We start from the raw sequence: 57671 nt of genomic DNA on the forward strand, positions 1-57671 counted from the left end.
TTCTGTTTTTGGAAAAGAAGACAAATGGAAAAGTGATGTTAAAGTACAGTATATTAGAGCTACTGCTCAAAACCGTCCGTTAAATGGGGTGAACATTTCTAACGCATTCGCTACCATGTACTTGTTGCCAAGATCTTTAGATGTTACTGATTATGAGCGTGCAAGCGATGAATTTGGAAATATGAGATGGTATGTACCTTCTAATGCTATGAACCCATATTGGGCTTACAGAAACAACCTGAACATGGATACCAGAGACCGTTTTATGTTAAATGGTTCTATTCGTCATGATTTCAATGACTGGCTGTATGCTGAGGTTAAAGCAGGAGCAGACATTTATACTACCAATACAGAATCAAAATTATACAGTGGTAGTCCATTATCGGCAACTGGTAGGTTTAGTGTTGGTAAAAATACTTTTATGGAAACCAATTACAATGCGATTATATCAGCTACAAAAGATGATATCTTCGGTAAATGGGGTGGTTCGGTTACCTTGGGTGGAAACTTAATGGAGCAGGAATCCAGCTCAATTAACGGAAATGCCGGTGAATTGGAAGTTCCTAACTTGTTTGCCTTAAATAATGGAATTGGTAATCCAAGTATTTCTGAAAGTTATTCTAATAAAAAGATCAATTCGGTATTTGGAACTTTTCAGGTTAATTACGACGGATTTCTATTCGTAGATGTAACAGGAAGAAATGACTGGTCTTCTACATTGCATCCCGATAACCGATCATTCTTCTACCCATCTGTAAGTACTTCTTTAGTGGTAACCGATATGATTAAAAATACCGGTGGTGATGTGCCATCGTGGTTATCTTTTGCAAAAGTAAGAGGTTCTTACGCCGAAGTTGGTAACGATTTACCTGCCTATCAATTATATAATTTTTATAATGTAGGAAAAGATCCTAACGGTAACACCACAGCAGGGAGAAATGGAACGCTTTACAACCCAGATGTAAAAAGTGAGTTGATTCGTTCTACAGAATTTGGTTTAGATGCAAGATTCTTCAACAACCGCCTTGGAATTGATTTCTCCTGGTATAAAACCAATGCTACAAGACAGCTTATTAATTTACCATTAAACCCACTTAGTGGTTATAGCAGCGTTAAAGTTAATGCCGGAGATATTGAAAACAAAGGTTTTGAGTTAATGTTGAATGGGCGTCTAATAGATAATCCTGAAGGCTTAAACTGGGATATGAATGTAAACTTCTCCAAAAACGTAAACACGGTTAAAGAATTGGCCGATGGAGTTACACAATACAGTTTAGGAGGATTTGATAACCTTGCCATTCTTGCCGTAGAAGGTGAACCTTATGGTGAAATCTATGGAACTAAGTACCAAAGAGTTGAGGATGAGTCAAGTCCGTTTTTTGGTGAGATTATTGTTGATGAAGAAGGTATACCATTAGCTACTAGTGAAAAAGAGCGTTTGGGTAATCAACAACCAGATTTCTTATTAGGTTTTTCTAACTCGTTTAGTTATAAAAACTTTAGCTTAAGCTTCCTGTTAGATGCAAGAATAGGTGGAGAAATCTACTCTGGTACTAACCGTGCTATCCAAAATGCAGGTACAGGTGCCGAAACTGTAACTAATGGAAACCGTGATAATATTGTAGTAGATGGTGTTGTAGCCGATGATAATGGTGGTTTTGTAGAAAATACTACTGAAGTTTCACCACAATTGTACTGGCAAAATATTACCGAAAGATCTGGTAACTTAGGGATAAATGAGGCTAATATTTACGATGCGACTAACTTTAGGTTAAGATCAATAAACCTTCGTTATGATTTACCTTCAACCTGGCTGGATAATACGTTCTTTAATTCAGCTTACGCAGGGGTATCTGCTAATAATGTTTGGATGATAGATAGTAATCTAAACGGGGTTGATCCCGAATCGGTTTATGCAACGGCAACCAACGCAGTAGGATTTGAAAACCTTGCTTCACCGACCATTCGTACAGTATTTTTAAATATTGGTGTTAAATTTTAAAATTTTAAATCGATAGTATCATGATTAATAATATAAAAAAATGGACACTTGCAATTACAGGTGCGTTAGCCCTAAATGCTTGTTCCGATTTTGAAGAAATCAACGTAAATCCCGTGGCAGCCAATGCCGATCAGGTGCAGGTTGAATACTTTATCAATAACTCTATTACAGGAGCTCAACAAAACCCACACGTAGCAGAACGAGCTTTTGTATTGTACTGGAAAGCAGCTGGTAGAATGGATAGGATAAATAGTTTACCGGTGGGTTACTATAGTGATGGTTGGACTAACGATTACTTTAATTCTATCTCGGGATGGTTAAACCACGCTTATACCGCGGTACAAATTGCCGATGAAAAAATAGAAAGTGGAAATATTACCGAGTATACCAACAACTTAAAACAAGTTGCCAGAATTTGGAGGGTTTATTTGCTTAGTGAAATGACCGATAACTTTGGGCCTATCGCTATTAATGGTTATCAAGGTGAAAACCCAGATTTTAACAGCGTAGAAGAGGTTTACGATTTTATGCTTACCGAATTAAAACAAGCTGTGGCCGATATGGATGAAGGGGTGACAGCGCCTTCAAATGTACAGGAACTGGATCCAGCTTATGGTTATAATTTTGACAGTTGGAAAAAGTATGCGAATTCTATGAGAATGAGATTGGCAATGAGACTTTCTCAGGTGGATGAAGCAAGAGCGCAAGCTGAATTTGAAGATGCTGTTTCAGGACAATTTATTAGCACTTGGGAAGAGAGTTTTAAAGTTGCAGAGAAACCAGGTTGGGATGATTTAACCGGTGTAATGTCTAGAGAGTGGAATATGCAATATCTTTCTCCAACATTAAATAATTTAATGATTGGTTTAGGAGGTATTTCTTCGGAGGAATTATTACCGGCTGACTTACATGAACATATTAAGTCTGAAGACTATTTTGGGAAAAAGTATGAAAATCATTTTACAACATTAACTAATAATCCTTCTGCCGGATATTGGTTTGATGGGTTACACGCTGAAATTGATCCAAGGGCTTATGAAGCTTATATTGTTCCCGGTTGGTTTGACAATCCTGAAATGAACAGGTACCCATCGTGGTCGCCCGGAACAACAGGTAATACAAAAAGAAACTTGTTAAATGGAGAAGAAGTAGTAGAGGAAATTGATGCTGCTTTTACCTGGAATGCTCCTTCTATGGGAGATTGGGGTGAGAAAGGTTCTAAAAACCAGGTTTATAGCTGGGCAGGTGCTTTACCACGTTTGGCTAATAGATTTAGAAATAGTTCTTCTGAAAGAGTGTTTTTCGGTGCCTGGGAATCTTACTTTTTAATTGCTGAAGCTGCAGTTAGAGGATGGAGTGTGCCGCATGATGGGCAAACTGCTTACGAAGAAGGTGTGAAGCAAAGTTTTGGGTATTGGAATGTGTCGTCTTATGTGGAAGATTATCTTATTTCAGATGATTACAACCGTGTAGGGACTTCGGTAAACTGGAACCATACTGCAGAGCCTACAGATAAAACTGTAACTTATATAAATGGATATAATGGAAATGAAGAAACTACAACTTTCTCTTACCCTGATAACCATTTGTATAAGAATGGTTCTGTTAAAAACGATCATTTAACCAAGATTATAACGCAAAAGTTTATTGCTCAAACACCTTGGTTGCCACTTGAAACCTGGAATGATCATAGAAGACTTGGTCTACCGTTCTTTGAAAATCCGGCTATAGAAAACTCTTTGCCTAATTTACCTGCTTTAGATCAGAGTAATTACACAGAGAGTCGTCAGGAGTTTTTCCCTCAACGTTTAAAATATCCTGGAAATTTACAGAATAATGTTCCGGAAGGATATCAGCAAGCAGTAAACCATTTAGGTGGAGACGATAGCGTGCTAACACCACTATGGTGGGCAAGACCAGAATAATTCATAAACTTTTAATTAATTCTTACTTTTCTAAATTCTAGAAATAAGTAAAGTGTAGAAGGGGTGTCGATTAAAATCGACACCCCTTTCTTGTTTTACATAGTTTTTGTTGTGCCTTTATTCTTTAGTCAATGCATGTGTATAGTACTGGAATGTCTAGTTTGGGTGATTTTTTTAGGTTATAAATAAAAAATATTACGAAAACCTAAATGAATACAATGAAAAATTAATATTTTCAGCGTGGAAAGTTGAAAGTTTTGCTTCTACTCGCAATACTTCAATAGGATTAGTTGGTAATTACAAGTATATTTCTAAAATTCAACTCTAATAATTTGGGATATGAAGGGGGATGTCGGGTAAATTACCTCAGGGGAACTCACGAAGGGGCTAACCAACTCGAAGTATGTAAATTCGATTATCTAGTAAATAACAAATCTTAATTTGAATAAAATGTCGTTTCAAATAAAAAAGCAACCAAAACAATATGATGTTTGCATAGTAGGATCTGGAGCAGGTGGTGGTATGGCTGCAAAATTACTGGCAGATGCAGGTTTTAAAATAGCATTGCTGGAAGCCGGTCCAGATTTTGACCCTGCCAATAATGAGCAACGTACCCAACTTAGATGGCCCTGGGAGTCGCCCCGAAGAGGAGCTGGTAGTACCAGGCCCTTTGGTGATTTTGATATGGCTTATGGTGGTTGGGAGTTAGAAGGTGAACCCTATACCCAAAATAATAACACCGAATTTTCCTGGTTTCGCTCCAGGATGCTAGGGGGGAGAACCAACCATTGGGGGCGTATTTCCTTGCGTTTTGGTCCTTTAGATTTTAAAAGAAAAGATTTTGATGGCAAAGGCGATAATTGGCCCATAGATTATGAAGATGTGAAACCTTATTATGATAAAGTTGATAAGTTAATAGGAGTATTTGGTACTAAAGAAAACCTTCCAAACGAACCAGACGGGTTCTTTTTACCCCCTCCAAAACCAAGACTTCACGAGTTGTATATTAAAAAAGGTGCTACAAAAGCCGGTATCCCTATGATTCCCTCACGTTTGTCTATACTTACCAAGCCTGTTAATAAGGAAAGAGGAGCCTGTTTTTTTTGTAACCAATGCTCAAGATCCTGTATGGCATACGCCGATTTTTCATCATCATCAGTGCTTGTAAAACCGGCTACAGAGACCGGAAATGTAGATTTGTATGTTAATGCTATGGTACGAGAAGTATTGACCAACGGCGAGGGGGAAGCTACCGGGGTTTCTTATATAAATAAAGAAGATTTAAAAGATTACGAAATTAAAGCTAAAGTGGTAATATTAGCTGCCAGTGCTTGTAGCTCTGCCCGAATTCTACTTAATTCCAAATCTTCTCAACATCCTAATGGTCTTGCTAACTCCAGTGAAGTAGTAGGGAAATATTTGCATGATTCTACAGGTTCTTCACGAGGAGGTTTTATTCCTAAATTAATGGACCGGGAACGCTATAACGAAGATGGAGTGGGGGGTATGCACCTTTATACTCCCTGGTGGCTTAATGACAGTAAGCATCTTGGTTTTACCCGCGGCTATCATATAGAATATTGGGGAGGAATGAGTATGCCGGCCTATGGATTTGGGTTTAACACACAAGCTTTACAAGAAGCGATTGGAGATACTTCACGAAATGCTTATGGCACCGGATTAAAAAGAGATGTGAAAAAATTTTATGGAGCCACCTTTGGAATGGCAGGAAGAGGTGAAAGTATTCCCAGAAAAGACAATTATTGTGAAATAGATGTAAATACGGTAGATAAATTTGGAATCCCTGTTTTAAAATTCAACTATAATTGGTCTGATGAAGAAATAAAACAGGCTGCACACATGCAAGATACTTTTGAAGAGGTGATGCATAATATGGGTGCCATTCCTTTGGGTGACAAGCCCGGAAAAGACTCAAATTACGGGCTGGAAAAACCCGGTAAAATTATTCATGAAGTAGGAACTACCAGAATGGGCGACGATCCGGGAAGTTCGGTTGTAAATAAATTTAACCAGGCTCATGATGTTCCCAATTTATTTATTATGGATGGCGGGCCCTTTGTTTCCCAGGCCGATAAAAACCCCACATGGACTATCCTGGCCCTGGCCTGGCGTGCTACAGATTATTTGATTGAAGAACTTAAAAAAGGAAATGTTTAAGAGATAAATTATGGATAGAAGGGAATCTTTAAGGACATTGGTAATGGGAGGAATGGCTTCAGGCCTTTTTCTTACCAGCTGTGTGAGCGATAAAAAATCACCTGTTGAAGAAGGTGATGTACTAGAGGAAAGGGAAAACTACGGGAGAACACCCGAAGAAATAGAAAGGGATGAAGAATTAATGTCTGAAACTTTTTTTACAAAGGAAGAAATGGCAATGATTGCAAGCCTGGCAGATATAATTATACCTGAAGATGAAGAATCGGTCTCTGCTACTGAAGCGGGAGTGCCGGAGTTTATAGAATTTATTGTAAAAGATATCCCAGAGCACCAGTTACCCATGCGAGGAGGTTTAATGTGGCTTAACCGGGAAAGCAGTAAGCAGTTTGATAGGTCTTTTGTTGAAGCTTCAAAAGAGAATCAGTTAAAAATTATCGATCAAATTGCATATCCTCAGGATTTTGAAAAAACATCACCGGGGCCAACTTTCTTCCGAAGAATTAAAAACTTAGTGGTTACCGGCTACTTTACCAGTGAGCCGGGCTTTAAATATCTTGATTATCGTGGGAATACCCCTAATGTTTGGGACGGTGTTCCCGAGCACGTTCTTAAAAAACACGGGATGCAATACGATGAAGATTTATTGAAACATGCTATGGATCCTAGCACCAGAAACGAAGTGATGAACTGGGATGATTACCAGATTTAATAGCTGTTAACTTTTAAGGATTTTGAAATAATAAAGCACTGGTTTTCTTAAAGAAGGCTAGTGCTTTTAAATTTAGCAATTATTTTTTCTAAAAATGTTTAAATACTACGCTTTAAATATTCTGAAGGGGTTAAGCCAATAGTTTTTTTAAAAATTCTATTGTAATAAGATAAGCTATTAAACCCCGATGCAAAACAAGATTTGGAAATTGAATAGTTGCTATGTACTTCTTTTAATAATTTACAGGAATAATTTATACGTAGCTCGTTAAGATAGGTGATAAAAGATTTTCCGGTATGTTGTTTAAAAAATCTGCAAAATGCTGTTTTATTCATACCGGCTATGCCTGCAATTTTTTCAAGACTAATATCCTCTTTAAAATTCAACATTAAAAACTCCATGACCTCGCTTAATCGTTGATCTGATACTTGATGATGATTTAACCAGTTTACACTTCCTAAATAAGTATTATTAGAATGAACAGAAAGCGAATAAAAAACCTGAAGTATGTTAATTGCTTGTAGTGGTACCGGTAGCTCTCGCAATTGAAAAAGTAGATTTTCAATTTTATTCTTTTTAAAACTGTGAAAAGTGGCCCCTCTTTCGCTTAAGTTGTGAATAAGCCTTATATATTGAAATTCTTCTTTATTGCTTTCAATAGCCTCAAAAAACGACTGATTTAAATGAAGAACATAGGCTTCAGAAAAATTTTTAGAAGAACTTTGGAACATATGTGGAATATTCTTTCCTATTAAAAACAGATTCCCTTCCTCAAAGGTTCCAATAAAATCCCCCGCAAAGAGGGTACCCTTTCCTTGTTTTATATATACCAGTTCAATTTCGGGGTGATAATGCCATAAGCGTAGAAACTGTCGCTCTTTATGATGGCTAAATTCGAAGTTACTTTTTAAATTTTTATGAAGAAAATGAAGTTTCATTTTTTAAAAGTTTAAGACAAGACTATACGGTAATTTTCAAATTTATTAAATAAATGCTTCAAATGAGCAAATATTGTACAATAGAATGCAAATTAATGTGAAAGAAATAAGCAGGAATAAGTATAATTTTGGTAGGGTGTTTCTTTTTGTTTAGGGCAAAGTTGCTTAAAGTTTTAGTAAAAGTGTTTTAACCCTTATCCAGCTTAGTGCTTTTTTTAGTAAAAATATTTTGAAAGCCCTTGGTCTTTAATCCTTTAGTTGGGAAGTGATGTTAATTAAAAACAGCTTAAAAATTAGAAGAAATACGATTGTTATTATCTTATTTAAAATTTGTTATGAATAGAATTCTATCATTGTTTTTGTTTTTTGTCTTTGTAAGCCTTACTGCCCAGGAGCGGGAGGGGAACATTGTGGAGTATTTTGGAAAAGAAAAGGTTGAAGATGTGCACGAAGGAGAAGTGCTTCATATTTTTACAGAAGCTCTTATTTATAAAGAACAACAACTTCCAAAAGACACCGAGGCTGTAGAATATGATCCTCTTTTCGCAAAATTTATAGGTAAAGCCAAAAGCGGAATAAAAAAGGGAAAGTCTACCGGTAAAAATTATCGCGGAGAACCCATAAGATGGGAAGAAATAGAAGTAAATGAAAATAGTGAATTTCAGGATCCCGGTTTAAGAGACGGTTATTTGTATTTAGAGTACGAGGCAGATGCAGAGGAGATAGTTTTATTAGATGCATCTGGACATACCAGTGTGTTGGTTAATGGGTTTCCTCATGAGGGTGATTATTATGATTTTGGTTGGAATTTAATTCCTCTTAAATTAAAGAAGGGGAAGAATGAGTTTATCCTTTCTTCAGGTCGTTTTTCCCGAATGCGTGCAAGGCTTATAAAACCCAAAAAAGAGCTTCAATTTACGCAGCGGGATATGACTTTGCCCGAAATCTTAATACAGCAAAAAGAAAATTTCCCTGCAGCAATTAGGATAGCAAATACAAGTGAGAAAAATATAGAAAATGTAAAGGTAGTAGCCCGTGTAGCCAATGCTGTTGCTGAAACAGCTATTTCAGCACTACCGGCATTACATGTTAGAAAAGTACCTTTTGAAATTCCTTCTGCCAATATCCCTAAAGGAAAAAAAGAAGTGCAAGTAGTGTTAGAGCTTGTAAATGCTAACAGGAAAATATTAGATGTACATACTTTATCACTTCCGGTAAAATCAAAATACGAACATCATAAAAAAACCTTTGTGAGCAACATTGATGGTAGTGTACAGTATTATAGTATGGCACCTTCTTTAGATACTGTTAGTGAAAACCAGGCTATGTTCTTTTCTTTGCATGGAGCTTCGGTAGAAGCTGTTAATCAGGCTAATGCTTATCAGCAAAAAGATTGGGGGCATATTGTGGCACCTACCAATAGAAGGCCGTTTGGTTTTGCCTGGGAAGATTGGGGGCGTTTAGATGCTCTTGAAGTTCTTGCGCATTCAGAAAATGAATGGAAAACCGATGCCACGCATACTTATTTAACCGGTCACTCTATGGGAGGGCACGGTACCTGGTATTTAGGTGCAACTTACCCCGATAAATTTGCAGCTATTGCTCCTGCAGCAGGCTATCCTGATCTATTGTTGTATCGTGAAAGCTTTAAACGGCGAATTACCGATAATCCACAGCTGCTTCAGGAAAGGTTTAAAATGGGGGTAGAGGAATTTAATAAAAGAACGGCCGTTCAATTAAATTCAAAAAAAGAGGAAGATCTAAGTGCAATGATTAAAAGGGCCGGAAACACCAGCCGTACTTTAAAATTAATAGAGAATTATCTAAACTTTGGTATCTATGTGCTGCACGGCGAGGTAGATTCAGTTGTTCCAACATTTATAGCGAGAGATATGCGCGAGCGTTTGGGTACTTTTCATAATGACTTTGTTTATTATGAATATCCCAACGGTACTCATTGGTATGGTAACCACAGTATGGATTGGCCGTTAATATTTGACTTTTTTAAGGCGCACGATAAAAAAACCGATGAGAACCAAAATGATTTTTCATTTAAAACGGCTTCTCCTGGGGTTTCAGAAAAAGCACATTACATAAAAATCCTTCAACAAGAGCGTCCTTTTGAAATTAGTAATATTTCAGTAGAAAAGGATAGTACTTTACTTCAGATTTTTACGGAAAACGTAAAAACTATTGAAGTTGACTTTTCAGAGTTTTCTGTAAAACCAGATTCTATAGTTATAGATGATGTTCGTATTGCCGTAAATAAAGAGCTGAAGTCTTTGGTGATGAAAAAAATGAAATCTAACTGGGAAGTGACTAAAAAGCCTGGTTACCAGGAAAAAGGCCCGCATAGGTATGGCGGCTTTAAAGATGCCTTTAAAAATAAGCCTGTTTTGGTTTATGCAACCCAGGGAAGTGACAGGGAAAATAAATGGTATTATCACCGTGCAAAATTTGATGCCGAGAAATTTTATTACCGTGCCAATGGAGACCTAACTTTGGTAGCCGATACAGAATTCAATCCGGAAGATTACCCAGATCAAAATATAATCTTATATGGAAACAGCGTTAACCATGCAAGTTGGAAATCTATGCTCAAAGATTCACCTATTCAGGTTTCTAAAGGGGAAATGACTGTAGATGGAAAAACTTTGAAAGGAAAAGATCTGGGAGCATATTTTATATACCCCAGAAAAGATAGTGATTTGGCAAGTATAGGGGTAATTACCGCTACCGGCGAGCAAGGAATGAAAGCTGCCTGGGGCAACGATTATTTGTTAAATGGTACGTTTTATCCGGACTTTATGATTTTTAAAGATACGATGATGCATGAAGGACTTCCCGGGATAAAAGCTGCCGGCTTTTTTGATAATTCCTGGCGTATTGAAGTAGACGATGTGATATGGAACGAGTAAACCAACCATTAAAGTAATTACTTATAAAACAACGCAAAAGCTAAGAACTTGAATAAAATTTTAAAAATAAGCGAACAGGATAATGTTGGTGTAGCCTTGTGCAATTTAGTTTCTGGTGAAATTATAGAGCTTTCGGGAGCACAAATTGAAGTATCACAAAATATAGAGATTAAACATAAAATTGCCCTGCAGCAGTTTAGTCCCGGAGATATTATTGTTATGTATGGTGTTCCTGTAGGAGAAGTGGTTTTGCCAATTGGCCGTGGAGATGCTTTAACTATTGAAAATATAAAACACCGTGCAGCCGATTATAAATATGAGGGCACAACTTACAATTATAATTCGCCAGATATCACCTCCCTTAAGAACAAAACTTTTATGGGCTACCATAGAGAGGATGGCCAGGTTGGCACTGCTAATTACTGGTTATTTGTACCGCTGGTTTTTTGTCAAAATAGGAATTTAAAGGTATTAAAAGAGGCCTTTGAAACCGAGTTGGGTTATAAGCAGGAAAACCCATATAAATTGCAATTGAGGCAAATGCTCTCTGGAGACTCTGATGCAGTAGCTAATGCTGAAGTCATTAATGAGCAAGTCTTTAAGAATGTAGACGGAATTAAATTCCTTGCTCACGAAGGTGGTTGTGGGGGTACACGGGATGATGCCCAGGCATTGGTGAATTTACTTGCAGGCTATATTAAAAACCCCAATGTAGCAGGTGCAACGGTATTGAGTTTGGGTTGCCAACACGCCCAAATGAGTTTACTGGAAGAAGCACTGGCTAAACTGAACCCACAGAAACCAGTTCTTTATTTTGAACAACAGCAGTTTTCTTCAGAAAAAGATATGTTACAGGAAATAGTTTCCAAAACCTATCCCGAGCTGGAAAAAGCTAACAGCATTGAGAGAAAACCTGCAGGTTTGGATAAACTCAATATCGGTTTGGAATGTGGCGGATCTGATGGATTTTCAGGCATTACCGCCAATCCATTAATTGGTTATATAGCCGACAAAATTACGGCTGTAGGCGGCCGCGCTATGCTCTCTGAATTCCCGGAACTATGTGGGGTAGAACAGGATTTGATAGATCGTTGCCAAAATAGGGAAATGGCAGATAAGTTTATAAATTTAATGGAAACTTATAATACCCAGGCGCAAAAAGTAGGGTCGGGCTTCGATATGAACCCTTCCCCAGGGAATATAAAAGATGGCTTAATAACCGATGCAATTAAATCGGCAGGTGCAGCGACCAAGGCAGGTAGAGCCCCAATAAGTGGAATACTTGATTATACAGAATATCCCGTAAAAAGCGGTTTACATTTACTGTGTACCCCCGGGAACGATGTAGAATCTACCACCGGGTTAGCCGGATCTGGAGCAAATTTAATCCTATTTTCAACTGGATTGGGTACCCCTACAGGAAACCCGATTTGTCCTGTTGTTAAAATATCTTCAAACTCTGCTTTGCCAAAGAAGATGAAGGATATTATTGATTTTGATGCGGGGAAGTTAATTTCAGAAGAAGCAGATTTAGAAAATTTATCAGAAGATCTCTTAAATCTAATTATTGAAATAGCCAGTGGAAAAACATTAACCTGTGCCCACAAGTTGGGACAGGACGATTTTATTCCCTGGAAAAGAGGGGTTTCATTATAACACTTAATCTATACCTATGAAAAAAGCAACTTTGGTTATTTTAATGTTAATACATTTTGCAGTGTTTTCACAGGGAGATGAAGACTATATTCCCGCAAAAGAAAATTTAGAAGCCCGACAATGGTTTCAGGATGCCAAATTTGGGATGTTTATTCACTGGGGGTTATATAGTGTTTTAGGAGATGGAGAGTGGGTAATGAACAACCAGAATATTTCGAAAGAAAATTATGAGAAGTTGCCTGGTTTTTTCAACCCTATAGATTTTGATGCCGAAAAATGGGTGGAGATGGCTAAGAATTCAGGTGTAAAATATATTACAGTAACCACGCGTCATCACGATGGCTTTTCTATGTTTAACACCGAGACTTCATCTTATAATATTGTAGAGGCTACGCCGTTTGGCCGGGATGTAATAAAAGAGCTTGCAGAAGCTTGTAGGGCCAACGATATAAAGCTTTTTTTCTACTATTCCCTGTTAGACTGGCATCATAAAGATTATTACCCATTGGGAAGAACAGGCAATGGAATTGCCGATAAAAATACCAGCGGTAATTGGTACGGGTACATAGCGTTTATGAAACAGCAATTAACCGAGTTGCTTACAAATTATGGTGAAATTGGAGGAATCTGGTTTGATGGGCATTGGGACAAGAAAGATGCCAACTGGCATTATCAGGAAATTTATGAATTAATCCATAAACTACAACCTCAAGCTTTAATAGGAAACAATCATCATATAGCGCCTATAAAAGGTGAGGATTTTCAAATGTTTGAAAGGGATTTGCCTGGTTATAATACCACGGGTTTTGGAACAGCTATAGAAAATATAGGGGAACTACCTAAGGAAATTTGTGAAACAATTAATGGTTCCTGGGGATTTAACCTGCAGGATTCTAAGCATAAGTCTAAAAAAGAACTGGTTCGTTATTTAATCAAATCGGCAGGGTTTGGTAGTAACCTTTTGCTCAATGTTGGGCCTATGCCTAATGGCGAGATTCAAAAAGAACATCAGGAGTCGTTTTTAGAAATTGGAGATTGGCTCCAAACTTACGGCGAAGCAATTTATGGAACCAGGCAGGGGCCATTAGCCCCCCGGGAGAATGTGGTATCTACCCTTAAAGATAATGAAGTGTTTTTATGGCTTTTGGGCGATAAGGATACCTATTTTATTGAAGGCTTTTTTCCAAAAACAAAAAAAATGGTTCATTGGAAGGACGGATCTACAATAAATTTTGAAAAGACAAAATTCGGAACTTTTATAGAGATCCCGGAGGCTAAGAAAAATAACACAGCAACATTGGTGAGTTATAAAATACAAAATGAATAAGTAAAATAATATGGGTCATAGTTTAAAAGGAAAGTCGAGCATAATTACAGGTGGAGGAAGCGGTATAGGCAAGGCAATTTCAATGGAATTTGCGAATGCCGGTGCTAATGTGTTTATCCTGGATTATAATGAAGAGACGGCAAAAAATACGGTAGAAGAAATTACTTCAGCCGGAGGTAAGGCAAGGTTTTTTGCTTGTGATGTAACCAAAAAAGAACAGGTTGATAAAATAATTACTGAGATTACCGGTGAATCTTCAATTGATATTTTGGTAAATAACGCGGGTATTGCCCACGTGGGTAATGTAGAGAATACAAATGAAGAGGATTTAGATAGAATTTACGAAGTTAATATCAAGGGTGTTTTTAACTGTTTAAAGTCGGTTATCCCCTATATGAAGTCGGCAAAAAATGGATGTATAATTAATATGGCGAGTATTGCTTCTGTAGTTGGTATTCAGGACCGTTTTGCCTATTCCATGTCTAAAGGCGCGGTACTTACCATGACCTACTCTATTGCAAAAGATTATATAGACTATGGTATACGCTGTAATAGTATTGCACCGGCCAGAGTGCATACCCCGTTTGTAGATGGTTTTATTGCCAAAAACTACCCCGGGCAAGAGGAAGAGATGTTTGAAAAACTCTCCAAAACACAACCTATAGGCCGTATGGGAAGTACTAAAGAGGTGGCAAAGCTTGCCCTTTACCTGGCTTCAGACGATGCAGCATTTACAACAGGAACCAACTTTCCAATAGACGGAGGTTTTATAAAATTACAAGGATAATAAATAATAGATATGAAAAAAGTAATAATAGCTCTTAGTATTTTAATCGGCTTGCAGGGATATGCACAATCTCCCGAAGAAAAAGCTATAAAAGAGCATGGCTATCCAGAATGGTTTAAGGAAGCAAAACTGGGTATTTTTATTCATTGGGGCTTGTATTCAGTGCCGGCTTATGGAGGTAAAGAATCTTATGCCGAATGGTTTTTAAGAGGAATGCAAACCAACGATAGTTTACGTAACGCTTTTGTAGATGAGCATTACGGAACTAATTTCACTTATAAAGATTTTGCCGGAGAATTTAAAGCAGAACTCTTTGATCCCGAAGAATGGGCTGAAATTTTTAAAGAGGCCGGTGCTAAATATGTGGTGTTGGTTTCTAAACATCACGATGGCTATACCTTATGGCCAAGTAAATTTAACCGAAACTGGAACAGTGTAGATACCGGCCCAAAACGTGATATTGTAGGAGAATTAACAGAAGCCGTTAGGGACGAGGACCTTAAAATGGGATTATATTATTCTCTAGCCGAATGGAACCATCCTTTACACCGCTGGTATACAGATCCGCACGATAGTATTGGACGATATGTTGAAGAATATATGGTGCCGCAGTTTAAAGAATTGGTAAAGGAATATAAACCTACTTTGATTTTTTCTGATGGCGAATGGTATAATACAGCCGAACAATGGCAAGCTCCACAGCTAATAAATTGGTATTACGAAACAGTAGGAAAAGATGCTATAGTGAATAATCGTTGGGGCCATGGCCTTGATGTTGGTTTTTTAACCCCGGAATATAGTTCAGGAATTGTAGAAACCGAAAGACCCTGGGCAGAGGTAAGAGGAATTGGCCGTAGTTTTGGCTTAAACCGAAATGAAAATTTAGAGGCCTACGGAACCGGAAAGGAACTCATTGAAAGGTTTGTACAAACCGTTGCCAATGGTGGTGGAATGATCTTGAATGTTGGCCCAAGGGCCGATGGGCAAATTCCTATGATTCAACAGGAACGTTTAAAACAGTTGGGAACCTGGTTGGATATTAATGGAGAAGCTATTTATGGTGCTGAAGCCTATTCAAAAACGGGAGAAGAAAAAGAAGTTAGTTTACAAAGGGTAGATAGTGTAATTAACTTTAACTGGGTAAGAAATTCACCTATAAAAGGAATACGCGAAGACGATTTTCAGGCAACCTGGGAAGGCTTTATTGTAGCGCCAAAAACAGGGAAATATACTTTTGAAATTGAGGTAGATGACGAAGCTATGGTGCAAATTGATGGCAAAACCATTATTAATAGTAATTATACAGCACCCGATAATGAAGCTGAGGTTATGGGAGCCAATACCGGGACTTCAGATAAAGGTACAATTCGTTTAAAGGCCAACGAGCGTACTCCAATTAAAATTAATTACCGCGAGAAAAAACAAAACGCCAAGATTAAATTGTTTTGGAGCACGGCTAATTCTGAAAAGGGACTTGTTCCTTCACAGGCATTTTTTATTGATAAAAATGGGGAGGAGAAAGGTTTACAAGCGCAATTCACTTCTTTAAAAACCTATTTAAGTTATACAAAGAATAACGATGCTTTATACGCTATAAGTTATGAATGGCCAGATGATGAGTTAGCATTGAAAATAGACAAACCTGCTAAGGATGCAAAAGTTCATTTGTTGGGTCTTGATAGGGAATTACCCTGGACATACAGTAACAATACATTAATTATAGATACATCAGGTATTAAATATGGGGAGTTACCCGGTCACGATGCCTGGACTTTTAAAATTCAGTAAAAAATAGATTATGAAATTAATACGATTTGGAGCTCCCGGACAGGAAAAACCGGGAATTGAATTAGAAACAGGAAAAAGAATAGATGTTTCGGCATTTGGAAAAGATTATACCGAAGATTTTTTTGCCGAAAACGGTCTGGAAGATCTTAAAAACTGGCTTTCAGAAAATAAAGATAATTGCCCCGAAATAGATTCAGAAGAACGTTTGGGAGCACCGGTTAATCGTCCTTCCAAATTGGTTTGTATTGGTTTAAATTATGCAAAACACGCCGAAGAAAGCGGTATGGAGGTGCCATCAGAACCCGTTATATTTTTTAAAGCAAGTAGCGCTATTGTAGGGCCTAACGACGATGTAATTATTCCCAAAGGCAGCCAAAAGACCGACTGGGAAGTAGAATTGGGAGTTGTGATTGGTAAAAAGGCCAGTTATGTTTCTGAAGAGGAAGCCATGGATTATGTGGCCGGCTATGTGTTGCATAATGATTATAGCGAGCGTGAATTTCAATTAGAGCGTTTAGGGCAATGGGTTAAGGGAAAAAGCTGTGATACGTTTGCACCCTTAGGACCATTTTTGGCTACTAAAGATGAAATTCCAAATCCGCATAACCTTGATTTATGGTTAAAACTAAATGGTGAGATTAAGCAGCAAAGCAACACTTCAGATTTTGTTTTTAACATACCTCAGGTAATAAGCTATGTAAGTCAGTTTATGAGTTTATTGCCCGGAGATATTATTTCTACCGGAACTCCATTTGGAGTAGGAATGGGCTTAAATCCGCAGCGCTACCTTAAACCAGGGGATGTAGTTGAATTGGGTATAGAAGGCCTTGGGACTTCTAAACAAGTGGCAAAAGCTTATAAAGAATAGGCAATGAGGATAGATAGCCATCAGCATTTTTGGAAGTTTGAGAAGGAGAAAGACGCCTGGATTCCCGATGAGATGTCGGTAATTAGGAAAGATTTTTTTCCTGAAAACCTAAATCCTGTTCTGGAAAAGAATAAGGTTGATGGTTGTGTGGCAGTGCAAGCCGCTCCCACTGAAAATGAGACCAAATTTTTGCTGAATCTGGCTAAAGAATATGAGTTTATAAAAGGAGTTGTAGGTTGGGTTGATTTTACCGGCGATAATCTTGAGGAACGCCTCACACATTTTTCAAAAGATCCTAAATTTAAAGGAGTTCGGCATTTATTACAGGCTAAACCGGCTAGTTATATGCTTCAACCCGAATTTTTTAAGGGCATGGAAACTTTTGGAAACTTCAACCTAACCTACGATCTTTTGGTGTTAGAAAACCAGTTGGCCAATACTATTGAATTGGTTTCTAATTTTCCAAACCAAAAGTTTGTTTTAAATCACCTCGCCAAACCCAATGTTTCAAAGGGAATTTCTAAAAACTGGAAAGAATTAATTACAAAACTGGCAGATAAAAAGAATGTGTGCTGTAAGCTTTCCGGTCTATTAACCGAAACTGAGAATTTTAACTGGAAGACCGAAGATTTTCGAGTTTTTATCGATTTTGCCTTGGAAGTTTTTGGACCCGATAGATTAATGTTTGGATCTGATTGGCCGGTTTCTTTGGCAGCCGGTAATTATGCTGATACTGTAGCAATAATTGAATCTTCTTTAAGGACTAAAAACGAAATCGTTATCGAAAAAATTATGGGACTTAACGCAATAAATTTCTACCAATTATGATTAAAAAATTACTGTTTTTAGTTTTCTTAATAGGACTTGGATGTTCGGCTCCCTCCGATAGGAAAAAAGAAACCGAAAAAGACTTAAACAAGCACGTGCTTTGGTATGCACAACCTGCTTCAAAATGGATGGAAGCTTTGCCCATCGGAAACGGAAGGTTGGGAGCCATGATTTTTGGAGACACAATTAATGAGCGAATTCAATTAAATGAAGATTCGCTTTGGCCCGGCGGCCCTGATTGGGGTGATTCAAAAGGAAGTCCAGAAGATTTAGATTATATCAGACAATTAATTCTGAATGGAAAAACAAGCAAGGCCGATAACGAAATTATTGAACGCTTTTCAAATAAAGATATCGTGAAATCCCATCAAACTATGGGAGATCTTTACCTGGATTTTGACCATACTGGAAAAGTTAAAGATTATAGGCGAAGCCTTAGCCTGAACGATGCTTTGGCAGAAGTGAGCTATACCATAGATGGCGAGGAATATCATCGTAAAATTTTTGCTACTGCTGCAGATGATGCCATCATAATTCAATTAAGTACCACGGCGCAAGCTGGACTAAATTTTAATGTAAACTTAGACCGTCCGGAAGATGAAGGGCATAAAACAGTAGAAGTAAGCAACCCTGGCGAGAACCAAATTTCCATGTTAGGAGAAATTACCCAGATGGGTGCCGTAAAAAATTCAAAACCTAAACCATTGGATTATGGGGTGAAATTTGAAACTTTACTCCAGGCTGAAACAGATTCAGGGAAAATTTATTCAGATGCTTCCGGCTTAAAAATAGAAGGTTCTAAAGAAGTTACTTTATACCTCGTAGCTAATACTTCTTTTTATTCTGAAGATTTTCAAGAAAAGAATAGGCTGACCATAGAAAACCTTGGTCAAAAAACTTTTGAAGAATTATTAGAAGCACACAAAAAGGATTATCAGGAATTGTTTGCAAGAGTAGATTTTTCGCTTGGCGAAGCTGTTAAAGACAGTATCCCAACCGATAAAAGACTGGCGGCTTTCAAGAAAGGAAAGGAAGACCGGGGGTTAATCACCGATTTGTTTCAATATGGTAGGTATTTATTAATTTCTTCTTCAAGACCAGGTACCAATCCTGCCAATTTACAGGGTTTATGGAATCAACATATTGCCGCACCCTGGAATGCCGATTATCATTTAAACGTAAACTTACAAATGAATTACTGGCCTACAGAAGTTACCAACCTAAGTGAACTTCATAAGCCTTTATTTGATTATACAAAGCGTTTGGTGAAAAGAGGGAAAAATACTGCCAGAGAACAATATGGTTTGGAAGGAGCGGTGCTACATAATGCTTCCGATTTATGGGCTTCTCCTTCTATGCAGGCACGTAAGGCTTATTGGGGCAGTTGGGTGCACGGTGGTGGTTGGCTTGCCCAGCACTTTTGGCAACATTACCTGTTCACTCAGGATAAAGAGTTTCTTAAAACTACCGCTTATCCTGTGCTAAAGGAGTTTGCGACATTTTATTCCGGGTGGTTGGTGAAAGATGAAAATACCGGGAAATATGTTTCTTTCCCTGAAACGTCCCCCGAGAATTCTTATATAAATGAAGAGGGGGAAAGGGTAGCTCTTTCTCACGGTAGTGCTATGGGGCATCAAATAATAGCTGAAGTTTTTGACAATACCTTAAAAGCAGCAGAGATCCTGGATATAGAGGATGATATTTTAAAAGAAATTGAAAATAAACGAAATAACTTAACCCCGGGTGTGAAGTTAGGGGCTGATGGCCGTATTTTAGAATGGACCAAAGCCTATGAGGAACCTGAAAAGGGGCATAGGCACCTTTCCCATTTGTATGCCCTTCATCCGGGTTCAGAGATTACAGAAGCTGACTCCAGCTTGTTCGAAGGAGCACAAAAATCTATAAATTATCGTTTGGAACACGGAGGTGCGGGAACCGGTTGGAGTAGGGCCTGGATGATAAATTTCAATGCTCGTTTACTGGATGCTAAAGCAGCAAAAGAAAATATACATAAGTTTTTTGAAATTTCCCTGGCCGATAATCTTTTCGATTTGCACCCACCATTTCAAATTGACGGAAACTTTGGCTATACAGCAGGTATTGCCGAAATGCTGTTGCAGTCTCACGAAGGCTTTTTACGTATTTTACCGGCATTACCCGATACCTGGAAAAAAGGTGGTATAAAAGGACTAAAGGCAAGAGGGAATATAAGCGTGGATATAAGTTGGGAATTGGGAAGATTAAAGCAACTTACTTTAAAAGCCAATAAGAAACAGCAAGTTAAACTAAAGTATGAAAAGAAAGAAATACTAATTGAACTTCCCGGCGATAATCAGGAAGTGATATTAGATGCTGAATTAAATAGAACCTAAACCTTATGAAAAAAAATCAAGTGAAATTATTCTACCTCGTTTTTCTAATTTGCTTTAGTTTAAATGCTCAGGAAAAAAAACCAAATGTGGTTTTGTTTTTTGTCGATGATATGGGGTGGCAGGATACTTCGGTCCCATTTTGGACAAAAGAAACGCCTTTTAATAAACGTTACCATACACCAAATATGGAGCGTTTGGCCAATAAAGGAACTAAATTCACACAGGCCTATGCCACTCCTATTTGTTCCCCCTCAAGGGTTAGTATTTTAACAGGAGCAAATGCCGCGCGACATAAGGTTACTAATTGGACCTTAAAGAGAAATGTATCTCAAGATGCTTCCGATGATAAACTTGAGTTCCCACAATGGAATATGAATGGGATCTCCAGTAGTAGTACAGTACCCAACTCCTTTGTGGCAAATACTTTGCCTCAAATATTACAACAAAATGGGTATCATACCATTCATGCCGGAAAAGCACATTTAGGAGCTAAAAATACACCGGGTGAAGATCCTTTAAATTTAGGTTTTGACGAGAATATTGCCGGTCACGCTGCCGGAGCACCGGAGAGCTTTTTAGGGACAGAAAATTTTGGGAATGGAAAACCCGGTAAAGAGGAATGGGCTGTTCCCGGCTTAGAAAAATACCATGGCGAAGATATTTTTTTAACCGAAGCTATTACCCGTGAAGCATTACAAAGCCTTGATAAGTTGGCTGGGAAGAAACCTTTCTTTTTACATATGGCTCATTATGCAGTACATGCTCCAATTATGGCTGATAAACGTTTTTACCAAAAATATATTGATGCCGGTTTAGATATAACCGAAGCTAAATATGCTTCTATGCTAGAAGGAATGGATAAAAGTTTGGGCGACATTATGGATTACCTGGAAGAAAATGACTTAGAAGAAAATACTATTATCCTTTTTATGTCAGACAATGGAGGATTAAGTGCCCACGCCCGTGGTGGAGAACCACATACGCACAATGCACCTTTGAATAGCGGTAAGGGATCTGCTTACGAAGGAGGAATTAGGGTTCCTATGTTGGTTTATTGGCCCCAAAAAACTATTCCTGGTTCCAAGGTTGAAGACTATATTATAATTGAAGATTTCTTTCCTTCTATTTTGGCTATGACCAAAAGCTCAATTCCTGAATTAAAGCAAAAAGTAGACGGCCAAAGTTTTGTGCCTTTATTGGAAGAAAATAAACAGTCTCGTAATCAACGTCCCTTATTTTGGCATTATCCTAATAAATGGGGAGGCAGTGGTCCAGGAATAGCTCCTTTTAGTTCAGTTAGAAAAGGAGATTATAAACTTATTTATTACCATAAAGATCGTGGTTTTGAGCTTTTTAATATCAAGAAGGATATTGGGGAAACCACAAATATTGCCAAATCAAATGCTAAAAAAACAAAGGAGCTTGCCAAAATTTTAAGTGCTCATTTAGAAGAGATGAATGCGCAAATGCCTTTGGACAAACGAACCAATAAAAAAGTAGAATTACCTATAAAAATTTTAGAAAATGAATAAAAAAACCTTAATCATTCTACTGGTACTGGTTATCAGTTTAGTTTCCTGTAAAGAGAAAGTGACCAAACCTGAACCTGTGGGGCCTATTCCATCACAAAGGCAATTGGCCTGGCAAGACCTGGAATATTATGCTTTTATTCATTTTAATATGAATACGTTCACCGATATGGAGTGGGGTGAAGGTGGCGAATCTCCAAAGAATTTTAACCCTACAAACCTCGATACCCGGCAGTGGGCAAAAACAGCCAAAGAAGCCGGAATGAAAGGAATTATCATAACGGCCAAACATCACGACGGGTTTTGTCTTTGGCCTACAGAAACTACAGAACATTCGGTTAAAAATTCACCATGGAAAAATGGCGAGGGAGATGTGGTAAAAGAACTCGCGGAAGCCTGTGAAGAATTCGGATTGAAATTTGGAGTTTATTTATCTCCATGGGATCGTAATCATCCCGAATATGGTAGAGAAGCCTACGTAGATGTGTTCCATAAACAACTGGAGGAGTTAATGACCAACTATGGGCCTATTTTTGAAGTTTGGTTTGATGGTGCAAACGGAGGCACCGGATACTATGGTGGTGCTAACGAGCATAGAAAGATTGATCATAGAGATTATTATGGATGGGATAAGGTAATCTCAATTATTCGCGAACATCAACCCGATGCGGTTATTTTTGGTGATAACGGCCCCGATGTGCGTTGGGTAGGAAATGAAGATGGTATAGCCGGAGAAACCAATTGGTCTCCTATTAGAAAAGATGAAGTTTATGCAGGTTCTGGAAATCATGGTGAATTACCTTATGGGCACATAGATGGAACACACTGGGTCCCTGCTGAAGCTGATGTTTCCATTAGACCGGGATGGTACTACCATGCCAGGGAAGACCACCAGGTAAAAACTTTACCACATTTGTTGGATATCTATTATAAATCGGTGGGTAGAAACGCTACGCTTTTATTGAATTTACCGGTTGATACCCGCGGTCTTGTGCACGAAAAAGATATTGAGCAATTAATGAAGTTGCGCAAACAGCTTGATAAAGATTTTGCCGAGAATTTGGCGACCAATGCCAATGTCACGGCTTCTTCAGAAGCAGGATCAGATTATACTGCTCAAAATATGATTAATGGCAATACTGAAGCATATTGGATGCCCGAAAAAGAAAGCATAAAATCCTACATATCAATTCAATTTGATGAACCTCAGGAAGTTAATCGTTTTGTGGCGCAGGAATATATAGCTCTGGGACAAAGAGTGAAATCTTTTGAATTGGAAGGCTTGATTGATGGTGAATGGAAAAATATAAGTTCGGGTACTACTATAGGTTATAAACGAATATTAAGATTTGATGTAGTAAAGGTTGATGCCCTGCGTTTAAGCATTTTGGATGCCAAAGCAAGACCACTAATTTCAAATATTGAAGTCTACAGGGCACCATTAGTAATGGAAGCTCCACAAATTATTCAAAACAAAAGTGGCGAAATTAACCTGGAGAGCTACGATAATGGTCTGGAAATATACTATACCTTAAACGGAGAGAAACCCAACAAAGATTCTGAACACTATTCTGAAGCTTTTGTTTTGCAAGATCCTACCCAGGTAATGGCGGTTGCGTATAACCCCACAACCAATTCCTATAGTGAAATTTCAACTAAAAGACTGGATGTACCTAAAAAGAATTGGAAAGTAATAGATGAGAAAGATGAAGCAGATAAAATTATAGACGCCAATATCAATTCTGTTTGGACAAAAGAAGGCAAACTTCCGCAGGAAATTATAGTAAACCTTGGTGCCTCCTATAACTTAAAAGGATTCACTTATTTACCACATCAAAGTAGATGGCCACAAGGTGTGATTGCCGACTATGAATTTTTGGTTAGCCAAAACGGCAAGCAGTGGACAAAAGTTAGTGAAGGAGAGTTTTCTAATATTAAGAACAATCCTATAGAGCAGCTTATTGAATTTAAAACTACAAAGGCTCGTTATTTTAAGTTTATAGGAAAAAGAAGTGCCGATGATTCAGAAGTTCTTGGAATTGCTGAAATAGGGGTGATCACAGAATAATAGTCGTTTAGGAAGAAGAAGAATTAAAAACAGGTTTAAAGAAAAATTTTAGATATGGATTTAGGATTAAAGGATAAAGTGATTTTAATAACCGGCGGAACCAAAGGTATAGGTGGGGCTATCAGTAAAGCGGTTGCCCGGGAAAATGCAATTCCCGTATTTATTGGTAGAGGGGAGGCCAGCGGTAATAAAATGCTTGAAACCTTGAAAGCCAGTGGAAAAAAAGCTCGTTTTATCCAGGCTAATTTAAATGAAGAAGGAGAGTCTAAAAGAATTGTGGAAGAAGTTCTACAGGTCTTCGGAAAAATTGATGCCCTGGTTAATAATGCTGGGGCAAATGATAGTATAGGTTTAGAAGCCGGTGATCCTAAGAAGTTTGCCAACTCGGTTTTTAATAATTTGAATCATTATTATGAGATGGCACATTATTGTCTGCCTGCACTTAAAGAATCTAAAGGTAATATTCTAAATATTAGTTCTAAAGTTGCCCTGGTAGGCCAGGGAGGAACCTCTGGATATGCAGCATCAAAGGGAGCGCAACTGGCTTTAACACGGGAATGGGCAGCCGAATTATTGCCTTATAATATTAGGGTGAACGCCATCTTACCGGCAGAGGTAATGACACCGCTTTATAAAAGTTGGTTGGATTCTTTTGATGATCCTGAACAAAAACTAAAAAATATAACCCGAAATATTCCACTGGAGCAAAGAATGACCTCTGATACCGAGATAGCCGATTTGGCTGCGTTTATTCTATCTGAAAAATCTGGGCATACCACCGCTCAATGGTTTTCTCCAGATGGTGGTTATGTACATTTAGACCGATCTTTAACCTAAATACTATGTCTCAGGAATCTTTAGTTTCAAAGAAAGTATTGCTGCCGTTTATTTTAATAACAGCTTTATTCGCATTATGGGGTTTTGCCAACGATATTACCAACCCTATGGTTTCGGCCTTTAAAAAGGTTTTAGAGCTTAATAATTTTCAGGCTTCATTGGTACAACTTGCATTTTATGGAGGGTACTTTACAATGGCCTTGCCGGCAGCACTTTTTGTTAATAGGTTTTCTTATAAAAAAGGAGTGCTAATGGGGCTGGCCCTTTACGCTCTGGGAGCTTTATTATTTTATCCTGCTGCAATCTTTCAGGAATATATCTTCTTTTTATTGGCTTTATATATCCTAACATTCGGACTGGCATTTTTAGAGACTACCGCCAATCCTTATATTTTAGCAATGGGCAGTGAAGTAACTGCTACAAGGCGTTTAAACCTAGCCCAGGCTTTTAATCCTATGGGGGCTTTAGGTGGTTTAATCGTTGCACAACACTTTATTTTAGGAGCGCTTGAATCTGATGATTTAGATAGCAACGGAAACCCTATTTATGGAAGCCTTTCTGAATCTGCCAAGGCAACTATAAGAGATTCAGATTTGGAAGTGATAAGTACTCCTTATGTATTATTAGGGCTGGTAGTTATACTATTCTTCCTGGTTATTCTTTTAATAAAAATGCCTGAAAATAGAAAGAAAGAGACCCGGGTAGACGTATTACCGGCTATAAAAAGACTTTTTGGCAATAGAAAGTTTGTTGGCGGAGTAGTAACGCAAGCCTTTTATGTAGGGGCACAAATTATGTGTTGGACCTACCTTTATCAATATGCCGAATCTATAGGAATAGATAATAAAAGTGCCGTAAATTATGGAATTGCTGCTTTATTAATATTTCTTATAGGACGCTGGATAGGGACTTTTTTGTTACGTTATATAACTTCAGGGAAGTTACTGATGTTATTTGCCTTAGGCGCATTAATTACTTGCCTGATCTGTATTTTTAGTCCGGGATTAATTGGCTTATATTCTTTGGTAGCTGTTTCTTTTTTTATGTCTATAATGTTTCCAACAATCTATGGAATTGCTTTAGAAGGTCAGGGAAACGATGCAAAATTTGGAGCAGCGTTTTTAGTAATGGCCATTGTGGGTGGAGCTTTAATGCCCACTTTTCAAGGTATGATATTAGATATTGGCGGTGCCGGCTATAAAGATACTAGTATCCTGGGTGTGCCAGAAGTTAATTTTTCCTTCTTTTTACCTGTTCTATGCTTTATAATTGTTGGTATCTATGGGTATTATATTTATAAAAGAAACAACGCATGAAAACTAAAAACTACGTATTAGCTTGTGATTTAAAGGATGATGTAGCCTTAATCAAAAAGTATGAAGACTATCACCGTGAGGTATGGCCCGAGATTATTAATAGTATACGAAACGTTGGTATTTTAAATATGGAAATTTTTAGAACGGGAAACCGCCTGGTTATGGTTATGGAAACCCAACCAGATTTTTCATTTGAACGAAAGGCTAAAGCCGATGAACAAAATCCTAAAGTTCAGGAATGGGAAAACCTAATGGGGCAGTACCAACAGGCAGTCCCATGGGCAAAACCAGGTGAGAAGTGGACCTTAATGGATAAAATTTTTGATCTAGCAAATACATAGAAAATATGGCAAATTACTTCAATGCTCAATATCCTTCTATAGAGGACCTTAGGGCAAAAGCTAAAAAGAGAACCCCCAATTTTGCATTTGAATATTTAGATGGTGGATGTAATGAAGATATAAATCTTTATAAGAATACTTCTGATATTCGAAAAATCCAGTTAGAGCCCAGATACCTTCAAAATTACCATACGGCAACTACAACTACTAAACTGTTCGGAAAAGAATACAGTGCACCTTTTGGAATTTCGCCGGTTGGATTACAGGGCTTAATGTGGCCAAACTCTCCTGAAATACTCGCCAAAGCAGCTTTTGAGCATAATATACCCTTTATTTTAAGTACAGTTACCACTATGAGTATTGAGCGCGCCAGTGAACTTACACAGGGCAATGCCTGGTTTCAGTTATATAATCCTGTAGAGGATGAGGTTAGAAATGATATCTTAAAAAGGGCCGAAGCGGCCGCCTGCCCCGTTTTAGTGCTTTTATGTGACGTGCCCACTTTTGGCTATAGACCCAGGGATATTAGAAATGGGCTGGCCTTACCCCCAAAAATGTCGGTGAAAAACATCTTGCAAATCTTAGGAAAACCCGCCTGGGCCTTAAACACACTTAAGCATGGCGTGCCCACTTTTGAAACCTTAAAACCCTATACGCCCGAAGGATTAAACCTGAAACAATTAGGAAAGTTTATGGATAAAACCTTTTCCGGAAAATTAAATGCTGAAAAAATTAAACCTATTCGGGATAAATGGAAGGGAAAGCTAGTTCTTAAAGGAGTTTCGGCGCCACGCGATGTGGAAGATGCCATAAAAATGGGATTTGATGGGGTAATTTTATCCAATCACGGTGGTAGGCAGTTGGATGCTGCGCAATCAACGATTTCAACTTTACCTAATATAGCTGAAAAATATGGTGATAAAATTGAAATAATGATGGATAGCGGTCTTAGATCTGGACCAGATATTGCCCGTACTATGGCAGCCGGAGCAAAATTTACCTTTATGGGAAGGTCTTTTATGTATGGTGCTGCAGCTTTAGGGAATAAAGGAGGAGATCATACCATAACTATGCTAAAAACACAGTTTAAACAAGTAATGGACCAATTATGTTGTGAAAATGTAGAGGATTTAAAAGGTCATTTAATTAAAAATAGCCTGGCTGAACTTTAGATTTTAGCAACTTTGAGTTTTAAAAGAAGACCACAGTTTCCGTTAGCATTTTAAAAATGATTTATAACGGAAACAATGGTCTTTTTACTCCATAATCGAAATAATTTACAATGCGGTTAGGAAACATTTAGTTCCCTTATAAGTAAACTCTTAAGTTTCTTATTTTCTAAACGTAATTCCTTGTTTTCTTCTTTGAGTGTAACAGAATCGTTTATTTGAATATAAGTAAGAATCACACCATCAATTTCTTCTTCATAATCGGTAAAATAGGGTTGTATGCATAATTGGTATAAGCGTCCATCACTTAACTCTATTTCCTTTTGTACCACACGTTCGGTGATTAAAACTCCTCGTACATTTTCTATAAAAGCTTTATGACAAAGTTTATTTTTAATTGAATGTAATTTCTGCCCAATACAATCTCTGTTTATTCCAAAATGTTCTTCGGTGGCAGGGGTTAACTCCCTTATAAATAGATTTACGTCAACAAATAGTTGCGGTATAATTGAGTTTTCAAAATACTGACTCAAAATTCTATTGCCTAAAGACAATCTACTTTGCATATTTTATAGAATTAATACTATTATAGATTTAATTAAAAGAGTTCTTTTCGTCCATGTTTGGTGAAAAGAACTCTTTTTTATACTTGGTTTTATTATTTAATTTTTACTACGAAACTCTTGATTTGCGTCCTTTCAACTTTTTTTCTTCCAACTTACGAGCAGCTTTTTCCTGCCTTCTTGCTTTTAAATCTTTTTTAGAAGTTTTTAGATTAGAACCTCGTTTTGCCATGACAAATAAATTAAAATTCAACACAATTTTTCAAAAGAACGAACCTGTATACTAAAACCTTTATATAGCGAGTTATACTCCCAAATTAGGGACTGTAAAATAATTAATAAAGGAAAAACAGGTTAAAAAAGCACACTCGCCCGTGCTTGTAAAGTCGGAAAGATGATCTTGAGTTTTAAGAAAGCCTGATTCATAGCTATAACACTAAAAGTGAAAATATTAACTCGCAATTTACAACATTTTTCTGTATAAAAAATTAAGGAATGTTTAAAAAACCTTTTAATTAGTTAAATTATCCTAAAACTAAAATTTAATCCGATTTAATAAAAATACCTGTAGTTATAGTCAGCCCATTTTTCTGGATTTTTCAATTTTAAATTGTTAGGAAACGCTGAGGTTATTTCGATACCCAAGACTTAATAATCCTAGGTTGGCTTTTAATACAAATAAATCTATTTTATACCCTATTGATTGGTACCGCCAAAGGATATCATACCCCGAAGTAGTTTATTTGGTGCGAGTTAATTTATTAAAAATTAAAAACCTTTATTTGTAAATCCATCTTTAGGCAAGTATAAGACGTGAGCAATTTTATAATTTTAAGGTAAGTAAAATAAGATGTATCAGAAATTTAAAGAATACCTACAAAACATAACTTCCTTAAAGGAAACCGATATTGATTATATTGCCGGTTTCTTTAGTTTAAAAACTGCAAAACGAAATGAAATATTGGTAGATTGTGCCCAGGTTTGTACCGACTTCTACTTTATCAACACAGGAATGATGCGTATTTATACCTTAAATTCAGAGGGTATAGAAACTTCCCGGTTTTTTGCTTTTGAAGAAATGTTTTGTACGGCTTTACCGAGTTTTATTGATCAAAAACCCGCAGGCGAATATCTTCAATGCCTGGAGAAATCTGAATTATTGGTGTGTAAACGGCAAGACTTCTATAAATTAATTAAGCAATTCCCGGAGCTAGATCGGGTTTACCGAAAGATTTTGGAACTTGGGTTTATTACTTCTCAAAAACGAATTTATGGCTTCCAGGGATTTAATGCCCTTGAAAAAGTAAAATGGACCATAGAAAACCAACCAAGAATCCTTTTAAGAATTTCCAATAAAATGGCAGCTTCCTATTTGGGGATTTCTCCTTCTACTTTAAGCCGGGTTAAAGCTAAGCTCTAAATTTCTTGACTTATGTCAACGTTTAAGGGTAAAAGCCTTTTTATTTTTGTGAAAAAAAGAAAATGAAAAGAGTAGTTTTAACTTTTGGCTTGTTCCTATTAACTTCATTGGGATTTGCTCAAGAAGATAGTTACCAGTTGTCTACGCATATTTTAGATATCTCAGAAGGCGCTCCGGCAGCAAATGTTGCTATTAAACTTGAAAAAAGAAATAATAAAACGGAATCCTGGGACTATGTTTCCGAAAATTTAACCGCCGAAAATGGCCGGGTTAATGACTTTCTTCCTGCCGGGCAAAATAATAATGGAATTTATAAGTTCACCTTTTTTGTAAATGAATATTATAAAGAAAAGGGCAAAGAAACTTTTTATCCATTCATAGAAGTAGTGTTTGAAATTAAAGATGAAAAACATTATCACGTGCCCATTACACTTTCTGCATTTGGTTATTCCACCTATAGGGGAAGTTAAATAATACTTTTAAAATTGGCAGGGGCAAAACCGTAGTTACTTTACAATTATTAGTATAGACCCTACAGTAATTATAGGTTTATGCCCCCTTGCCAATGCTTGTTTATATTTTAGTAGTATTTTTAAATGAAACAGCTAAGTAATTCAGTATTGTACCTAATGAGTATTGCAGCCGGCCTGGTAGTGGCAAACTTGTATTACAATCAGCCGCTGCTTCACCAAATAGCTGTAAGCTTTTCTGTAAAAGAATCGGCTGTAAGTAATGTAGCTCTTGCTACGCAGTTGGGTTATGCCCTTGGTTTATTAATCATTATTCCACTAGGTGATAAGGTATCTAATAAAAAGATTTTACACGTTGATTTCTTTTTAATGATTTTGGCATTAATAGCTACGGCAGTCTCAAATTCTTTGTTGTTACTTGTTATTAGTAGTTTTTTTATAGGTTTTACATCGGCTATTCCGCAACTTTTTGTTCCCATGGCAGCCGAGTTGTCCAATGATAAAGGCCGTGGTCGTGCCATAGGAATTGTAATGAGTGGTTTGCTTATTGGTATTTTAGGAAGTCGGGTAATAAGTGGATTGGTTGGGGAACAATTTGGTTGGAGGGCCATGTATTATGCCGCTGCGTTAATTATGTTAGCACTCTATATATTGCTCCAACTTAAATTACCGGCAATAAAACCCAGTTATAAAGGTAGTTATGCCACTTTAATGAAATCTCTTTGGTTTTATTTAAAAACGGAACCTGCTCTAAGGTTGGCAGCAATTAGGGGAGGATTGGCTTTTGCAGGATTAAGTGCTTTTTGGACTACCCTGGTTTTCTTAATGGAAGATTCTTTTGGCTACGGCAGTGATGTTACGGGAGCTTTTGGTCTTTTTGGGATTTTAGGAGCCCTGGCGGCTACTGTAGTAGGTAAAATAAATGATAAGGTTGATAAAAATAAGATTATTCTATATTCAATTATTTTACTTATCCTGTCCTGGGGTGTTTTCTTGTTTTCAGCAAAGTCTTTAATAGGTTTAGTAATTGGGGTTACATTAGTAGATCTTGGTCTACAGGCTTTACATATTACGAATCAAAATATTATCTTTTCAAAGAACCCAGAGGCACGCAACCGGGTAAATACAATTTATATGGTAAGTTTTTTTATTGGTGGAGCGCTAGGTACCAGCCTGGGTGCCATAGCCTGGGAACATTTTAAATGGAACGGAGTTTCCATTTTAGGAATTCTTTTGTCTCTTGCCCTACTTTTGGTATACTTAGTGTATAGAGGTAAAAGCCCTTCTTAACTAAGAGTTACCTGAAGAAATAGAAAGTATATCTTATAGGTTTTCTGTACTTAAAAAGTATAATTTAATTCTTGCTTTGGAGTTAACAGGGGTTAGTGGTAAATGCCTGAAAATAGAAACTAATACCGGGAGCTTTCAATATTCATAAATTAGAAACCAAAGAAAATATGAGAAAAGCTCAAGCTAATTTTACACAAAATGATGTAGAACATTTAAAACACTGCCTTGCTTTGGCTAAAGAGGCTTTTGAGGCCGGCGATGAACCTTTCGGTTCTATTTTAGTCAATAAAAACAAACAGGTAATCGCCTCGGCCCGAAATAGGGTTAATGAAATTAATAACCTGGCCCATCCTGAAATTGAATTGGCCCATTGGGCCGCAAAAAATCTTTCTAATGAAGAGAGAAGCACTACTGCTATGTATACCAGCGGTGAGCATTGCCCTATGTGTGCTGCAGCCCACGCCTGGGTAGGATTGGGAGAAATCGTTTATTTAAGTTCAGCAGCCCAATTGGGTACCTGGTTGGCAGAAGTGAAGGCCAAACCTGCTCCTCTTAATTTTATTCCGGCCGAAAAAATTATTAAGAATACCAGTATTAGAGGTCCTTATGAAGGAGAACTTCTAGAAGAAATTAAAGATTTACAAATAAAATACCATAAAAATAACTAAGATGAAAAAGAATATAATTGGATTGACCCTTATACTTTTAACAACCATAGCTTGTAATACCTCAAAAAAAACACAGGAACCTGCAGATAATGTTGTTACTAACTTTTCAGATAAAGAATTAATTACTAAAGAAAAATGGATTCTTACAGAATTAGAAGGCCAGGAAATAACTGGCAATAAAGATAACCACATTTATTTTACTTTAAATGCAAATGAGAATAGGATACAGGGATTTTCCGGATGTAATACTTTTATGGGAGAGTATAACCTGAATGAGAATAACAGAATTAGATTTTCTAAGCTGGCTTCTACCCGGATGGCCTGTTTTGATACTCCTGTTGCAGAAAGCGAAGTTTTAAAAGTTTTTGAACTGGCTGATAATTATACTATTAAAGATAATTTGCTAATGCTTAATATAGGTAGGCGAAGCCCTTTGGCTGTTTTTAAGAAATCTACTCCTGAAATTGTAGGAAAGTATTGGAAACTTAAAACCCTTGGGGGCCAGGAGGTGAAAATGGGCGAAAACCAGGAAAGGGAAATCCATTTTATATTGGAGTCAAATACCAATAGAATTAAAGGCTTTGCCGGTTGTAATACATTTAATGGTACCTATGCTTTAGAAGAAGGCAATAGAATTAATTTCTCTCAAATGGCAGCTACCTTAAAGGCCTGTTCTAATCTTACCATAAACGAATCGGAGTTTTTAAAGGTTTTTGAGCTGGCGAATAATTATACTATTAAAGAAGATGTTTTAAATCTAAATATTGGAAGGCGAGCACCTTTAGCTGTTTTTGAAGCGGTTTATTTTCATTAAAAAAGCCTCATAATCGTTTTTAGTAGCGTTCTAAATTTCCAGATTTAAATCTGGAAATTTAGATTGGGGTAACATGGGTATATAATGTTTTATTCAATTCACTTCATTATCTAGATTTACCCCTATATCTGCTGGGGCTTCAAATCTTTACTCCAAATCAAAAGCCCTTTCTATTTAATGCCCCTGGTTTTCAAAAAGGCGTTTTACTAAACATTTTTGGCAGTAATATCCACATATCCTATGTATGCCTAATTTAAAGATGAAGTAAAAAAGTATACGACTACAGCCAATACCCATTATTTTAAGAGGTTTTATTTGGAATAACCATAACCCATACCCCTTGCTTTGGACTTAGATTTAAAGCAAGATATTTAAAAAAATCAGAGGGCGATTATTTATTGATGAGATTTTTAATTATCTTATGTAATTGGTATTCAGTGTATTTTTGTGATTTTTTATCTCTTTTCTATGAAAAAATCAAACACTTTTAAAGTCTAAATGCATAATAGCTATAATAGAAATTGTGTGTATAAAATTTCTGAAATTTAAGCGTAAAAGATAAAAAGAGATCAATATGTTCTAATATCAAAACAATTTTATTGAAACGGAAAGATAATTACGAAATCATAAGAAATATGAATGCAACTCAAAGTCATAAAAACGGCGCCTCTTTAAAGCTATTGCTAGTAATATTTTTATTTAGTATAAATACCGTAGCGCAAGATAAAGAACAATTTCTCACAGCAAAAGAAAGTGAACCCAGCAATTTTGGTTGGATGCAGGGCTTTCCTCCGGCAGAAGATAAAGTGCTTCATACCTGGGACGGTTCGTTTTTTAAGTTTCCGGCATTAAGATGGAGTGTTGTACATATGCGGGAAATGTTGCCTACGCAAAATGTATCAAGGGGATTAGGTGCTCCAGAGCCATTTCAGTATAACCGGGATCCCTATATTGATTCTTTGAGTTTTATACCGTGGAATGCTACAAAGCCTATGACCTGGGAAGCTTCACTTTGGGAAAATTACACCGATGGTATGATTATTTTGCACAAGGGAAAAGTTGTTTATGAACGCTATTTTGCCGAACTTACAGAGAGTGATGTTCATGCCGTAATGTCCTTAACAAAATCTTTTACAGGTACTTTAGCTTCAATTCTTGTTGCTGAAGGTTCACTGGACGATAAGAAATTGGCATCTTTCTATGTACCCGAGTTGGAAAAATCGGCTTATGGTGATGCTACCGTACGCCAGGTAATGGATATGACCACAGCCCTTAATTACAGTGAAGATTATGCCAATCCTAAAGCAGATATTTGGGAGTTTTCTGCCGCGGGTAACCCATTGCCCAAACCTAAAAATTATAAGGGGCCCGTAGGTTATTATGAGTATCTTGAAACTGTAGAAAAACAAGGTGAACATGGTGAGGTTTTTGGCTATAAAACCGTAAATTCAGATGCGCTGGGCTGGATAATCTCAAGAGCAACTGGAAAATCGGTAACCCGTCTCTTATCAGAAAAAATATGGAGTAAAATAGGAATGGAGCAGGATGCCTATTACCAGGTAGATAGTAAAGGGATAGCTTTTGCCGGAGGAGGCTTAAACGCCGGTTTACGGGATTTAGCGCGCTTTGGGGAACTAATTAGAAACAAAGGAAACTGGAAGGATAAACAAATTTTTCCGGAAGCTGCCGTTTACGATATTATGAAAGGAGGCAGTAAAGAAGCTTTTACAAAATCTAATCATTCAAACCTAAAAGGTTGGTCTTATAGGAATATGTGGTGGATAACAGAAAATGAGAATACTGCATTTACAGCACGCGGAGTTCACGGGCAAACTATCTATATAGATCCTGCAGCCGAAATGGTAATTGTTCGCCTTGCTTCCCACCCCATAGCGGGTAATGCCGCCAACGATGCTACCTCTTTGCCAGCTTATAAGGCAGTAGCAAAATATTTAAGTAATAAATAGAAAACTACCTCGGGGCAAGCCTACGAGACATTTTGTAAACAAATTTTTAATTTCGAGGCAAGCCTTGGGGTATTATATCCTTTGGCGATGCCAATAAAAAATATAATTATGAATACATCAAAATTATTCGATTTAGAAGGAAAAACAGCTATTGTAACCGGTGGTGCCAATGGAATTGGAAAAGCAAGTTGTAAAATACTGGCTGCTCACGGGGCTAAAGTGGTAGTTTCAGATTATAACCTGGAAGCGGCCAAAGAAGCGGTAAATGAAATAAATGAGGCAGGAGGGGAAGCTATTGCCATAGATTGCGATGTGACCAAAGATGAAGCTTTGCTAAATTTGGTAAATAAGACCATTGAAAAGTTTGGCGGGATACATATTCTTGTAAATAACGTAGGGGGTGGAGGCGCCGGAAGGGAAAGCCCGTATGATATAGAAGTGGAACAATTTATAAAGGTATATGAAATGAACGTTTTTAGTATGTGGCGACTTTGCCAACTGGTGGCACCACATATGAAGGAAGCTGGTTATGGGAGTATTATCAATATGTCTTCCATGGCTTCTATAAATAAAAGTCCGGCTATTAGTGCATACGCATCCTCTAAAGCCGCTATTAACCATATGACCAGAAATTTGGCTTTTGATTATGGTCCTGATGAAATTCGCATTAATGCTATTGGTCCCGGTGCAGTGCGCACCCATGCGCTTAGTACGGTACTTACTCCCGAAATAGAGAAAAGAATGTTAGCGCGTACCCCTATTAAACGATTAGGAGAGCCAGAAGATATTGCCGGGGCGGTATTGTATTTTGCCGCACCTATATCTAGTTGGACTAGCGGTCAGGTGTTGTTTGTAAATGGAGGGGGAGAACAAACCTTAGATTAAAGCTTTTAATAAAATAGAAAAGAAAAATAAATTCCTCTTGGCAAAACTTGTAATATTAAATTTCGATTATTTAGTAAAAATTGCACTTTTATAGTTTTCTAAATCTAACAACTAGCACAGCTAATAGAATAAAAATAGAAAGTAGAAATAAAATGGTAATTTGGTTTTCTACCCACAGTGAATAATAAAAACTCTTGTGCAAGTATAATGAAGATCCAAATGCAAGAAGTATGAAAAGCGTGAGAATTTTAATTTTTTTTAGTTGCATATAGTATTTCATTAGAAAACTGAATTAAAGCCCTCAAACCTTATACCTGTTATTGCAATTAGTTTTAATGAATAATGCTAAGTGTTTCGTTTTTAGTGTTTTGTGTGTTTTGTTGCTGTTTGCGAAGTAATTTTAAATGGGGTGAATAGTACCACCTGGAGAAAATTGTACCACGAAATAAATTCAAAAAAAGAGGCTGTTTGAAATGTCTAGTTTCGTCGAGCTGAACTTGTTTCAGCTTCTAAGATGTTTAGATTATCATTCTTTTATATCCTGAAATAAATTCAGGATGACGATCTGAAGAACTTTTCAGACAGCCATTTTCTTTACATACTAACTTAACTTATAAGCTTAGAATTTTATTGAAATCGGGTAGTTCTATGTTCGATTTCTCGATGCGGTCAAACTCATTTGTTGCGGGATTGTATCTATAGTCTTTCTCCCAAACAGTTTTATTTGTAATAATTTTTTTTAGGGCATCTAAAATATATAGAACTTCTTCATTGGTCATAATTGGATGGAGTGAAATACGTACCCAGCCTGGTTTTTCTTCTAGATTTTTTTGGGCTATTCCCGTGCTAATTTTTTTTGAATGATTTTTATCTATTTCAAATAAATAATGAGCATAGGTACTGGCACAAGACCAACCTCCACGAACCTGAATTCCAAATCTATCGTTTAGTAAGCGAACAACCAGGTTATAATGAAAACCTTCGAGGTTTAAAGAAACACAACCAATTTGATCATTTTCTTTATTACCCAAAAGAAGCAGTTGAGGGATGTTAGCAACATTATCGTAAAAAAGCTCTAAAAGTTCCTTTTCCCGAAGTTTCATACGTTGCGTATTCATTTTATCTTTTAAGCTTATGGCTAATGCGGCCCGCATTACCTGCAAAATTCCTGGGGTGCCTCCATCTTCCCGAACCTCCAGTTCTTGGGAATAAGCATATTTTCCCCAGGGATTGGTCCATTTTACATTACCACCTCCCGGATTATCGGGAATGCTGTTTTTCTGTAAGTTTTCATTATAAATAAGCACTCCACAAGCCCCAGGCCCTCCAAGAAATTTATGAGGAGAAAAGAAAATAGCGTCCAATTTTTCTTCTTTTGCTTCAGGGTGCATGTCTATCGCTACATACGGCGCCGAAGCAGCAAAATCTACAAAGCAATAGCCATTATAGCGATGCATAATTTTTGCTAATTCGTGGTAGGGAGTAATGACACCGGTAACGTTAGAACAGGCTGTAAAGGAGCCTATTTTTAGTTTTCGGTTTTTATATTTCTCTAACTCAAGTTCTAAAATTTTTGGATCAATAAGATTATTTTTTCCGGGCGGAATAATAACCACCTCTGCATTGGTTTCATACCAGCATACCTGATTTGAATGATGCTCCATATGACTTATAAAAACTACAGGGCGATCTTTTTCTGCCTGCGTTTCCGGGGTTTTATCCAAAGATAAAATGCGTTGTAATTTTCTTAGGGCACCGGTCATTCCTGTGCCTGTGGTGACCAATATATCTTCATTGTTCGCATTTACATGCGTTTTTATAATTTTACGAGCTTCATGATAAAGATAAGTTGTGTTTTTTCCGCTTTCGCTAGAGAAAGAGTGGGTGTTGGCCATCATGGGGCCAACTTTATTACAAATAATATCTTCAATAGGTTGGTATAAGCGGCCACTGGCAATCCAATCGGCATAAAGCAGGTTTTGTTTTCCGTAATCTGTATAAAAGCTGTAATCGTTACCTATGGTGTTATTGCGAAACTCTGCGAATTGTTGTTCCAGTTTACTGTTTTTAATAACATTAACTGTTGATTCCATGCTGAACTATTTTTCTTGAAATTTTTTAACTCCTTTTTTTAGCCAATTTAGGTATTCCTCAATATCTGGCGTGTACCCAACGGGATCCAGCAAGTTACGTTCTTCTAAATCCATAAGCACATAAAATGGTTGTGCATTTGCTTTATATCTTAGGGTTTGAAATTCACTCCATTTCTGGCCAATATACTTTAATTTTTTTCCACTTATTTCTGAAATAATATTTTCGTCTTCCGGTAATTTTCGTTTGTCATCTACATAAAGCGAAATGAGTACAATATCATTTTTTAGAATTTGTAGAATTGCAGGATCGCTCCATACACGTTCTTCCATTTTTCGACAATTTACACAGGCATGTCCTGTAAAATCTATCATTACCGGTTTATTTACTTGTTTGGCATAGGCCAATCCTTTTTCATAGTCTGTAAAAGCTAGAATATCATGCGGTCCTAAATGGGCACCATCGGGGAAATCTTTTTCTGTAACTCCTGTTGCTCCACTACCTAATTTGGTATATCCAACACCATAAGGAGATTCACTATAATTCATTGCCGGCGGAAATCCGCTAATTAATTGTAAAGGTGCACCCCATAAGCCCGGGATCATGTAAATGGTAAAGGCCATAACCAGCAAACCTAAACTAAGTCTTCCTACTGAAATGTGGTCTAGAGGAGAGTCATGCGGTAATTTAATTTTTCCGAACAGGTAAAAAGCCATAGCACCAAAAATAGTAATCCAAATGGCAAGAAAAATCTCACGTTCCAACCAGTGTAATTGTAACACCAAATCGGCATTAGAAAGAAATTTAAATGCTAGTGCGAGCTCCAGGAATCCCAGTACTACTTTTACCGTATTGAGCCAGCCTCCCGATTTTGGAAGGGAATTTAACCAGCCGGGAAAAGCAGCAAATAGGGCAAATGGCAATGCCAGGGCAAGTGAAAAACCAAACATACCTACAAAAGGTGCAATTCCGCCTTTAGAGGCAGCTTCTACCAAAAGGGTTCCTACAATGGGCCCTGTACAGGAAAATGATACGATAGCCAGGGCTAAGCCCATAAAGAAAATGCCTATAATTCCGCCATTATCGGCTTGTTTATCTACTTTATTCGCCCAGGAATTAGGTAACATAATTTCAAAAGCTCCTAAAAAGGATATGGCAAAAATAACAAGAATGATAAAGAATATGAGGTTGAACCAAATGTTAGTGGATAAGGCATTTAAGGCACTTGCACCAAAAATCCAGGTAACAATTCCACCTAAAAAAAGGTAAATTACAACGATAGAAACACCATAGATAAGGGCATTTTTTATGCCTTTAGCCCGGGTTTTACTTTGTTTTGTAAAAAAGCTAACCGTCATGGGAATCATAGGAAAAACACAGGGGGTAAGCAAAGCTGCAAAACCTGAAAAGAAAGCGATAATAAAAATGGTCCATAAACCTTTTTTCTTTTGTTTTCTGGTATCTGCAATGGCAGTTTCTGAAGATTTTTTAGGTTTGGAAACCTGACTTTCCTGTTCTTTTGTTATTTCATTACCGGTATTCAAAGTAAGAGGAACACTCTTAGAAAGATTAAACTCCAGGTCTACATAAGTAGGAGGGAGGCAGCGTTCGTCATCACATACCATAAAGGCTACTTCCCCCTGTATACTTTTTAAACTTTTGTTTGTTAATTTGATTCTTTGTCTAAACTCAGCCTGGTTTTCAAAAAAGGTGATTACCATGTTAAAGACAGGATCGTTTATGGTGCGACCTTCCTCTTCCAGGGTGTTTCCTACTAGCTCATAGCCTGCATCCGGCTCATAACTAAAGCTTGTTGGAATGGGCCCATTTTCTGGCACTTGCTGAGAATACAAATGCCAACCCGGTTCTATTTGAGCATTGATGACTAATTCAAATTCGGTCTCCGATATTTTTTCTACGCTTGTAGACCAATTAACCGGATCATAGATTTGGGCATCTACTTTTGCTGATATAAGTAAAATGAGAAATAGTAAATACTTTACACCTCTTTTGAAAAACCTGTTGCTAAGTTTAAGAATCATAATTTATTTATTCTTTAAAAGAGCCAGATTTGATAATAATAAACTGTTCTGGCTTAATGTATTTTTTAATTGCCTTATTCACCTCTTTTAAGCTTAATTTTTCAATCTCTTTTGGGTAGGTAGCAATATAAGAAGGGTCTTTTCCCTCCTGTAGGTATGTTAAGATAGTATTCGCCATACCTCCGGTTGTGGACAGGGAAACTTTAAAAGAACCAACTATATTTGTTTTTTTATTCTGAAGTTCTTCTTTGGTAATCCCATTTTTAATCCACTTATTTATTTCCCTAAAGCTTGATTCCTCTCCTTTTTCTATCAAGCCTGGGTTAAAAGAAGCATTTACCAGCCAATAACCATCTGTAAAAGTATTACTGGACTGGTTGGCGTAAATACCGTAGGTAAGACCTTCTTTATCTCTTACTTCCTGCATTAGTCGGCCGGCAAAGCCTCCACCTAAAGCATAGGTACCTAATTTCATCGCTAAATAATCTGGGTCATTTTTAGTAAGGCCGGTATATTGTGCAATAGTTAATGTAGCACTTGGCTTTTCGGGTACCTGAATGGTTTTTGTAATTTCTTTCTTGTTTTTTACCGCTTTGGCAGGATAGTTTAGGGCAGTACCTTTTTTGGCCGATGCCGGAAAACTTTCTTTTAAAGCACTAATGGTTCCGGTTTCATTAACATCTCCCACAATTACCATTTGAATTGGCGTGTCTATATAATTTGCTTTATGAAAAGCCTTAACATCTTTTAATGTAATGCTTTCTATATCCTTTATTTGTGCTTCAAGAGATTTGGAATAATTTGGATGATTTTCAGGATAAATAGTTTGCAACAATTCAATTTGTGCCAGGGTGCCGGGATCGTCCAATCTGTTTTTTAAATTACCAACATATTGCTTCTTTAGCAACTCCAGTTCATCTTCTTTAAATGCGGGCTCGTATAAGGCCTCTGCAAGTAATTGGATAACCGAATTTGCATTGGAATTAAGCGTTTTAAAATAGAACCCGGTTTTAAAGTCTCCTGAATAGAAACTTATATTGGTTCCCATTTTTTCAAGAGCTGCCGAAAACTCGTATTTGTCTTTGGTTGCAGTCCCTTTTGATAGCATAGCAGCGGTGATAGATGCAAGGTTGCTTTTTTCGGTTGATGCTTCACCTGCATTAAAACTTCCGGTTACGGTAATAAAATCATTAACGGCAGTCTTTACCGTTACCAGGTCAATTCCCTTAACTTGTTGCCTTTTGTATTTAAACGCCTCTTTCTTTTTGCCTGGCGTAAAATCCAGGTTAGTTGCGTTTGTTTGCTCCTTTTGAGCTGTTTTTGGGTTTCTGTAGTATAAATGATTGTTGTAACCTTCCTGGAAAGCCTCAGCTTTATTTTCTGCTTGCTCATTACCAGCTGTTTTATTTTTCGGAATAAAGAACCCGGTAGTGCTTTGGTCTATGTTTAGATATTTGTTGGCAACTCTTTTTACATCTTCAGGAGTTACTTGCTTTAATTTTTCAACCCTGTTAATATAGTCGGTCCAGTCGCCTACGGCAATGGCCTCATTTAATGCTCCTGCAATTGCAAAAGAGCCATCTCTGCTCATTTTGTTATTGGCTACGGTTGCCGATACTACCCGGTTAATAGCTTCCTGGGCCACGCTATTTGTTTTAATGCTGTCAACAAGTGAACGAATTTCCTTTTTTGCTTCCTCGTGACCAAAATCGGGGGCTAAGCCTAAACCGATAGACATTAAGTTGTGATCTTTAAAATTACTAAGCTGGCTGTAAGCATAAAGGGCTTTGCCGTTGTCTGTAAATTTTTTGTTTAAAATAGCAGAAGCTCCATTGGTAAGAACCATATTCAACACACCCAAAGCAGCGTGATCTTCGTGCATTCTTCCCGGAACCTTAAAGGCTGTCATCACTACACCGGTTTGTCCCGGTTTTTTAACCGTTATTTGTCTTGGGCCTGTTTGTTCTGGCTCTTCAGTATAGGGCTGCGGAAATTCATGTGGAGCTTTAGCTATTTGACCAAAATATTTATCAACTAGTTCAAAAACTTCTTCTTTCTCGAAATCGCCAATAATAGAAAGTGTTGCGTTATTTGGCCAATAATAAGTGTCGTAGAACTCTCTTAATTTTTCGTTTGGCGCGTTTTCAATGTCAGATTTCCAGCCAATCGTAGAATGATGATAAGGATGCGCCATAAACGCTGTAGCCCATATTTCTTTAGAAAGAATACTATTAGGATTGTTTTCTCCCTGCTCAAATTCGTTTCTCACTACGGTCATCTCTGCCTCTTTATCTTCAGGAAGTAATAAAGCGTTTCGCATGCGATCGGCCTCTACTTCAATAGCCAGCTCTAAATAATCGCTTGGAATGGTTTCGTAATAATTGGTTCTGTCATTCCAGGTGGTAGCATTAAGATTAGCGCCAATATTTTGTAAAACATTGGTTACTGTTATGGTTTCAGGGTTGTATTTGGGAGTTCCTTTAAACATTAAATGTTCTAATAAGTGGGTAGAGCCGGTATTGCCGGGAACTTCGTGTTTAGACCCCACATGGTAGGTGATTTGAACCGTTACTACAGGAGCAGCTTGATCCTGGTATAGTAAAACCTGTAGATCGTTAGGTTTATAATTGTATTCTTCTATGCCTCCAAGAGACTTTAGGTGTTGGAATTTGCTCTCTTGCGCATAGCTGGTAAAAAAGCTAAAAAGAAAGATGTAAGTGCAAATTCTAAAAAAACCTTGCTTCATATTTTAAAGTTTTAGGGGTGATAAGGAAATATTTAATTTCAGGTGAAATAAATACCATGGTCCATTTATTTCTAAACCTGTATTACAGCCCTATGAGGCTAGAACACCTAAAAACCATTGTGAAATAAATGTTAATATATTGTTAAAACAATAAATGTGATATTTGAAAATCAGATTTTATTTATCCTATATGAATTTAAAAGTCTTTAAATGAATGTGTTGTGAAAGTGTGTTGTGGTGCTTTAAATCTTAGAAGTTTTGTGTAAAATGTATTCTATTTGAAAGCTTTGGGATATAAAAAAAGCAATATTAGCTTTAGAATTGTCGTTATTGTTTTAGGTTTAATCTAAAATTTTGGAGAAAACCTAATTAGAAAAGATAAATGAGTTTATAGGGGATCTGAAAACTGAAGTGTTTTAAGTATGATGATAAGGAATAAGGGGTCTTCTTTAAACTCTTCTCTTATTTTTTGATAGGCAATTCGCATTTGAGATTCCACCGATTTAACTGATAGCTCCAATTTTTCAGCAATTTCTTTGTACTTATAGCCTTGCTGTTTTAGTTCTAAAACCTGTTTGCATCGGCTAGGAAGTTTTTCAATAACTTCTCTAAGTTTTTTAATTTTTCTTTCTTGTAATTCTTCATCTACAGATATTTCTTCTCTTAGTGCTTCTTCTTTTAGCCTTTGCGATAATTTGTCTTGCTTTTTATTGACGCGCTGCATTTGCAGAAAAGAATTATATGCAGTTTTGTATAAATAACTTTTAAGAGAAATATTAATATCTAATGTTTCCCTTTTTTGCCATATAACAATAAATGTAGATTGAACAATCTCTTGTGCTGTATCCCAATCCTGGGTGTAGGATTTAATATAGGCACACAGCGGTTGGTAGTGTTTCTCGAACAAGCGGCCATAAGCAAGTGCATCACCATCTTTAAGTGCTTGTGAGAAATCTCTATTGTTCATTTATAAGGTTAAAATTTAGGGCAAGATATGTATATTAAAAAATAATTAAAAAAAAGTTAAGGGTAAATAAGATAAAAATCATCATAGCTATAGATATGGAAAAGATCATAATAAAATATTTGAATAATGAAGCTTCTTCAATGGAAATTGAAAAGCTCAACAAGTGGTTGGAAGATGAAAAAAATAGGAATACCTATAAGTCTTTAGTGAAAACACAATATTTAATAGATCGAAACTTTGCTCCACAGCAAAATAAAGCACCCCAGGTTATAGGTGGTATTAAAAAGCAAAAATCCGTAAAAAGAAATTTTTCTTTCTTAAAATATGCAGCTGTGTTCGCAGCCATTATACTGGGTGCACTCTTTATCTATTATAGCACCAATGGAGTTAATAATGTTAGGCAGTCTAACCAGATTACCTTAGAGTTAGAAGATGGTACTCTGGAGGTGATAGATGGTGATAAAGAGATTTTTTCTTCGGGAAAATCAAGGATTGTTAAAGACGAAAAACATAAACTGGTGTATAAAGATAACACCATAAGTACGGCCAACGAGTTACAGTATAATACTTTAAGAGTTCCTTTTGGGAAAACTTTTGAGCTACGGTTAACCGATGGTTCAGAAATAATTCTTAATGCGGGCACAGAGTTAAAATATCCGGTAGCATTTCTTGATGAAGGTAATAGAGAGGTATTCTTAAAAGGAGAGGCTTATTTTAAAGTTGCCCACGATAGTCTTAGGCCTTTTTTAGTTTCTACAAGTCAAATGCAAATAGAAGTTTTGGGTACGCAATTTAATGTTACTGCATACGAAAACGATCAGAAAACCAAAGCATTGCTTGTTTCGGGAAAGGTTTCGGCAGTTCCAACATTATCAGAAGAATCGGTGATATTACGTCCTAATCAACTTGCCGAGATAACCGATGGGAAAATGAAGGTTTCTAATGTGAACCCTGATAAATACCTGGCCTGGATAGATGGCAATATTATTTTTATAAACGATTCTTTTGAAGTGATAAAGAATAAGTTGGAAAGAAAGTTTAATGTAGTTATTGATAATAGATATGTAGCTCTTAATGATATAAAAATTAGTGGAAGTTTTGAGACTGAAAGTATAGACCAGGTCTTACAAACTTTTCAAAAGTATAAAGCTTTTAATTACAAGAAGATTGAAAACAAGATTGTAATAACCAAACCTTAAATAGTGTATGTAAATATTCTTATAAAAAAGGGATGCGCCAACATCCCTTTAAAAACGATTTAACTAACCTAGAAATTGACTAACTAAATCTTATCAAAATTATGAAAAAACCATTTAATTTAAAGGGATTTCCTCATGTATTGCTGAAACCCGATTTAAAGATGAAGCTCACCTATTTTCTATTTATTTTTTGTTTCTTTCAAATTAAAGCCGGTACCTATGCTCAAGATGTGAATGTAGATATTCACCTTACCAACGCTAGTATGCTAGAGGTTTTTAATGCTATTGAAAACCAAACCAACTATAGGTTTTTTTACAATCAGGAAGAACTAAACCCGGCAAGAAGACTTACGTTAGATGTAGATAAAGAAAAACTTAGTGCAGTTTTAAAGTATTTATTTCAAGGCACAAGTAATTCTTATCAGGTTTTTGAAAATCAAATTATTATTTCCAGGGCTCAGTCACAAACTGAAGACTCCACAATTAAGGCACAGGAGTTTGTGGTGACGGGTAAAGTGACAGATGAAGCCGGTTCACCGTTATATGGTGTAGCCGTTATTGAAAAAGCTTCTAATATGGGTACTGCCACCAATGAAAACGGTGAATACCGTTTAAGAGTTCAGGATCTTGAGCAAACATTAATTTTTTCTTACCTGGGCTTTCAAAAAGTAGAAGTAGCACTTAACGGAAGTGCTACTTTAAATTTGCAGTTAAAGCCAGACTTAGGCGAACTAAACCAGGTGGTATTAATTGGGTATGGAAAACAAAAACGCAGCTCAGTTTCCGGAGCTGTTTCTTCTATTAATTCGGGAGATATAGAGAATACTTCAACCGGTACCATAGGTTTTGATCGTGCCCTGGGTGGTTTGGCAAAGGGGGTACAGGTATCTCAAAATACAGGTCGCCCCGGTGCACCTATTCGTTTAAATGTGAGAGGTTATACTTCTCCCTTATCTGGAAGCTTAAACCAACCATTATATGTAATAGATGGTGTTCCTTTTAATATAGATGCCTTGCCGGGCACTTTTACCGGAGGAACCAGCAACCCTTTATTGGCTATTAGTCCAGATAATATTGAAAGTATAGATATTTTAAAAGATGCTGCTGCCACGGCTATTTATGGTTCCAGAGGAGCCAATGGGGTGGTGATTGTAAAAACAAAATCGGCCGAAAATAACCAAAAGCCTCAAATTGATTTTAGTTACAATACAACCATCGCAAAACCTATAAATACCTTAACCTCATTAAATGCTACACAATATAAAAACTTTTACGACCAACTAATTTCTAATAGTGTTGAAGCGGTAAACCAGGGCCGTGTACCATTCTTTTATGGTTTCGACCTGGGGAATTTGGCCGATGTACCTTTTGATCCCACTACCGGTGGTTTCTCATATAATGGTCTTTTAGATGCTCAATTTGGAGATGCCGATATTAATTATAATGATGAAGTTTATCGGGATTTTGCCCTTACTAATCAATTGAATTTTGGAATTAGTGGAGGTAGTGAAAATACGAACTATACTTTTGGGATTTCCGGAAGTGATCAGGAAGGATTGGTAATTAATGATGAGTTTAAACTTTATAACACCCGGGCAGCCGTTAATACCAAAATTACCGAAAGGATTAGTACCGGTGTGTCCTTAAATCTTGGCTATAATAAAGCAGAATCTGGAGAAGGTTCACAAGACGGCCAATACAATGTCAATACTGCCAATATTGTTGCGCGTCCAGATTTTCCGTATCGTGGAGACGATGCTAACCTTATTCCATTACCAGATTTTCAATATGGTTTCCCAACCTTTGAGCCCAGTCCAATAGCAAGGTTACAGCATAAAAATAATTCTGAAAATTATAACTTTATAGGAAATGGGTTTTTAGAAGTAGAAGCTTTAAAAAACCTAAACCTTAAAGCCGAAATAAACGCTGCTTTATTTGATAGGGATAATTCTATTTTTACGCCGGGCTCTGCTCAAACCAATTTTGGATTTCCTAATTCCTCATATTTAACCACTTCAAAAAGTAGGTCTACTAACCTTACTACCAATTTAACAGCTAACTATAGGTTTTCATTGAAGGAACATAATTTTGATCTTTTGGGTGGTTATGCCTGGGATAGAACTCAAATAAGTTCAGAAAACTATTTCTTTCTAGGCTTTCCCGATGAGGATATTTTAATTAATCCGGGCTCTGCCGAACAGGTGTTAGGCTATGGCAATTCAGATTCAGAAAACGGGATTAACTCCTTTTTTAGCAGGTTAAGTTATGATTATAAAAATAGATATACCGCAACAATAAACTTTAGAACTGATGCTTCCTCAAAATTTGGTCCTGAGAATCAAAGAGGATATTTCCCATCTGTTTCTGCTGCCTGGAATATTTCGAATGAAGCCTTTCTAAATGATAGTAAAGCAATAAATAACCTTAAATTAAGAGCAAGTCTTGGTAAAGTAGGTTCGGCTAATATCTCAAACTTTGCATATCTACAGTTTTTCTCAACCAATTCTAGCGATTTATATGGAGGGAGTACAGCTATAGTAGCTTCTAACACTTTGCCTAATAGAAATGTAGGTTGGGAGACAACCAAAGAAGTGAACCTTGGTTTAGACTTTGATTTCTTTAATTATCGCCTACGCGGAAGTTTTGATATTTACAAAAGAGAAACAGAAGGAGCTTTGGCACCCACACCAATACCTTATGAATTGGGGCCAAATACCTATGTTTCTAATCTAATGGATGTTTCTAACGAAGGGATGGAAATTTCTTTGGGAGGTGATATTATTAAAACCAATGATTTTACCTGGAGTTTAGACGCCAATTGGGCATATAACCGCAATGTCTTAGAAAAATTGAATGGCGCAAATATCAATCAGTATAATTTAGATTACTATATAGAGGGCGAGCCTGTGGGAACCATTAAAGGTTACGAGGTAGTTAAAATTATTGAAACCCAGGAAGAAGTAGACGAGCTTAATGCCAATTCACCTTCCGGTTTTTATGACAGGGCATCTTTTGGGGCAGGAGATTATATGTTTAAAGATACTAATGGCGACGGGCAAATAACGACCGAGGATAGAGTGAAAATAGGCTCTATTGAACCAGGTTTCTTTGGAGGTTTTAATACAAAGGTTCGTTTTAAAAATATAAGCCTTTCATCTTATTTTCAGTATTCAGTGGGGGCAGAGTCTGTGTGGAGTGCAATAACCAATCAGCCTTCAAATTATCTTGGGCCAAACAAATTAAGTGAGTATGCATTAAATACCTGGTCTCCTGGTAATACAGATGCCAGATTTGCAAAAGCTATTTATACCGATCCTTCCAGAAATGCAAGATTAAACGATCGTTATGTGTATGATTCTTCATATTTAAGATTGAAATACCTTCAGTTAGCCTATAATTTTGACCAGACTTTTCTTGATGCATTAAATGTGCAAAAGCTCTCAATTTTTATCTCGGGATCTAATTTATTTACGCTAACCGATTGGCCCGGAGTTGATCCTGAAAGTTTTTCGGAAAGAGGAACTATTACCGATGGGGCTAATAACGAAGACCCATACCCACTTGCCAAATCTTATTCACTGGGAGTTCAATTACAATTTTAAAAAATTAGCAAGATGAAATTTAATATATATACAAAGAAAATAGGGATTCTTCTATTATGCATAGCGGGTTTAATAGGATGTAGCGTAGATGATGTAAAACCAATTAACCAACTTACTGACGAGAACGTTATTCGCGATGGAAAATCAGCTCAACAGGTCTTAAACGGGGTTTATTCCGGATGGCGACAGTTTAACCTTGGTTATTATCCAATCCTTTTGGGAGCTGAAGGAAATGAAGGAGTCTTAATAGCTGCACTTACGGGAAGTGCCGGTTTTAATACCAATGAGGTTCCGGTAGAGAACCCTTTTTTAACCGAAATTTATAATGCACACTATAAAATAATAAATCAGGCAAATTTTCTAATTGAAGAGCTCGAAGCGGGAAAAGCAGCTGATATTTCAGAAGAAAAACAAAAGCAGCTTATCGCCGAAGCAAAATTTAACCGGGCATTCGCTACTTTTAAGTTACTACGCAATTTTGGCGAGTTTTACGATATGAATTCTTCTATGGGAATTGTATTGCAAACCAATTTTTCCAATTCGGTAGATGCAGCTCCAAGAAATACTGTACAGGAAGTCTATACTCAAATCTTTGATGATTTGGAGTATGCGGTAGCATATGGACCTAAAAATGTTCAGCATTATTATGGCGGGAGTTTAGCTTCCAAAGCTTTGTTGGCAAAGGTGAAATTGTATGCCAAAGATTATGAAACAGCTTCAAATTTAGCCTGGGAAGTGATTAATAATGCAGAAGGCTATAGTTTAGAAAACAGTTATAGCAATATTTTTGCTAATCAGATGAATTCCCCCGAAGTAATTTTTGCACCATTTGTTGGCTCAGGCTCGGAAGGAGGGGTTGCCATGTCTCAAATAAAACAGACTAATGCCAGTGCACAATTAGATAGTTTAGCTAACAAACAGGTAGAAGGACAGGGAGAGCTTGCCGGAATGGGAATGGGATACGATCCAAGGTTCTTATTTGCCTATTCAGAGGCTACTCAGGGGAATAATAGGAACGCGAAATACCCAAATGAAAACTTCGTAAACGGAAAAACTAATACAAATTACCATCTTAGACTAGCAGAGATGTATTTAATTTTTGCTGAAGCCGAAGTTCGTGAAGAAGGTGATTTGAACGCAGCTTTAGCCGCTCTAAATACACTTAGAAATAGAGCAGGAGTAATGCCAAAAGAAACAAACTCTCCAGAAGAACTTTTAGAATTAGTTAGAGAGGAAAAATTACTGGAGTTGTTTTTTGAAAATGGAGAAAACTGGTTCGATTTGGTTAGATACCATCATTATGGCGATATAAATGCTTTTGATATTAAACCAAGCCTGAATTCTAAAAATCAATTTATTAAACCTATTCCTTTAAAAGTATTAACGGCAAATAACCAATTGGAACAAAATGCTGGTTATTAAGAGTAAATGTTTGATTTAGTTGTTAGTAATGTAGAGGAGGGAAACCTACTTCCCTCTTTTATATAAATAACAAAATCTGTCTCGATACCAAGGTATTTTGCCAAAAGTATTAGCGCAAAAACCAAATCGAGCCGGTATAGTTTTAAAAATAAAATAATATTATGAGAAAATTTTTAACGATCGTCCTGTCGGCCACAGTTTTGATGGGATGTAATGAAGAGAAAGAAGCCCCAAAGGATTATGCTGTGGTTTCGGGAACAATTAGTAATCCTATAAAAAATAGAAAGATTAGATTGTACGATTACGAAAATCAGAAATCAATACTTATAGAGGTAGCCGAAGACGGGAGTTTTAACGATACGTTAAAATTAGAATCTCCAACATTTTTTAATACCAGTTACAGCTCTATGTTTCCATTATACCTAAGTAATGGCATGGAGCTAACTTTAAAATTTAAAGATTCAGTGGGTAAACCTGAAGTTTCAGGCAAAGGAAGTATCTCATATAACGTACTTCAAAATAAGAATGAACTAACTGCTGAATTGTTTGATGATTATAAATCTTTTTTCAGTCAGCCGGAGGCGTCATACCAACAAGCCCTTAAACAATATAATGCGGATGTAAAAGAGTTATTGGCAACCAATGAAGAAAGCCTGGATACTACGTTTATAAAAAAGCAGGAAAAATCTCTGGAAACATTTAATAAACAAATGAATGCTGAGTTTGAACGTTATAAAGAAATAAATGCAAAGCTTGGCAAAGGGAAACCTTCTCCTAATTTTAAGAACTATATAAATTACGATGGCGGTACTTCGTCTCTTAAAGATATTCTTGGTCAATATATTTATATAGATATGTGGGCAACCTGGTGCGGTCCCTGTAAATATGAAATCCCTTTTCTGCTGGAACTTGAAGAAGAATACAAAGACAAGGATATTAAATTTGTGAGTATTTCTATAGACGCCAGGAAAGACGAGGATAAATGGCGAAAAATGATTGAGGATAAAGGACTTACCGGAACCCAATTATTGGCCGATAACGAATACCAGTCCCAATTTGTACAGGATTACTATATTCAGGGAATTCCAAGATTTATAATCCTGGATCCTGAAGGAAATATAGTAGACTACGATGCTCCAAGACCTTCTGAACCAAGATTAAGAGAAGTGTTGGATGAACTCGATATTTAATTAGCCTCCCCAATAGATTCTTAAAAGCCCTTTTCTTTTAGTAGAAAAGGGCTTTTTTATTGACACCGCCAAAGGATGTAATATCCCGGGATAGTTAACTGCCCAAAAAATAAAAGACATTTCATCTTTAGTATCTAATATATGGGCTTATAAAAGAACTAAACCTTCATATTTGTAATTGACTAATGTTAAAACTTCATTCTTCAGCGTCTATTAAAAAACCTCACAGTTTTACTGAAATGCAGTAAATCTGTGAGGCTTATTTGCTAAACTTAGCTGTTTTAAAACAGCCGGTTTTATTGGCGTCGCCAAAGAGTATAATATCCGGTGGCTTGCGTTGAAATTAAAAATTGGTTCCATCTAAAGCCTCGTAGGCTTGCCCCCAGATAGTTTACTTAGAAATTATTTTACGATAATTTCATCAAGAAAAATAAAACTGGACTTCCCGGCGCCGGTATGCCACTCGGGTAAAGGTCCCATAGATTTTACCATAACTTTTATATAGCGTGCTTTTTCTTTTAATTCTCCCGAAGAAAAATTCTCAATAATCAAGCCTTGATCCTGAGGATCTATAGGATTTTGCGCAACAGCTACCTTTTTAAAATTTTCTCCGTTATTAGAAACATAAAACTCAACACTTTCCGGTAGTAAAATCCAGGAAATTAAGCGTTGAAAGAAATCGGCTGAAATTTCATTGATTTCAGTTTTTGTTTTTAAATCAAGCACTACTTCAATATCCTGGCCTGCATAACCCTGCCATCTGCCATCTCCAAAATCTTCAGAACCTTTTAAACCATCTGTAAGTCCACCGGGGCCTCCTGCAGCGTAAGCAGGATTAGCTGTACTTACCCGTCCTTTAATTTGCGGTTTAGCACCCAGGGCTTTATGTACATTGAAGTATTTTGCAGAAATTTGGCCTTCCTGACCATCCTTAAAAGCTTTTGCCTTCACTTCTGCATTTTTGGTAATGCTTAAAGAACCATCGTAAAGTTCACTTTCTTTTGTGGGTTCCCCACCATTGGTGGTATATCTGATTTCTGTATCAGGATAAAGCGTACTTAAGCGAATCTCCATTTCTCCAGGACGTAGGGCCTGGCCGGCATCAATAAATACATGCGTTTCCAGGTCTAGAAGTTCCCGGGCAGTTTTATCGTATTTATTAAGATTTTCGGCAAGCCAGTACTCTCTATTTTCAGCCTTCCATATATTGATATAATCTATTTTTAAATGGTGAAGCTCTTTAAAAAGTTTGTTCCGGGTTTCCTTTATCTCTTTCTTAGAAACTGATTCTGGGTTTTCGTGAGCTTTTTGTAGATCTAAAATGAAGAGATTTTTCTTTGCGGCAAAAGCTGCTCTTTCTGCCGCATTTCTGGCTACTTCAATAGCAATTTTTTCTGCGCCGGCAAGTTTGGCTTTTTCTTTAAGCTCTTGGGCCAGGGCAGTAGCCTGTTTCAGCATATTTTTATTGGTTGTAGCTACTTTTTCAACTTCTTCTTTTGGATAGAAATCGAAAATACTTTCCCAAACCGATGCATTGGTCATACTTCCAAAAACCGGAATTTGCCTTAGTTCTCTAAATTTATTAAGAGACTGCATAATACTTTGGTCATCGGGCATTTCAAAGAATAATTTATCGAATCCCTTATTGAAAGCCGAAAGTCTACTTGCTCGCTCTTCTTTGGCCCGGGCTTCTTCCTGACTTTCGATTGGGTTCCAGGCCATTTCGGCACCCCAAACAATTCCGTGCCAGTTTGCATTGAATAAGGTTTCCCCATCGTCGTCCCAGGCGGTGTTTATCATACCCATGGAACCATATTCTTTACCGTCTCTTACATAATTGGCGATGTTTTTTACAGCAACATCCAGGTTGGGATAGATCTCACTCCAGCTTCGTACGCCTGGGGCTACCATAAAATCGAAACCTGATTCTTTAAAGGGCAAAATAGCTTTATCAAAACTATCTCTTGGATCGTAGCCCCAGGAAAGAATAATAAGGTCTTTTGGGAGCCTATCTATAATTTCCTGGTGGTTAACGGCAATATCGCCCCACATCATAGTTCGTTTCCCGTGTTTTTTAAGAATTTCATCCAGTTTGTTAATATGCATGGCATAAACGGCTTCCATTCCTAAAGAATCGACTAAAGCTTTCGCTTTTCCAGATCCTAAACCGTCGGTTTCATCGGCACCAATATTAAAGAAAGGATGGTCGTAAGCCTGGGCAGCATCACCAAGATACTCGTCTAAAAATTCGTAGGTAGCAGGGCTGCCGGGGTTTAAATTCCATTTATTATCTGCTATCTCGTCATAGAAAGGATTTTTTAAAATTTCCTCCATATGTCCAAAAGCTTGCTGGTTTCCAATAAGCACAACATGGTATTTTGCGGCAAATTCTTCCAACTCGTTAATTTCTTCAGGGGTAAATGAATCTAAGGGGGCTATATCGGCAAACTTCTCGTTACGAAGGGTATGTTCGGTATAAAGGTTTAAAAAATTGAGTTTGTATTCCGATAATTTGCGAATGGCATCTTTTGTAAACTCTAAAGTGGGAATTGGTCCCCGACTAATATCGTCCATCCAGCCCCGATATTCTAAAGCAGGCCAATCTGTAATTTCTAAAGCAGGTAAACTCTTGTTTTTTGCAGTTTGTATAAGTTGTCTTAAAGTTTGAACCCCATAAAACAAACCTTTTTCGGTATTGGCGATTAGTTTAATTTGACCTTCTTCAATTTTTAGCCAATATCCCTGTTCTCCAATTTCCTTAAGTTTTTCTGAATTGGGCAGGTACTTTTTTATTTTTGAATCGGGGTTATCGTCCAGCGCATATAAAATAATGGAAGCCTTTTTAGGCAATTTTACAAGCTCTGAAGAAATTCCCATTTGTTCAGATAACTCATCTTTTAACTGCTTAAGGGCAAAATCATTATGCTTTGAGCTGTTAACCCATAAATCCTGGTTATTTTCCAGACTAAATTCAGCTTCCGAAGAAATTAATTCCTGCGGTTGGGGAATAAGCTTAATGTTCTGTGCTTGCGTTTTGGGAAAGAAAAGCCCAAACAGAATGAGCGCGGTTACCAGCCTCATTTTGTTTTTTAGGATTATTTTATTCATAATTATAGGTAATGTTTAAGGATAATTTAAAAGTTTCTCTTAATTTATAAGTGCTATGATACAATAGACCTCACAGGTTTTAATCACCTGTGAGGTCTATTTTTTTAGAATTTTATATAAGATTGCTAATACTTTTCAGCTGCTGCCTAATATTATTGGCCGCTTACTATTTTTAGGGGTAAATTTAAAACTGTTATTTTAATTATTCACTTCTTTACCACCAAAATCTTCCTGTTGTTGCTCTACTTCTTTAAGTTTTATGGTATTTAGCTCTTGCTGTAATTTTTCAACCTGGGCTTCGAGCTCTGCCTGGCTTTTATTGCTTTGCTCTACGGTAGAATTTCTGTTTAGCTTGTAAGCCGCCAACTCTTCTGGATTATATATCATTTCCTTTTTTGGAGCAACACTATTAAAAGTGATTTCACCTGACACTGGGCGTTGGGAACCTTTCATTCTTAAAGAAGCTTTTACTGTAATTTCTCCCGGAGTATTGGTAGTTTTCACCAAAACCGGTGCAGTACCCCATCTTAATTGCTGCGGATTTGCAATAAAGTTCTGGTTGCCCAGAATCTCTCCTTCTCCAGAGATTTCAAATTCCAGAATACTATTATTTAGGCGTTTTATATTTCCGTCTTTATCGGTTACGGCAGCAACCAGGGTTACAAAATCAGACCCGTTTGCTTTTAAATCCAGGTTTTCATCATCTAACCAAAGCATAATTTTTTCTGGTCTCAGTGCCGGTCTTACCGTATCGGTAGCGACCAATTTCCCATCTATAAAGCCTTCAGCCTTTAAAAATACTTCGTTGGCTTTTCTTGCCCGGTGCTTTTCTTTGATATCCATAAAATTATAAACATCTTTAAATACAATAGGAGGGAAGGGCATACCTTCTCTATCTTTATCTACTTTATGGATAAAAGTTTCTCCGTTTTCAAATTTGGTTAATCTTACTTCGTCACAATTAGAGAACACGGTTACATCATTTGGAGAAAATGGGGTCATTTCATTAGCGATATAAACCATAGGTCCGGTTTCGGCAATAAGATTGGTTTTTTCGGGATTTCTTTGCGCTTCAAATATATAGTAGGAATACTTTGGCTGCCTATACGCATCCATTATTCCACCGTAAAAAGGATCGGGATGGTAACCTCTTTGGTGATCAAATGGGTGCCAAAGTGCGCCACCAATATGTTGCTTACTGGTTTTATAGAAAATATCGTAACTAATGTATGAATAAGGAGGAACCGAGTAATGCTCTGCCTGTACCAGCATAGGGTTTTCACCCCAGGCACGGGCAACCCTGCTGGGAGAATTATGAGAGTTCCAATTATCTACATTATCGCCCCACTCGCGGGTAAAGTAAGTTTTTGATGGATCTGCTTCTTCTTCCGGCAGCATTTCAAAAGGATAAGTGTATAGAATATCAAAATGTTCACTTCCCTTTGCTTCCAAATCACAAGCTGAATGGGAGTTAGGATAAGGAAATTCGGTTTCTACAATATCTTTAGCATTTTTTGCAAAAGCATCGGGGTACCAGGTTTCATTGAGAATAGGTTCCCACAGAAAAAGACTGGCTCTGTTACGGTCTCTTCTTACCATGTTACGAATATCCTGGTAAACCAATTTTTCAAACTGTGGGTCTTTATTCCAAAACTGCCAGCCAGGGATGTTTACAATCACAAATAAGCCAAGCTCATCTGCCGCATCCATAAAGGCAGGATCCTGTGGGTAGTGTGCATTTCTAATTAGAATCATTCCCGCATCCCTAAGCTTTTTAGCATCTTTCCAATGCACATTGTTGGGAACGGCATTACCCACTACGGCAAAATCCTGGTGACGATTACCACCAATAATAGGTTTGTTATACGGTTTTCCGTTTAACCAAAACCCATCTTCTCCCTTAAACTCCAGGCTACGAATACCTATACGTTTGCGGTAGCCATCAACTACTTTCCCTTTGTTGTTTCTAATTTCAACCTCTAAGTTGTATAGATGAGGATGTTCAGGAGCCCATAGCTGCGGATTTCTAATGCTTTCTTCTGAAGTAATATGGGTTGCATTATTGGATTGCAGACTAATTTTTTTACCGGTCTTTAATTTTAATTTTCCTTCTTTATCATAAAGTCTATAGATTATTTTCCCTTTGAAATCGGCTGAACTCTCATTTCTTATATGGGTTTTTAGTACTATTTCTGCTTTTTTTTCAGAAACTTCAGGGTAGGCAACCACAATGCCACCACCGGCAATTTCATTTTCATAATTAGCATTTGTAATATGTACATTGCTATGTGAAATAAGCCAAACATCACGATAAATTCCTCCTAAATAAGCAAAATCCAGTACTTCCTGATCTTTTCCCGGGGGATAGGATGGGTCGTTACTATTATCGGCCCAAACTGCAATTATATTATCTTCTCCCCAATTTAAAGCATCAGAAACATCTACAATTGCCGGTAAATAACCACCAAAATGTTCTTTTAGCAGTTTTCCGTTTACGTAAATTTTAGATTTTCCCATAATGGCTTCAAAGTGGAGAAAAAGTTTTTTGCCTTTTAATTTGGGGTCGGGCGTAAAGTGTTTTCTATACCATACTTCGCCCTGGTAATTTATACCGCCACTTGCTTCCTGGGGAAGGTATTCAATTCCGTTAGGAAGGTTGACTACGGCCCAATTTTTATCATCAAAATTCTTCTTTTCTGCGCCCCGTAAATTCCCTTTATAAAATCTCCAGGCAGGATTCATAGAAAAAGAGTTGCGGCCGGTGCCTTCCAGCTCATAAAAGCCCGCTGTAGAAAACTCGGGCTGGTTTTGGGCCTGCATTGTAAACCCAATTGCTAAAAATAATAGAGCTAAGGTTTTTTTTAATGTATATTGCATATTGTATAATTTATAATGTATTTTGAAAGTTGTACGATGTATAACAAATATGATTTTAAATCATTTTAATTTATTTACGAATCCCGAATCACTTCTCTTTATAAACCCGCACCCAATCTACCAGCATTTCAACAGGCAGGTCTTCATCTTTTATGCTACCAACCCAGTTACCTCCAAGTGCCTGATCTAGAATAATAAAAAACTCCTGATTGAAGGGCCATTGCTTTGAATCGGCATTCTCAATTTTTGGATAAGAAAAGGTCTTTTCACCATTAACAAAGAAATCTAACCGATTAGGGTACCATTCCACAGCATACACATTATAGGAATCTACCTTAAATGGAACGGTAGTGAAATATGGCGGATACTCCTTTTTTTCTTGAATATCTATATAATTGGTATGCAAGGTTTGATAGACGATGGTGTCGTAATTTAGGTGTTCCATAATATCTATTTCGCCACTATGTGGCCAACCACCGTATTTGGGATCTTGAGGCATCATCCAAATGGCCGGCCAGGAGCCTTTACCTTTATCCAGTTTAGCCTTTACCTCAATTTTTCCGTATTTAAAAGAAAATTTATTGGCTGTTCTAATACATCCTGTGTTATATTTTACCGTATCATTCTTATTGGTGTTAATAATACCGCGTAGATGTAATTTTCCGTCTTTTACAAATCGGGTAGCATCTGAGTCTGTACAGAAACGCGCCCAATCTGCCGAATTTCTAGGAGAATGAGACCATTTAGCGGTATCGGGTTTACCTTCATTGTCAAATTCATCCTGCCAAATTAGA

At 37.1% G+C, this 57671-nt stretch carries 38 protein-coding genes (2 of these 38 cut by a window edge); 29 read left to right on the forward strand and 9 right to left on the reverse strand.

All coding sequences use genetic code 11. The annotated features are described in order from the left end of the window. From GUB10_RS06860 to GUB10_RS06875, 4 genes are all read left to right on the forward strand, one after another. Positions 1-2002: the 3' portion of a SusC/RagA family TonB-linked outer membrane protein gene (locus tag GUB10_RS06860; RefSeq protein ID WP_193710696.1), read on the forward strand. It extends 1115 nt beyond the left edge of the window; the window shows 2002 of its 3117 coding nt (coding positions 1116-3117); the start codon falls outside the window, past its left edge; it ends in the stop codon at positions 2000-2002. A 20-nt stretch (positions 2003-2022) separates the two neighbouring features. Then, complete coding sequence (locus tag GUB10_RS06865) at positions 2023-3927, forward strand: SusD/RagB family nutrient-binding outer membrane lipoprotein (protein ID WP_193710697.1); 1905 nt, start codon at positions 2023-2025, stop codon at positions 3925-3927. Between the two features lie 450 nt (positions 3928-4377). Next, on the forward strand, positions 4378-6105 hold the full coding sequence (locus GUB10_RS06870) for a GMC family oxidoreductase (RefSeq protein ID WP_193710698.1): 1728 nt from the start codon (positions 4378-4380) through the stop codon (positions 6103-6105). A 10-nt stretch (positions 6106-6115) separates the two neighbouring features. Continuing rightward, positions 6116-6814: a gluconate 2-dehydrogenase subunit 3 family protein gene (locus tag GUB10_RS06875; protein ID WP_193710699.1), complete on the forward strand. Its 699-nt coding sequence runs from the start codon at positions 6116-6118 to the stop codon at positions 6812-6814. 98 nt (positions 6815-6912) lie between these two features. On the opposite strand, the gene GUB10_RS06880 is transcribed toward GUB10_RS06875, so the two are convergent. Continuing rightward, positions 6913-7752 carry an AraC family transcriptional regulator gene (locus GUB10_RS06880; RefSeq protein WP_193710700.1) on the reverse strand — a complete coding sequence of 280 codons (840 nt, stop codon included), beginning with the start codon at positions 7750-7752 and terminating at the stop codon, positions 6913-6915. A 335-nt stretch (positions 7753-8087) separates the two neighbouring features. Here GUB10_RS06880 and GUB10_RS06885 point away from each other — a divergent pair, with 335 nt between their 5' ends. Genes GUB10_RS06885 through GUB10_RS06950 form a run of 14 tightly spaced genes read left to right on the forward strand, consistent with a single transcriptional unit; the run spans position 8088 to position 27559 of the window. Further along, entirely contained in the window at positions 8088-10670 is a 2583-nt protein-coding gene (locus tag GUB10_RS06885) for an alpha/beta hydrolase-fold protein (RefSeq protein WP_193710701.1), read from the forward strand. Positions 10671-10718: 48 nt separating this feature from the next. Beyond that, positions 10719-12326, forward strand: coding sequence for a UxaA family hydrolase (locus tag GUB10_RS06890; RefSeq protein WP_193710702.1), 1608 nt, complete (start codon positions 10719-10721; stop codon positions 12324-12326). Positions 12327-12342: 16 nt separating this feature from the next. Beyond that, positions 12343-13653: an alpha-L-fucosidase gene (locus GUB10_RS06895; RefSeq protein ID WP_193710703.1), complete on the forward strand. Its 1311-nt coding sequence runs from the start codon at positions 12343-12345 to the stop codon at positions 13651-13653. A gap of 10 nt (positions 13654-13663) precedes the next feature. Then, positions 13664-14440, forward strand: a complete 777-nt coding sequence (locus GUB10_RS06900; protein WP_193710704.1) for an SDR family NAD(P)-dependent oxidoreductase — start codon at positions 13664-13666, stop codon at positions 14438-14440. Positions 14441-14452: 12 nt separating this feature from the next. Continuing rightward, entirely contained in the window at positions 14453-16228 is a 1776-nt protein-coding gene (locus GUB10_RS06905; protein WP_193710705.1) for an alpha-L-fucosidase, read from the forward strand. A 10-nt stretch (positions 16229-16238) separates the two neighbouring features. Continuing rightward, positions 16239-17096 (forward strand): fumarylacetoacetate hydrolase family protein, encoded by an 858-nt coding sequence (locus GUB10_RS06910; protein ID WP_193710706.1) that lies wholly within the window; start codon positions 16239-16241, stop codon positions 17094-17096. A 3-nt stretch (positions 17097-17099) separates the two neighbouring features. Then, complete coding sequence (locus GUB10_RS06915) at positions 17100-17924, forward strand: amidohydrolase (RefSeq protein WP_193710707.1); 825 nt, start codon at positions 17100-17102, stop codon at positions 17922-17924. Next, the gene (locus GUB10_RS06920; protein WP_193710708.1) at positions 17921-20296 is read left to right on the forward strand and encodes a glycoside hydrolase N-terminal domain-containing protein; all 2376 of its coding nucleotides are present in this window, start codon (positions 17921-17923) and stop codon (positions 20294-20296) included. The genes GUB10_RS06915 and GUB10_RS06920 overlap by 4 nt, the downstream gene beginning before the upstream one ends. A gap of 5 nt (positions 20297-20301) precedes the next feature. Next, positions 20302-21828: a sulfatase gene (locus GUB10_RS06925; protein WP_193710709.1), complete on the forward strand. Its 1527-nt coding sequence runs from the start codon at positions 20302-20304 to the stop codon at positions 21826-21828. Then, positions 21821-23893 (forward strand): alpha-L-fucosidase, encoded by a 2073-nt coding sequence (locus tag GUB10_RS06930; protein ID WP_193710710.1) that lies wholly within the window; start codon positions 21821-21823, stop codon positions 23891-23893. Before GUB10_RS06925 ends, GUB10_RS06930 begins: the two co-directional genes overlap by 8 nt. A 54-nt stretch (positions 23894-23947) precedes the next feature. Then, on the forward strand, positions 23948-24730 hold the full coding sequence (locus tag GUB10_RS06935; RefSeq protein WP_193710711.1) for an SDR family oxidoreductase: 783 nt from the start codon (positions 23948-23950) through the stop codon (positions 24728-24730). A gap of 5 nt (positions 24731-24735) precedes the next feature. Beyond that, the gene (gene fucP / locus GUB10_RS06940) at positions 24736-26046 is read left to right on the forward strand and encodes an L-fucose:H+ symporter permease (RefSeq protein WP_193710712.1); all 1311 of its coding nucleotides are present in this window, start codon (positions 24736-24738) and stop codon (positions 26044-26046) included. Further along, complete coding sequence (locus GUB10_RS06945; RefSeq protein ID WP_193710713.1) at positions 26043-26387, forward strand: L-rhamnose mutarotase; 345 nt, start codon at positions 26043-26045, stop codon at positions 26385-26387. The genes fucP and GUB10_RS06945 overlap by 4 nt, the downstream gene beginning before the upstream one ends. A gap of 5 nt (positions 26388-26392) precedes the next feature. Beyond that, on the forward strand, positions 26393-27559 hold the full coding sequence (locus GUB10_RS06950; protein ID WP_193710714.1) for an alpha-hydroxy acid oxidase: 1167 nt from the start codon (positions 26393-26395) through the stop codon (positions 27557-27559). A 116-nt stretch (positions 27560-27675) separates the two neighbouring features. Here the strand turns inward: GUB10_RS06950 and GUB10_RS06955 are convergent, their stop codons facing one another. Further along, the gene (locus tag GUB10_RS06955) at positions 27676-28122 is read right to left on the reverse strand and encodes a PAS domain-containing protein (RefSeq protein ID WP_193710715.1); all 447 of its coding nucleotides are present in this window, start codon (positions 28120-28122) and stop codon (positions 27676-27678) included. Positions 28123-28969: 847 nt separating this feature from the next. Here GUB10_RS06955 and GUB10_RS06960 point away from each other — a divergent pair. The 7 genes from GUB10_RS06960 to GUB10_RS06990 all read left to right on the forward strand — a co-directional run bounded on the left by GUB10_RS06960 (position 28970) and on the right by GUB10_RS06990 (position 35633). Continuing rightward, positions 28970-29539: a Crp/Fnr family transcriptional regulator gene (locus GUB10_RS06960; protein WP_193710716.1), complete on the forward strand. Its 570-nt coding sequence runs from the start codon at positions 28970-28972 to the stop codon at positions 29537-29539. A 62-nt stretch (positions 29540-29601) separates the two neighbouring features. Beyond that, positions 29602-30009, forward strand: coding sequence for a hydroxyisourate hydrolase (uraH, locus tag GUB10_RS06965; protein ID WP_193710717.1), 408 nt, complete (start codon positions 29602-29604; stop codon positions 30007-30009). 126 nt (positions 30010-30135) lie between these two features. Beyond that, positions 30136-31299 (forward strand): MFS transporter, encoded by a 1164-nt coding sequence (locus GUB10_RS06970; RefSeq protein WP_193710718.1) that lies wholly within the window; start codon positions 30136-30138, stop codon positions 31297-31299. 167 nt (positions 31300-31466) lie between these two features. Next, positions 31467-31967, forward strand: coding sequence for a nucleoside deaminase (locus tag GUB10_RS06975; protein WP_193710719.1), 501 nt, complete (start codon positions 31467-31469; stop codon positions 31965-31967). Position 31968: 1 nt separating this feature from the next. After that, positions 31969-32781: an META domain-containing protein gene (locus GUB10_RS06980; protein WP_193710720.1), complete on the forward strand. Its 813-nt coding sequence runs from the start codon at positions 31969-31971 to the stop codon at positions 32779-32781. Positions 32782-33380: 599 nt separating this feature from the next. Then, a complete protein-coding gene (locus GUB10_RS06985) occupies positions 33381-34748 on the forward strand; it encodes a serine hydrolase (protein ID WP_227740339.1) in 1368 nt (455 codons plus the stop codon). Positions 34749-34856: 108 nt separating this feature from the next. After that, the gene (locus GUB10_RS06990; RefSeq protein WP_193710721.1) at positions 34857-35633 is read left to right on the forward strand and encodes a glucose 1-dehydrogenase; all 777 of its coding nucleotides are present in this window, start codon (positions 34857-34859) and stop codon (positions 35631-35633) included. A 611-nt stretch (positions 35634-36244) separates the two neighbouring features. Here GUB10_RS06990 and GUB10_RS06995 read toward each other — a convergent pair. From GUB10_RS06995 to GUB10_RS07010, 4 genes are all read right to left on the reverse strand, one after another. Then, positions 36245-37726, reverse strand: a complete 1482-nt coding sequence (locus GUB10_RS06995) for an aminotransferase class V-fold PLP-dependent enzyme (protein WP_193710722.1) — start codon at positions 37724-37726, stop codon at positions 36245-36247. Positions 37727-37732: 6 nt separating this feature from the next. Next, positions 37733-39766 (reverse strand): thioredoxin family protein, encoded by a 2034-nt coding sequence (locus tag GUB10_RS07000; protein WP_193710723.1) that lies wholly within the window; start codon positions 39764-39766, stop codon positions 37733-37735. 7 nt (positions 39767-39773) lie between these two features. Further along, entirely contained in the window at positions 39774-42512 is a 2739-nt protein-coding gene (locus GUB10_RS07005; RefSeq protein WP_193710724.1) for a pitrilysin family protein, read from the reverse strand. Positions 42513-42900: 388 nt separating this feature from the next. Then, the gene (locus tag GUB10_RS07010; protein WP_193710725.1) at positions 42901-43479 is read right to left on the reverse strand and encodes an RNA polymerase sigma factor; all 579 of its coding nucleotides are present in this window, start codon (positions 43477-43479) and stop codon (positions 42901-42903) included. Positions 43480-43574: 95 nt separating this feature from the next. On the opposite strand from GUB10_RS07010, the gene GUB10_RS07015 reads away from it, so the two are divergent. The 4 genes from GUB10_RS07015 to GUB10_RS07030 all read left to right on the forward strand — a co-directional run bounded on the left by GUB10_RS07015 (position 43575) and on the right by GUB10_RS07030 (position 50892). Beyond that, the gene (locus GUB10_RS07015) at positions 43575-44678 is read left to right on the forward strand and encodes a FecR family protein (RefSeq protein WP_193710726.1); all 1104 of its coding nucleotides are present in this window, start codon (positions 43575-43577) and stop codon (positions 44676-44678) included. A 101-nt stretch (positions 44679-44779) separates the two neighbouring features. Further along, a complete protein-coding gene (locus GUB10_RS07020; protein WP_193710727.1) occupies positions 44780-48280 on the forward strand; it encodes a TonB-dependent receptor in 3501 nt (1166 codons plus the stop codon). Positions 48281-48292: 12 nt separating this feature from the next. Further along, positions 48293-49702 carry a RagB/SusD family nutrient uptake outer membrane protein gene (locus GUB10_RS07025; protein ID WP_193710728.1) on the forward strand — a complete coding sequence of 470 codons (1410 nt, stop codon included), beginning with the start codon at positions 48293-48295 and terminating at the stop codon, positions 49700-49702. A 161-nt stretch (positions 49703-49863) separates the two neighbouring features. Then, on the forward strand, positions 49864-50892 hold the full coding sequence (locus GUB10_RS07030) for a TlpA disulfide reductase family protein (protein WP_227740340.1): 1029 nt from the start codon (positions 49864-49866) through the stop codon (positions 50890-50892). A gap of 402 nt (positions 50893-51294) precedes the next feature. Here the strand turns inward: GUB10_RS07030 and GUB10_RS07035 are convergent, their stop codons facing one another. From GUB10_RS07035 to GUB10_RS07045, 3 genes are all read right to left on the reverse strand, one after another. After that, positions 51295-54000, reverse strand: a complete 2706-nt coding sequence (locus GUB10_RS07035) for a glycoside hydrolase family 20 zincin-like fold domain-containing protein (RefSeq protein ID WP_193710729.1) — start codon at positions 53998-54000, stop codon at positions 51295-51297. 198 nt (positions 54001-54198) lie between these two features. Then, complete coding sequence (locus tag GUB10_RS07040; RefSeq protein WP_193710730.1) at positions 54199-56877, reverse strand: glycoside hydrolase family 2 TIM barrel-domain containing protein; 2679 nt, start codon at positions 56875-56877, stop codon at positions 54199-54201. An 88-nt stretch (positions 56878-56965) separates the two neighbouring features. Then, a protein-coding gene (locus tag GUB10_RS07045) for a glycoside hydrolase family 16 protein (RefSeq protein ID WP_193710731.1) crosses the window boundary here: on the reverse strand, positions 56966-57671 show its 3' portion. Its footprint extends 89 nt past the window's final position; the window shows 706 of its 795 coding nt (coding positions 90-795); the start codon falls outside the window, past its right edge; its stop codon occupies positions 56966-56968.

Source organism: Salegentibacter sp. BLCTC (assembly GCF_015143665.1).
GTDB classification, from domain to species: Bacteria; Bacteroidota; Bacteroidia; order Flavobacteriales; family Flavobacteriaceae; genus Salegentibacter; species Salegentibacter maritimus.

Excerpts from the sequence above, each read along its gene's own strand:
- GUB10_RS06865 (WP_193710697.1), top strand. The coding sequence starts at position 2,023 with ATGATTAATAATATAAAAAAATGGACACTTGCAATTACAGGTGCGTTA.
- GUB10_RS06870 (WP_193710698.1), top strand. The coding sequence starts at position 4,378 with ATGTCGTTTCAAATAAAAAAGCAACCAAAACAATATGATGTTTGCATA.
- GUB10_RS06875 (WP_193710699.1), top strand. The coding sequence starts at position 6,116 with ATGGATAGAAGGGAATCTTTAAGGACATTGGTAATGGGAGGAATGGCT.
- GUB10_RS06880 (WP_193710700.1), bottom strand. The coding sequence starts at position 7,752 with ATGAAACTTCATTTTCTTCATAAAAATTTAAAAAGTAACTTCGAATTT.
- GUB10_RS06885 (WP_193710701.1), top strand. The coding sequence starts at position 8,088 with ATGAATAGAATTCTATCATTGTTTTTGTTTTTTGTCTTTGTAAGCCTT.
- GUB10_RS06895 (WP_193710703.1), top strand. The coding sequence starts at position 12,343 with ATGAAAAAAGCAACTTTGGTTATTTTAATGTTAATACATTTTGCAGTG.
- GUB10_RS06900 (WP_193710704.1), top strand. The coding sequence starts at position 13,664 with ATGGGTCATAGTTTAAAAGGAAAGTCGAGCATAATTACAGGTGGAGGA.
- GUB10_RS06905 (WP_193710705.1), top strand. The coding sequence starts at position 14,453 with ATGAAAAAAGTAATAATAGCTCTTAGTATTTTAATCGGCTTGCAGGGA.
- GUB10_RS06910 (WP_193710706.1), top strand. The coding sequence starts at position 16,239 with ATGAAATTAATACGATTTGGAGCTCCCGGACAGGAAAAACCGGGAATT.
- GUB10_RS06915 (WP_193710707.1), top strand. The coding sequence starts at position 17,100 with ATGAGGATAGATAGCCATCAGCATTTTTGGAAGTTTGAGAAGGAGAAA.
- GUB10_RS06920 (WP_193710708.1), top strand. The coding sequence starts at position 17,921 with ATGATTAAAAAATTACTGTTTTTAGTTTTCTTAATAGGACTTGGATGT.
- GUB10_RS06925 (WP_193710709.1), top strand. The coding sequence starts at position 20,302 with ATGAAAAAAAATCAAGTGAAATTATTCTACCTCGTTTTTCTAATTTGC.
- GUB10_RS06930 (WP_193710710.1), top strand. The coding sequence starts at position 21,821 with ATGAATAAAAAAACCTTAATCATTCTACTGGTACTGGTTATCAGTTTA.
- GUB10_RS06935 (WP_193710711.1), top strand. The coding sequence starts at position 23,948 with ATGGATTTAGGATTAAAGGATAAAGTGATTTTAATAACCGGCGGAACC.
- fucP (WP_193710712.1), top strand. The coding sequence starts at position 24,736 with ATGTCTCAGGAATCTTTAGTTTCAAAGAAAGTATTGCTGCCGTTTATT.
- GUB10_RS06945 (WP_193710713.1), top strand. The coding sequence starts at position 26,043 with ATGAAAACTAAAAACTACGTATTAGCTTGTGATTTAAAGGATGATGTA.
- GUB10_RS06950 (WP_193710714.1), top strand. The coding sequence starts at position 26,393 with ATGGCAAATTACTTCAATGCTCAATATCCTTCTATAGAGGACCTTAGG.
- GUB10_RS06955 (WP_193710715.1), bottom strand. The coding sequence starts at position 28,122 with ATGCAAAGTAGATTGTCTTTAGGCAATAGAATTTTGAGTCAGTATTTT.
- GUB10_RS06960 (WP_193710716.1), top strand. The coding sequence starts at position 28,970 with ATGTATCAGAAATTTAAAGAATACCTACAAAACATAACTTCCTTAAAG.
- uraH (WP_193710717.1), top strand. The coding sequence starts at position 29,602 with ATGAAAAGAGTAGTTTTAACTTTTGGCTTGTTCCTATTAACTTCATTG.
- GUB10_RS06970 (WP_193710718.1), top strand. The coding sequence starts at position 30,136 with ATGAAACAGCTAAGTAATTCAGTATTGTACCTAATGAGTATTGCAGCC.
- GUB10_RS06975 (WP_193710719.1), top strand. The coding sequence starts at position 31,467 with ATGAGAAAAGCTCAAGCTAATTTTACACAAAATGATGTAGAACATTTA.
- GUB10_RS06980 (WP_193710720.1), top strand. The coding sequence starts at position 31,969 with ATGAAAAAGAATATAATTGGATTGACCCTTATACTTTTAACAACCATA.
- GUB10_RS06990 (WP_193710721.1), top strand. The coding sequence starts at position 34,857 with ATGAATACATCAAAATTATTCGATTTAGAAGGAAAAACAGCTATTGTA.
- GUB10_RS06995 (WP_193710722.1), bottom strand. The coding sequence starts at position 37,726 with ATGGAATCAACAGTTAATGTTATTAAAAACAGTAAACTGGAACAACAA.
- GUB10_RS07000 (WP_193710723.1), bottom strand. The coding sequence starts at position 39,766 with ATGATTCTTAAACTTAGCAACAGGTTTTTCAAAAGAGGTGTAAAGTAT.
- GUB10_RS07005 (WP_193710724.1), bottom strand. The coding sequence starts at position 42,512 with ATGAAGCAAGGTTTTTTTAGAATTTGCACTTACATCTTTCTTTTTAGC.
- GUB10_RS07010 (WP_193710725.1), bottom strand. The coding sequence starts at position 43,479 with ATGAACAATAGAGATTTCTCACAAGCACTTAAAGATGGTGATGCACTT.
- GUB10_RS07015 (WP_193710726.1), top strand. The coding sequence starts at position 43,575 with ATGGAAAAGATCATAATAAAATATTTGAATAATGAAGCTTCTTCAATG.
- GUB10_RS07020 (WP_193710727.1), top strand. The coding sequence starts at position 44,780 with ATGAAAAAACCATTTAATTTAAAGGGATTTCCTCATGTATTGCTGAAA.
- GUB10_RS07025 (WP_193710728.1), top strand. The coding sequence starts at position 48,293 with ATGAAATTTAATATATATACAAAGAAAATAGGGATTCTTCTATTATGC.
- GUB10_RS07030 (WP_227740340.1), top strand. The coding sequence starts at position 49,864 with ATGAGAAAATTTTTAACGATCGTCCTGTCGGCCACAGTTTTGATGGGA.
- GUB10_RS07035 (WP_193710729.1), bottom strand. The coding sequence starts at position 54,000 with ATGAATAAAATAATCCTAAAAAACAAAATGAGGCTGGTAACCGCGCTC.
- GUB10_RS07040 (WP_193710730.1), bottom strand. The coding sequence starts at position 56,877 with ATGCAATATACATTAAAAAAAACCTTAGCTCTATTATTTTTAGCAATT.